General features: G+C 35.7%; 49 protein-coding genes (1 of these 49 only partly in view). 28 read left to right on the top strand and 21 right to left on the bottom strand.

Annotation, left to right across the window (positions count from 1 at the left end; translation table 11 throughout):
* The 3 genes from purL to cls all read left to right on the top strand — a co-directional run.
* Window positions 1-579, top strand: the final stretch of a protein-coding gene (gene purL, locus E2R68_RS04255) for a phosphoribosylformylglycinamidine synthase (RefSeq protein WP_134276277.1). Its footprint begins 3,318 nt before the window's first position; 579 of the gene's 3,897 nt are visible here — the last part of the coding sequence; its start codon lies beyond the left edge, outside the window; its stop codon occupies window positions 577-579.
* Between the two features lie 133 nt (window positions 580-712).
* A complete protein-coding gene (locus tag E2R68_RS04250; RefSeq protein ID WP_134276276.1) occupies window positions 713-3,394 on the top strand; it encodes a sensor domain-containing protein in 2,682 nt (893 codons plus the stop codon).
* A gap of 126 nt (window positions 3,395-3,520) precedes the next feature.
* Window positions 3,521-4,999, top strand: a complete 1,479-nt coding sequence (cls, locus tag E2R68_RS04245; protein ID WP_134276275.1) for a cardiolipin synthase — start codon at window positions 3,521-3,523, stop codon at window positions 4,997-4,999.
* Window positions 5,000-5,111: 112 nt separating this feature from the next.
* Here the strand turns inward: cls and adhE are convergent, their stop codons facing one another.
* Window positions 5,112-7,736 (bottom strand): bifunctional acetaldehyde-CoA/alcohol dehydrogenase, encoded by a 2,625-nt coding sequence (gene adhE, locus E2R68_RS04240; protein WP_134276274.1) that lies wholly within the window; start codon window positions 7,734-7,736, stop codon window positions 5,112-5,114.
* Between the two features lie 266 nt (window positions 7,737-8,002).
* On the opposite strand from adhE, the gene E2R68_RS04235 reads away from it, so the two are divergent.
* Window positions 8,003-9,115 carry an AI-2E family transporter gene (locus tag E2R68_RS04235; protein WP_134276273.1) on the top strand — a complete coding sequence of 371 codons (1,113 nt, stop codon included), beginning with the start codon at window positions 8,003-8,005 and terminating at the stop codon, window positions 9,113-9,115.
* A 1-nt stretch (window position 9,116) separates the two neighbouring features.
* Entirely contained in the window at window positions 9,117-10,070 is a 954-nt protein-coding gene (locus tag E2R68_RS04230) for a class I SAM-dependent methyltransferase (RefSeq protein WP_243834592.1), read from the top strand.
* A gap of 84 nt (window positions 10,071-10,154) precedes the next feature.
* Here the strand turns inward: E2R68_RS04230 and pta are convergent, their stop codons facing one another.
* On the bottom strand, window positions 10,155-12,317 hold the full coding sequence (gene pta, locus E2R68_RS04225) for a phosphate acetyltransferase (protein ID WP_134276272.1): 2,163 nt from the start codon (window positions 12,315-12,317) through the stop codon (window positions 10,155-10,157).
* Between the two features lie 61 nt (window positions 12,318-12,378).
* A complete protein-coding gene (locus E2R68_RS04220; RefSeq protein WP_134276271.1) occupies window positions 12,379-13,578 on the bottom strand; it encodes an acetate kinase in 1,200 nt (399 codons plus the stop codon).
* 293 nt (window positions 13,579-13,871) lie between these two features.
* Between E2R68_RS04220 and yfbV the strand changes: the two genes are divergently transcribed.
* Window positions 13,872-14,315, top strand: coding sequence for a terminus macrodomain insulation protein YfbV (yfbV, locus tag E2R68_RS04215; RefSeq protein ID WP_134276270.1), 444 nt, complete (start codon window positions 13,872-13,874; stop codon window positions 14,313-14,315).
* On the opposite strand, the gene rlmA is transcribed toward yfbV, so the two are convergent.
* From rlmA to fldB, 5 genes are all read right to left on the bottom strand, one after another.
* Window positions 14,312-15,127 (bottom strand): 23S rRNA (guanine(745)-N(1))-methyltransferase, encoded by an 816-nt coding sequence (gene rlmA / locus E2R68_RS04210; RefSeq protein ID WP_134276269.1) that lies wholly within the window; start codon window positions 15,125-15,127, stop codon window positions 14,312-14,314. The two genes, yfbV and rlmA, sit on opposite strands and share 4 nt — an antisense overlap.
* An 88-nt stretch (window positions 15,128-15,215) precedes the next feature.
* Window positions 15,216-15,956 carry a pyruvate formate lyase 1-activating protein gene (gene pflA / locus E2R68_RS04205; RefSeq protein WP_134276268.1) on the bottom strand — a complete coding sequence of 247 codons (741 nt, stop codon included), beginning with the start codon at window positions 15,954-15,956 and terminating at the stop codon, window positions 15,216-15,218.
* A gap of 163 nt (window positions 15,957-16,119) precedes the next feature.
* Complete coding sequence (gene pflB, locus E2R68_RS04200; protein WP_134276267.1) at window positions 16,120-18,405, bottom strand: formate C-acetyltransferase; 2,286 nt, start codon at window positions 18,403-18,405, stop codon at window positions 16,120-16,122.
* Between the two features lie 91 nt (window positions 18,406-18,496).
* The gene (locus tag E2R68_RS04195; protein WP_134276266.1) at window positions 18,497-18,679 is read right to left on the bottom strand and encodes a hypothetical protein; all 183 of its coding nucleotides are present in this window, start codon (window positions 18,677-18,679) and stop codon (window positions 18,497-18,499) included.
* Between the two features lie 630 nt (window positions 18,680-19,309).
* The gene (gene fldB / locus E2R68_RS04190) at window positions 19,310-19,828 is read right to left on the bottom strand and encodes a flavodoxin FldB (RefSeq protein WP_134276265.1); all 519 of its coding nucleotides are present in this window, start codon (window positions 19,826-19,828) and stop codon (window positions 19,310-19,312) included.
* A gap of 56 nt (window positions 19,829-19,884) precedes the next feature.
* On the opposite strand from fldB, the gene xerD reads away from it, so the two are divergent.
* From xerD to recJ, 3 genes are all read left to right on the top strand, one after another.
* Window positions 19,885-20,781 carry a site-specific tyrosine recombinase XerD gene (gene xerD, locus E2R68_RS04185; RefSeq protein ID WP_134276264.1) on the top strand — a complete coding sequence of 299 codons (897 nt, stop codon included), beginning with the start codon at window positions 19,885-19,887 and terminating at the stop codon, window positions 20,779-20,781.
* Window positions 20,782-20,972: 191 nt separating this feature from the next.
* On the top strand, window positions 20,973-21,731 hold the full coding sequence (gene dsbC / locus E2R68_RS04180) for a bifunctional protein-disulfide isomerase/oxidoreductase DsbC (RefSeq protein ID WP_134276263.1): 759 nt from the start codon (window positions 20,973-20,975) through the stop codon (window positions 21,729-21,731).
* Between the two features lie 73 nt (window positions 21,732-21,804).
* Window positions 21,805-23,538, top strand: a complete 1,734-nt coding sequence (recJ, locus tag E2R68_RS04175; protein WP_134276262.1) for a single-stranded-DNA-specific exonuclease RecJ — start codon at window positions 21,805-21,807, stop codon at window positions 23,536-23,538.
* A 57-nt stretch (window positions 23,539-23,595) separates the two neighbouring features.
* On the opposite strand, the gene trmL is transcribed toward recJ, so the two are convergent.
* The 3 genes from trmL to E2R68_RS04160 all read right to left on the bottom strand — a co-directional run bounded on the left by trmL (window position 23,596) and on the right by E2R68_RS04160 (window position 26,453).
* The gene (trmL, locus tag E2R68_RS04170) at window positions 23,596-24,060 is read right to left on the bottom strand and encodes a tRNA (uridine(34)/cytosine(34)/5-carboxymethylaminomethyluridine(34)-2'-O)-methyltransferase TrmL (RefSeq protein WP_134276261.1); all 465 of its coding nucleotides are present in this window, start codon (window positions 24,058-24,060) and stop codon (window positions 23,596-23,598) included.
* Between the two features lie 95 nt (window positions 24,061-24,155).
* Entirely contained in the window at window positions 24,156-25,526 is a 1,371-nt protein-coding gene (locus E2R68_RS04165) for an ATP-binding protein (RefSeq protein WP_134276260.1), read from the bottom strand.
* Window positions 25,527-25,739: 213 nt separating this feature from the next.
* A complete protein-coding gene (locus tag E2R68_RS04160) occupies window positions 25,740-26,453 on the bottom strand; it encodes a response regulator (RefSeq protein ID WP_134276259.1) in 714 nt (237 codons plus the stop codon).
* A gap of 399 nt (window positions 26,454-26,852) precedes the next feature.
* Here E2R68_RS04160 and E2R68_RS04155 point away from each other — a divergent pair, with 399 nt between their 5' ends.
* Together E2R68_RS04155 and cysE are read left to right on the top strand one after the other, a co-directional pair.
* A complete protein-coding gene (locus tag E2R68_RS04155; RefSeq protein WP_134276258.1) occupies window positions 26,853-27,773 on the top strand; it encodes a cation diffusion facilitator family transporter in 921 nt (306 codons plus the stop codon).
* 38 nt (window positions 27,774-27,811) lie between these two features.
* A complete protein-coding gene (gene cysE, locus E2R68_RS04150; protein ID WP_134276257.1) occupies window positions 27,812-28,591 on the top strand; it encodes a serine O-acetyltransferase in 780 nt (259 codons plus the stop codon).
* A 47-nt stretch (window positions 28,592-28,638) separates the two neighbouring features.
* On the opposite strand, the gene E2R68_RS04145 is transcribed toward cysE, so the two are convergent.
* Window positions 28,639-28,863 carry a DUF1653 domain-containing protein gene (locus E2R68_RS04145; protein WP_134276256.1) on the bottom strand — a complete coding sequence of 75 codons (225 nt, stop codon included), beginning with the start codon at window positions 28,861-28,863 and terminating at the stop codon, window positions 28,639-28,641.
* A gap of 174 nt (window positions 28,864-29,037) precedes the next feature.
* Between E2R68_RS04145 and E2R68_RS04140 the strand changes: the two genes are divergently transcribed.
* On the top strand, window positions 29,038-29,271 hold the full coding sequence (locus E2R68_RS04140) for a cell division protein ZapB (RefSeq protein WP_134276255.1): 234 nt from the start codon (window positions 29,038-29,040) through the stop codon (window positions 29,269-29,271).
* Window positions 29,272-29,368: 97 nt separating this feature from the next.
* Here the strand turns inward: E2R68_RS04140 and rraA are convergent, their stop codons facing one another.
* From rraA to pyrB, 3 genes are all read right to left on the bottom strand, one after another.
* The gene (gene rraA / locus E2R68_RS04135) at window positions 29,369-29,884 is read right to left on the bottom strand and encodes a ribonuclease E activity regulator RraA (RefSeq protein ID WP_134276254.1); all 516 of its coding nucleotides are present in this window, start codon (window positions 29,882-29,884) and stop codon (window positions 29,369-29,371) included.
* 106 nt (window positions 29,885-29,990) lie between these two features.
* Window positions 29,991-30,446, bottom strand: a complete 456-nt coding sequence (gene pyrI / locus E2R68_RS04130; protein WP_134276253.1) for an aspartate carbamoyltransferase regulatory subunit — start codon at window positions 30,444-30,446, stop codon at window positions 29,991-29,993.
* 9 nt (window positions 30,447-30,455) lie between these two features.
* Entirely contained in the window at window positions 30,456-31,391 is a 936-nt protein-coding gene (gene pyrB / locus E2R68_RS04125) for an aspartate carbamoyltransferase (RefSeq protein WP_134276252.1), read from the bottom strand.
* Between the two features lie 254 nt (window positions 31,392-31,645).
* Between pyrB and dacB the strand changes: the two genes are divergently transcribed.
* Window positions 31,646-33,124: a D-alanyl-D-alanine carboxypeptidase/D-alanyl-D-alanine endopeptidase gene (gene dacB, locus E2R68_RS04120; RefSeq protein WP_134276251.1), complete on the top strand. Its 1,479-nt coding sequence runs from the start codon at window positions 31,646-31,648 to the stop codon at window positions 33,122-33,124.
* 93 nt (window positions 33,125-33,217) lie between these two features.
* Here dacB and E2R68_RS04115 read toward each other — a convergent pair whose 3' ends face one another.
* The gene (locus E2R68_RS04115) at window positions 33,218-34,759 is read right to left on the bottom strand and encodes a COG3650 family protein (RefSeq protein WP_134276250.1); all 1,542 of its coding nucleotides are present in this window, start codon (window positions 34,757-34,759) and stop codon (window positions 33,218-33,220) included.
* A 167-nt stretch (window positions 34,760-34,926) separates the two neighbouring features.
* Window positions 34,927-36,285, bottom strand: coding sequence for an ATP-dependent RNA helicase SrmB (gene srmB / locus E2R68_RS04110; RefSeq protein WP_134276249.1), 1,359 nt, complete (start codon window positions 36,283-36,285; stop codon window positions 34,927-34,929).
* Between the two features lie 695 nt (window positions 36,286-36,980).
* Here srmB and cobT point away from each other — a divergent pair.
* The 12 genes from cobT (at window position 36,981) to E2R68_RS04050 (ending at window position 49,410) form a co-directional block, all read left to right on the top strand.
* Window positions 36,981-38,033, top strand: a complete 1,053-nt coding sequence (gene cobT, locus E2R68_RS04105; protein WP_243834591.1) for a nicotinate-nucleotide--dimethylbenzimidazole phosphoribosyltransferase — start codon at window positions 36,981-36,983, stop codon at window positions 38,031-38,033.
* A gap of 69 nt (window positions 38,034-38,102) precedes the next feature.
* Window positions 38,103-38,885: an adenosylcobinamide-GDP ribazoletransferase gene (locus E2R68_RS04100; protein ID WP_166738798.1), complete on the top strand. Its 783-nt coding sequence runs from the start codon at window positions 38,103-38,105 to the stop codon at window positions 38,883-38,885.
* Window positions 38,882-39,556, top strand: coding sequence for a histidine phosphatase family protein (locus tag E2R68_RS04095; RefSeq protein ID WP_134276246.1), 675 nt, complete (start codon window positions 38,882-38,884; stop codon window positions 39,554-39,556). Before E2R68_RS04100 ends, E2R68_RS04095 begins: the two co-directional genes overlap by 4 nt.
* A gap of 171 nt (window positions 39,557-39,727) precedes the next feature.
* Window positions 39,728-40,444, top strand: a complete 717-nt coding sequence (locus tag E2R68_RS04090; protein WP_134276245.1) for a hypothetical protein — start codon at window positions 39,728-39,730, stop codon at window positions 40,442-40,444.
* 351 nt (window positions 40,445-40,795) lie between these two features.
* Window positions 40,796-42,238, top strand: coding sequence for a sodium:proton antiporter NhaD (gene nhaD / locus E2R68_RS04085; RefSeq protein WP_134276244.1), 1,443 nt, complete (start codon window positions 40,796-40,798; stop codon window positions 42,236-42,238).
* A 698-nt stretch (window positions 42,239-42,936) separates the two neighbouring features.
* Window positions 42,937-43,338, top strand: a complete 402-nt coding sequence (locus E2R68_RS04080) for a pilin (RefSeq protein WP_134276243.1) — start codon at window positions 42,937-42,939, stop codon at window positions 43,336-43,338.
* 2 nt (window positions 43,339-43,340) lie between these two features.
* The gene (gene pilB / locus E2R68_RS04075) at window positions 43,341-45,029 is read left to right on the top strand and encodes a type IV-A pilus assembly ATPase PilB (protein ID WP_445177078.1); all 1,689 of its coding nucleotides are present in this window, start codon (window positions 43,341-43,343) and stop codon (window positions 45,027-45,029) included.
* Window positions 45,030-45,287: 258 nt separating this feature from the next.
* Window positions 45,288-46,514, top strand: coding sequence for a type II secretion system F family protein (locus E2R68_RS04070; RefSeq protein ID WP_134276241.1), 1,227 nt, complete (start codon window positions 45,288-45,290; stop codon window positions 46,512-46,514).
* Window positions 46,515-46,657: 143 nt separating this feature from the next.
* Window positions 46,658-47,110 carry a hypothetical protein gene (locus E2R68_RS04065; RefSeq protein ID WP_134276240.1) on the top strand — a complete coding sequence of 151 codons (453 nt, stop codon included), beginning with the start codon at window positions 46,658-46,660 and terminating at the stop codon, window positions 47,108-47,110.
* 19 nt (window positions 47,111-47,129) lie between these two features.
* Window positions 47,130-47,621, top strand: a complete 492-nt coding sequence (locus E2R68_RS04060; protein WP_134276239.1) for a hypothetical protein — start codon at window positions 47,130-47,132, stop codon at window positions 47,619-47,621.
* 165 nt (window positions 47,622-47,786) lie between these two features.
* Complete coding sequence (gene chrA / locus E2R68_RS04055; RefSeq protein ID WP_134276238.1) at window positions 47,787-48,965, top strand: chromate efflux transporter; 1,179 nt, start codon at window positions 47,787-47,789, stop codon at window positions 48,963-48,965.
* 202 nt (window positions 48,966-49,167) lie between these two features.
* Window positions 49,168-49,410, top strand: coding sequence for a GlsB/YeaQ/YmgE family stress response membrane protein (locus E2R68_RS04050; protein ID WP_134276237.1), 243 nt, complete (start codon window positions 49,168-49,170; stop codon window positions 49,408-49,410).
* 149 nt (window positions 49,411-49,559) lie between these two features.
* Here E2R68_RS04050 and E2R68_RS04045 read toward each other — a convergent pair whose 3' ends face one another.
* Complete coding sequence (locus tag E2R68_RS04045; RefSeq protein WP_134276236.1) at window positions 49,560-51,152, bottom strand: ABC-F family ATPase; 1,593 nt, start codon at window positions 51,150-51,152, stop codon at window positions 49,560-49,562.
* 221 nt (window positions 51,153-51,373) lie between these two features.
* Between E2R68_RS04045 and E2R68_RS04040 the strand changes: the two genes are divergently transcribed.
* The gene (locus E2R68_RS04040) at window positions 51,374-52,660 is read left to right on the top strand and encodes a DEAD/DEAH box helicase (RefSeq protein ID WP_134276235.1); all 1,287 of its coding nucleotides are present in this window, start codon (window positions 51,374-51,376) and stop codon (window positions 52,658-52,660) included.
* Window positions 52,661-52,788: 128 nt separating this feature from the next.
* Here the strand turns inward: E2R68_RS04040 and E2R68_RS04035 are convergent, their stop codons facing one another.
* Both E2R68_RS04035 and E2R68_RS04030 read right to left on the bottom strand, forming a co-directional pair.
* Window positions 52,789-54,474: an NAD-dependent malic enzyme gene (locus E2R68_RS04035; protein WP_208380117.1), complete on the bottom strand. Its 1,686-nt coding sequence runs from the start codon at window positions 54,472-54,474 to the stop codon at window positions 52,789-52,791.
* A gap of 129 nt (window positions 54,475-54,603) precedes the next feature.
* Window positions 54,604-55,512, bottom strand: coding sequence for a LysR family transcriptional regulator (locus tag E2R68_RS04030; protein ID WP_134276233.1), 909 nt, complete (start codon window positions 55,510-55,512; stop codon window positions 54,604-54,606).
* Window positions 55,513-55,678: 166 nt separating this feature from the next.
* Here E2R68_RS04030 and E2R68_RS04025 point away from each other — a divergent pair, with 166 nt between their 5' ends.
* The gene (locus E2R68_RS04025) at window positions 55,679-56,365 is read left to right on the top strand and encodes a type 1 glutamine amidotransferase domain-containing protein (protein WP_134276232.1); all 687 of its coding nucleotides are present in this window, start codon (window positions 55,679-55,681) and stop codon (window positions 56,363-56,365) included.
* Between the two features lie 152 nt (window positions 56,366-56,517).
* Here E2R68_RS04025 and E2R68_RS04020 read toward each other — a convergent pair whose 3' ends face one another.
* Window positions 56,518-57,078 carry a cytochrome b/b6 domain-containing protein gene (locus E2R68_RS04020; protein ID WP_134276231.1) on the bottom strand — a complete coding sequence of 187 codons (561 nt, stop codon included), beginning with the start codon at window positions 57,076-57,078 and terminating at the stop codon, window positions 56,518-56,520.
* Between the two features lie 328 nt (window positions 57,079-57,406).
* On the opposite strand from E2R68_RS04020, the gene E2R68_RS04015 reads away from it, so the two are divergent.
* Complete coding sequence (locus E2R68_RS04015; protein ID WP_134276230.1) at window positions 57,407-57,658, top strand: hypothetical protein; 252 nt, start codon at window positions 57,407-57,409, stop codon at window positions 57,656-57,658.
* Window positions 57,659-57,671 lie beyond the last annotated feature (13 nt).

Genomic DNA, 57,671 nt, shown 5'->3' with positions numbered 1-57,671 from the left:
GAAGGTTGGGCTAAATCAATCTTATTTAATGAACAAGCTCGTAATCAATTCCAAACATTCTTTGAGCGTGAAAACTCTTTTGCGTTAGGTGTGTGTAATGGTTGTCAGATGTTATCTAATCTGCACGAAATCATCCCTGGTACTGATTTATGGCCTCGTTTTGTACGTAATAACTCGGAGCGTTTTGAAGCACGCTTTAGTTTAGTTGAAGTACAAAAGTCTAATTCATTATTCTTAAATGATATGGCAGGTTCTTATATGCCAATTGCAGTATCTCATGGTGAAGGTCGTGTTGAAGTTAAAGATGATGCTCACCTTGCTGCTATTGAAGCAAGCGGGTCAGTTGCATTACGCTTTATTGATAACTATGGGAATAATACTGAAGCTTATCCTGCTAATCCAAATGGTTCGCCAAATGGTATTACAGGTCTTACTTCAAAAGATGGTCGTGTCACGATCATGATGCCTCATCCTGAGCGTGTATTTAGAACGGTTGCAAACTCATGGCATCCAGATGAATGGAAAGAAGATAGCCCATGGATGCGTATGTTTAGAAATGTACGTAAACAACTTGGCTAGTTAAAAAAGAACGCGCAGACAAACAAAAAAGGGAACATTATGTTCCCTTTTTTATTGCTTAATATTATATTAGTTATAGGCAATTAAAGAATTTACTAAGTAAAAAGTAATTTCGCTATCAAATGGAATTGATATGGTCACGCAAGTTTTATATCTAGGGAGAAATCTAAAGTTAGCGAAGGCTTTACTTGCAATTAACCCTGCGATTAATACTTTTGAGATCACACATATAATGTGTGTTAATGATCTTGAATGTATTATATCTGAGCAAGAATACCATCATTTTATTTGTGAACTTCCTGTATCAAGTATTATGAAATTACGTATTGCCAAAAAATTCCCACAAATCAATTGTACTTACCTTACCGATCAAGAGCCAAGTTCGCAAAACTTTGCTGCACCTGCATTAGAAATAGAAGAGCTCATTTCAGCAGATGTTAAAGCTGCACTGGATTGCATTAGTATTCCTATTTTTTATAAAAATGAAAAAGGGAATGTGATTGCCTGTAATACTTATTTTTCTCAGATCTTTGGTTTATTACCAGAAGATTTTATAGGTCAAAGTCTAGAGAGTCTTTTACCAAGAGGTTTTACTGAAGCAACTAAAAAATCAACGCTGACGCTAAAAAATCCTCATCTTGTGAATTTACTCGAATGTGAAATGCGTGATGTATCAGGTATTAAGCGTGAGTTTTTGGTTCGCGAAGAGATCATCGATGGAAGTGAGCTTACTATCGGTATGTTGTTTGATGTGTCTGAAGTGAATGCCATTAAACAAGCGGTTGAAAAAGAGCGTGTGATGCTGCGCGCAACCGCGGATATATCTTCAGATCTTATTTTCTTTAAAGATTTAAATGGTGCATTTATTGGTTGTAATAAAGCCTTTGAAGCATTTGTTGGTTGCCCTGAAGCTAGCATCATTGGTAAAAAGGATGAACAATTATTCGAGGCCAAACAGGCTAAAATGTGCCAAAGCCAAGATGCGTTAGTATTAACTTCAGGCGAAGTTTATACAGGAAATGAACATCTCACTTATAAAAATGGTAGAAAACACTATATCCACATGCAAAAAGTTCCTCTTAAAGATAAGCAAGGTGAGATACAGGGATTAATTGCGATTGGGCGAGATATTACTGAAAAAAATATGATCCAAAAACAACTTAACCTTGCCAATGTTGTTTTTGAGAATAGCCGTGATGGTATTTTAGTCACAGATGGAATGGGCGCGGTTATTACTTCCAACGATGCGTGTGTTGAAATATCTGGTTATTCAAAAAAAGAGTTATTGCATAAGAAAATTAGCTCTTTTGCTTTTGGTTGTGACTATCGTCGTTTATTTGTTGAAATAGAACGTGCTTTGATAGAAGAAGGGAAGTGGCAAGGTAATGCTAATTTCCGTTCTAAAAATGGTGATTTAGGCTATTTTTGGTTAGAAATATATGAAGTTAAACATCGTGATACTGGTGTTAAAAACCGAGTGTATTCATTCACTGATTTAACGCAAAATAAATATAACGAAGAAAAAATTCAATATTTATCAAAGCATGATTCATTAACTGGTTTAAGTAATCGCATTGCTTTGTTTAATCATTTAGAGACGGCAATTGCTCGTGCAAACTATAAAGAGATAGCGCTAGGTGTTTTATTTGTAGAAATTAATGGTTTTAAAGCAATCAATGAACGTTATGGTCATAATCAAGGTGACTTGGTTATAAAGTGTGTCGCTCATCGTCTTAAAAAATCAGTCTCTGATACTGATACGGTTGCTCGTATTGGTGATGACCAGTTTGTCTTGGTCATTGAAGAGTTAGAGAACGAGCAAGTTGCTGCATTAATTGCACAAAAAATAGCACAAAGGTTTTCTTCTCCTATTTCCATTGATGGTATTGAAATTACTTTATCACCTTCTATCGGCATTAGTATTTGTCCTGATGATGGTATGGATTTGGATGCTATTTTAAACAATGCTGAATCAGCAATGTTACGTAGTAGAAAAGATAAAAATAGTTTGTATCACTTTTATACAAATGAATTAACAATTCATTCTACGCAGCAAATAGAATTAGAAAATGAATTTAAATTAGCCTTAGAAGATGAGCAATTTGAACCTTATTACCAACCTCAATATGATCTTAATAAACGTCAAGTCGTTGCTGTAGAATGTTCATTCCGTTGGAATCATCCCGATCAAGGTGTTTTATTACCAGACCGATTTTTAATGCTAGCGGAACAATCGGGATTGTTAATTGATTTAGGTATGAAAATGTTTTACAAAACAGCAAAACAAGCTGTTAAGTGGCATTCATCTGGTATTCATTTTGGTCGAGTCGCGATCAGTTTATCAAAACTAGAGTTATCACAATTATCATTAATCGGTCAGCTTCAGGAAGTGCTTTTAGAAACTGGCTGCCAAGCAAATTGGCTCGAATTTATCATTGAAGAAAGTTTATTCAGTAGCAGTATTGATACATTACAGGATAATTTATTTAACATTAGTCGTTTAGGTATTTCTTTGACGGTTGATGGATTTGGTGCAGACCGCTCTGTTTTATATTCAATTGGTCGATTGAATATTGATAAATTTAAAATATCTAAGCATTTCATACAGGGAGTACCTGGTTATTTGGCTGGTGAGGCGATGATTAAATCTGTCTTTATTTTAGCTAATTCGCTTGGCATTGATGTGGTTGGTGAGGGAGGAAACCATTCTGAGGCTGAGTTATCATTAAATGAATACAAAACCGTGAAAAATAATAATGAACCAATGAAAGCATGCGAAGCAACTTTTTATCTAAGATGTAATAAACGTAAATAAATTATTTTCCTTGATGCTATAAGTTACAGTCGCGGTAGCATTCATTTTCAAATTTTAGCAAAATACTATTAAACTTATTTTGTTATTACATTCCTTTTCATCGGTATATTATTTTATAGGAAATTCATGGAACTATTGGCTTTTTATATTCCCTGGCTTGATAGTCAAACTTTCATTATTCTTTCGGCAACTATTTATTTTAGTTTATTAGCGCTTGTCTCATTTCGAGTTATTTTAAATCGTAAGCAAATCGGTGTTTCTCTCGCTTGGTTATTCCTCATTTTTACTGTTCCTTTAGCGGGCATGATTGGTTATTTTATTTTTGGGGAATTAACCTTAGGCGCTAAGCGTAGTAAACAGCGGAAACTATATTACGGTAAATTCTTAGCGTGGGTTGAGCAACAAACAACACCTTATAGACAGACAAAAGAGAATATTAGTGTCAATGCTCATTCAATGCAGGCATTTGTTGAATCCTATACTCATATGCCAATGGTAAAAGGTAATCAACATACTTTATTAAACTCCGCTGATGATATTCTTTTAGAGCTTATTAAAGAAATTAAAGAAGCAAAACAGCATTGTTATTTAATGTTTTATATTTGCCATCAAGGGGGCTTAGTTGACCAAGTGCTAAATGCTTTAAAAGATGCAGCTAGTCGAGGGGTCTCATGTAAATTACTCTTAGATTCAGTAGGTAGCCATGAGTTCTTTAAATCTGTTGCGTCTATACAGCTGCGAGCGGCTGGAGTTGAAGTTGTTGAAGCATTACCTGTAGGTGCCTTTCGTTTATTATTTCAACGACAAGATTTAAGATTACACAGAAAGTTAGTTTGTATTGATGACCATATCGCTTATACAGGCAGTATGAACTTAGTAGACCCCGCTTTTTTTAAGGTTGATAAAGGTTTTGGAGAATGGATTGATGTAATGGTTCGTTGTGAAGGGCCAATCGTACAACAAATGCTAGGTTTATTTGTATGGGATTGGAGCTTAGAAACCGGTGAGAAATTAAATTTACCATCTGCGGATCATTCTTTATTTGGTGTGATAGGGGATGAAAATGCGCAACTAATTCCTTCTGGGCCTGAGTTTGGTAAAGTGGGGATCCATCAAGTTTTATTAACAGCAATTTATGAAGCTAAATATAGTTTAGTATTAACTACGCCTTATTTTGTACCCGACGAAAGTTTGTTGATGGCACTACAAGTTGCGTCAATGCGTGGTGTTGACGTTAAGATTATTTTACCTGCCAAAAATGATTCTATTATGGTGGAATATGCTTCTCGTGCATTTTTTGAAGACTTACTCAGTTCTGGTGTTGAAATCCATCAATTTTATGGTGGTTTATTACATACTAAAAGCATTGTCATAGATGAAAAAATTGCGTTAATAGGTACGGTTAATTTAGACCGTCGTAGTTTTTGGTTAAATTTTGAAATGACAATGTTAATTGATAATGAAAATTTTGCAGGTAAATTATTGACCACTCAAATGCATTACACTTTAGTTTCTGAGCAATTAACTTTAGCAGAGTGGAAGCAACGTTCATTCTCTAAACGTCTTTTAGAAGGTGTTTTGTATTTATTTAGTCCGCTATTATAACCTTATTACTCTTTTAAAATTTAAAGCTTACCAATAAAGAGCCTCAATCATTAAAAAATTAATTATTGAGGCTCAGTTATATGTTGGCTTTACTTAACAAAAGCTATTTCTGTTATTTTTTGGCTTCAGGTATATCCATAATATCTACATAGTCATTGCCATAATAAGAGGCAATTAATACTTCTTTTAATTCTGCGATTAAAGGATAACGAGGGTTTGCTCCTGTACATTGATCATCAAAAGCATGTTCAGCTAATTCATCAACTTTCTCCATAAATTCTTTTTCATCAACACCTGCTGCTTGAATTGAAAGAGGAATATCTACGGCTATTTTTAGTTCATCTAGCCAAGCTAATAAATTATTCAGCTTTTGCTCTGTATTTTTACCTCCAAGTTGTAAATGGTCGGCAATTTCTGCATAACGTGCGCGTGCTTTAGGACGATCATATTGTGAAAATGCAGTTTGTTTCGTTGGTGTATTTGTTGCGTTATAACGTATGGTATTAGTTAATAACAACGCATTCGCTAAACCGTGCGGAATATGAAATTCTGCACCTAATTTGTGTGCCATTGAATGACAAACACCTAAGAATGCATTTGCAAATGCCATCCCTGCAATCGTTGAAGCATTATGTACTTTCTCTCTTGCAATAGGATCTTTTTTACCATTTGTATAAGAGCTTGGTAAATATTGTTTGAGCAATTTAAGCGCTTGTAATGCATGGCCATCTGTATATTCAGTAGCTAATACTGAAACATAAGCTTCCATGGCATGAGTGACTGCATCGTAACCTCCATAAGCACATAATGATTGAGGCATATCCATGATCAGGTTTGCATCAATAACCGCCATATTAGGTGTAAGGGCATAGTCTGCTAATGGATATTTCTGACCTGTTTTATCATCAGTAACGACAGCAAAAGGTGTTACTTCTGAGCCTGTACCTGATGTTGTGGTAATACAAACTAATTCTGCTTTTTCACCCATTTTAGGAAATTTGTAAATACGTTTGCGGATATCCATAAAGCGCATAGATAAATCTTCAAAGTCAGTATCAGGATGTTCGTACAATACCCACATTATTTTAGCTGCATCCATTGGGGATCCGCCTCCAATCGCTAAAATCACATCGGGTTGATAGTTATGACATGCTTTAGCACCTGCTCTGACAACTGTTAAGGTTGGATCGGCTTCTACTTCATGGAAAACCTCAACTTCCATGCCTTTCTCTTTTAATATTGTGCGAAGATCATCGATGTATCCATTATTAAATAAGAAACGGTCAGTGACGATTAATGCGCGTTTTTTTCCTTTTAAGTCATCCATTGCAATGGGTAATGAACCTCGACGGAAGTAGATCGATTTTGGAAGTTTATGCCACAACATATTTTCAGCTCGCTTAGCAATGATTTTTTTATTGATCAGATGTTTTGGACCTACATTCTCTGAGATTGCATTTCCTCCCCATGAACCACAACCTAAAGTTAATGATGGCGCGAGTTCAAAGTTATACATATCACCGATCCCCCCATGAGAAGAAGGGGTGTTAATTAAAATTCGAGCCGTTTTCATCTTATCACCAAAGTAAGCAATGCGATCTGCATTGGCATCTTGGTCTGTATAAAGTACTGAGGTATGGCCTACACCACCTATATCTAATACGATGCTTGCTTGGCGGACGGCATCTTCAAAATCTTTAGCTTTAAATAAGCCTAATGTAGGAGACAGTTTTTCATGTGCGAACTCATCGTCAAATGAAGCTTCTAATCCTTCACCAATTAATATTTTTGTTGATGTAGGTACTTTAACACCTGCTAATGCCGCAATTTTATGAGCAGATTGCCCCACTATTTTTGAGTTTAAAGTGCCATCAATTAATAATATTTTCCGTACTTTATCGGCTTCTTTGTCATTTAAAATGACTGCGCCATATTTTGCAAAGCGTGCCTTCACTTCATCATAAATAGAGGCGACAACGATGGCGGCTTGTTCAGAAGCGCATACCACACCGTTATCAAATGTTTTAGACATTAATATTGAGGAGACGACTCGCTTTATATCGGCTGTTTCATCAACAACAACAGGTGTATTACCTGCACCAACGCCAATAGCAGGTTTACCTGAAGAGTAAGCGGCTTTAACCATGCCTGGTCCGCCTGTTGCAAGTATTAGATTAATATCATCATGTTTCATTAAGCTATCTGAAAGCTCGACTGAAGGTTCGTCAATCCAACCGATGATATGTTTTGGGGCACCAGCTTTTACTGCTGCTTCTAATACTAATTTTGCTGCATAATTGGTTGCATTTTTAGCGCGCGGATGGGGTGAAAAGATACAACCATTACGAGTTTTAAGGGAGATTAAAGCCTTAAAAATGGCTGTAGATGTTGGATTTGTTGTCGGGATAATTGCACAGATAATGCCAACCGGTTCTGCGATTGTGATAGTACCACCTTCATCGTTACGTTCGATGACTCCACAGGTTAACTCATCTTTATACTTGCTATAAATAAACTCGGAGGCAAAATGATTTTTAATCACTTTATCTTCCATAATTCCCATACCTGATTCTGTTGCTGCCATTTTAGCAAGTTCAATCCGTGCTGTTGATGCCGCTAAAGAGGCTGCTCGAAATATAGTATCTACTTGTACTTGAGAATAATTTGCGAACTCTTTTTGCGCTAGTTTTACACGTGCAACCATTGCATTTAGTTCAGTAATATTAGTTACTGTCATACGTTTCTCCATAGATTTATAATGTTATAAATATTTTAGTAAAACAGACTGAGTAAAACTTTTATTCTTAAAAGGTAAATTTAACTCTTCATAACCAGTATAAAAATTCGCCTTTTATATGTATTGATCAGGATCATCATGTTGATTGCCTTCGCTACAATGCACATTTAGATGAGTAACTAATTTTCATTAATTGAAGCGTATGATTTATACTGCGACGTTAAGACTTAGTTTAGAAAGATAACCTCATTTAAGGGAATTGCAATATGGGAAATACACCCGCTGCTGCGCGTACAATTTTATACTTTTCTGCATTAGTCATCTCATTGGCTGGAATAAAGATAGCCGCGCCGATTGTTGTGCCATTTTTACTGTCTTTGTTTGTGGCCATTATCTGTAATCCTGCTGTTAATTATTTGCAGAGTAAAAGACTACCTCGTGGTATCGCTATCGCTGTTGTTATCTTTACCATATTCTCATTATTTATTGTTTTAGGTGGGGTTATCGGTGCTGCTGTAAATAATTTCACACAAGCAATACCAACTTACGAAGCTCAATTATCAGAGCAAATTACTTGGTTAGTTGCATGGCTTGCAAAACATGATTTGGTACTTTCAATGGATGAGGTCCGTTCTTATTTTGACCCCGCCAAAGTTATGAATTTAGTAACGACAACATTAACGGGCTTTAGTAGTGTCTTAGGGAATGTGTTCCTATTGTTATTAACCGTTGTTTTTATGTTGTCTGAAGGAAAAGTGTTTGCAAAAAAATTACAAATATCTTTTGATGATTCAGCTAAAACAAAGCAAAAACTAGGATACTTTTTAACAATGGTTAATCAGTATATGGCGATTAAAACATTAATCAGTCTAGCGACAGGTTTCATTATTGGTTTTGTTTTATGGGTTTTAGGTGTTCAGTTTTATGTGTTATGGGCGTTATTAGCTTTTTTACTTAATTACATACCTAACATAGGTTCAATTATTGCCGCAGTTCCTGCTGTTATTTTGACGTTTTTACAATTGGGAGCTGGTTATGCTTCGGTTGTTATTGGTTTGTTTGTAGGGGTTAATATGGTGATGGGGAATTTTGTTGAGCCTCGTTTCATGGGGCGTAGCTTAGGTTTATCTACCTTGGTGGTGTTCTTATCATTAATATTTTGGGGGTGGCTATTAGGTATGGTGGGTATGTTATTGTCTGTACCCTTAACGATGATTTTAAAAATTGCATTGGAAAATAGTGAAGGCGGACGCTGGTTTGCTATCTTATTAAGTTCAGATGAAGAAGTTAAGCTATTTGAAGAGCAAAATTTAAAACAACAAGAAGACTCTCAAACAACATCTGATGCAGATGAAGTAACTCCTCAAGAAGAAAAATAATATGTTTACAGATCTATTAGAAAAAATGCACTTCCCTAACAATCTGACAGATAAATCTGAAGACGATGAATTTAGTCAAAATAAGGAAATGTACCGATTATTTCATGGTCGTGGTTTCTATTATCAAGAATATCAGCATATCAATATAGATTGGTTGTCTCCTGTTATTTTGATCATTCTTTATAAAGAAGAAAATGCCGAATGGTTAGCTAATTTAAGTGAATTTCTATTAAATGAAATGACACAAAGAGGTTTTAAGGTTGAAAGCATTCAGGTGCAATTTCGTTGTCGAGATCTTGCTCCAACAGAGCTTTTATATGGCGAGCCGTTACATGATTATATTGCTTGTGAAAATGGCTTAGCTTATAAAATTAGTCTAGGAAAAAATCAAAACTACGGTATTTTTTTAGATATGAAAAATGGTCGTGCTTGGTTAAGAGAAAATAGTAAAAACAAACGAGTATTAAACCTATTTTCCTATACCTGTGCTTTCTCTGCTGCCGCGATTGCCGGTGGAGCTGAGCAGGTTGTAAATTTGGATATGAGTAAAGCCGCTCTTGCTGTGGGGCGTGATAACCATAGAATAAATGGGCACGATTTAGCAAAAGTAAAATACCTTGGACATGACCTTTTTAAGTCATGGGGTAAAGTAAAACGTCTAGGACCTTATGACATTATCATTGCCGATCCGCCTTCTTTACAAAAAGGCAGTGTTAATATTAAACGAGATTATCCTAAAATTATGCGTCGTCTTCCGGAACTATTAAATCCTGGTGGGCAGGCTTTATTATGTTTAAATAGTCCTGATCTTGATTTTCAATTTATCTCTGATGCTTTAGCTGAACATTGTCCACAAGCTAAAATTCTACGCACTATTGCACCACCAAGTGAGTTTACAAATGTTGACGTTGATAAAGGGTTGAAATGTGTTTTGGTAGAGTTGTCTGAAGTATAATAAAAGCTAATATTAATTAATCGTTAGCTACAAAAAAGCCCTGTTTAACTTTCGTTAAACAGGGCTTTTTTATTTACAATGAAATTAGCCGTTTAATGCATCTCTTTCTTGAGCTTGTGTTGCTTGAATCGCTGTTAATGCGATTGTGTAAACGATATCGTCAACTAATGCACCACGTGACAAGTCATTTACTGGCTTACGTACACCTTGAAGCATTGGACCGATACTGATTAAGTCAGCACTACGTTGTACAGCTTTGTACGTTGTATTACCTGTATTTAAGTCTGGGAAGATAAATACAGTTGCTTGACCTGCAACTTTAGAATCTGGTGCTTTACTCTTAGCAACATTTTCCATAACAGCGGCATCGTATTGTAGAGGACCATCAATTAATAGGTCTGGACGACGTTCTTGAGCAATTTTAGTTGCTTCACGAACTTTCTCTACATCACTACCTGCACCAGAGTTACCTGTAGAGTAACTGATCATTGCAACTTTAGGGTCGATACCAAATGCAATTGCTGAATCAGCAGATTGAATTGCGATATCAGCAAGTTGTTCTGCTGTTGGATCTGGATTGATTGCACAGTCACCATAAACTAATACTTGATCTGGTAATAACATAAAGAAGATTGAAGAAATTATGTTAGCACCTGGTGCTGTTTTAATTAACTGCATTGCAGGGCGGATAGTATTAGCTGTTGTATGAACAGCACCAGAAACAAGGCCTGCTACTTCATTTTCAGCTAACATCATTGTACCTAGTACAACTGTATCTTGTAATTGCTCACGGGCAACAACTTCAGTTAAACCTTTTGCTTTACGCAGTTCAACCATAGGTGCAACGTAGCGTTCAATCACATCAACAGGATTAACAATCTCTACTTCATCAGGGATTGTAATACCTTGTTGAGTTGCTACACGTTGAATCTCATCAGGGTTACCTAATAAAACAGGTGTTGCAATTCCACGTTCAGCACAAATAACAGCAGCTTGAATTGTACGAGGTTCTTCGCCTTCAGGAAGTACGATACGTTGGTTTATCTTACGAGCAAGCTCTGTTAAATGATAACGGAATGCTGGTGGAGATAAACGACGAGATAAAGAAGAATCTTCAGTTAACGTTTCTAACCAATGCTTATCAATATGACTCGCGATGTACTCTTGTACTTTTTCAATACGCTCTAAATCATCAACAGGGATTTCCATGTTGAAGTTTTGTAAACGTTGTGCTGTTTGCCATGTGTTGCTTTTGATCAATAGGATTGGTAAACCAGCATCCATTGCACTTTGACAAAGTTTTAGTACTTCTTCTTCTGGCATGTAATCGCCAGTTAGTAATAAACAACCAATTTTCATGCCGTTCATCACAGCTAAACAAGTTGCGATGATTACATCACTACGGTCGCCAGATGTTACTAACATCGAACCTGCTTTAAAGTGTTCAACCATATTTGGAATTGAACGTGCACAGAAAGTAACAGAATGTAGACGACGATTTTCTAAATCGCCTTTGTTTAGTATTTTTGCTTCTAGATGTACTGCTAAATCTTTAACGCGAGGAGCAATTAAATCTGCGCTCCAAGGAATACAGCCTAGGATTGGTAATGGGCTTTTGCTGAACATTTGTAATACTTCAAGATTGCTATTACTGTTAGCAACTGGAATATCAAACATTTCACTTAGATCTGCACCACTTTTTTCGTTTTCATCAATAGGCGCGCCTACTTTGTTGATGATACAACCAGCAATACTTTTGTTATCTTTACCGCCGAAAGTAGAGATAGCAATATCGATACGTTCTTTAAGTTGTTGAGAACTGTCGTTACCTGGATGAGCAACGAATACCATATCTGCACCTAATGCTTTTGCAATACTGTAGTTAACGCTATTAGCAAATTGGTGTTTGTCATTTGGTACTAAACCTTCAACAATGATCACATCACTTTCTTTAGTATCTTCGCGGAAACGCTCTACGATACTTTCAAGTAGATCAGAAGTATTTCCTAATGAAATTAGATTCTCAGCATATTTCATTGTGAAAGGTTCAGGCGGAAGGATATTAGTTGAATTACGAATTGTTGCTGTTGAACGTTCTACGCCTGTATCACCTTTACGAGGTTGAGCAATAGGTTTGAAAAAGTTAACTGCTACACCTTGACGTTCCATTGCGCGAACCATTCCAAGACTTACAGAAGTTACGCCAACACCAGAACCAATAGGGATCAACATTATTGTACGAGCCATGACTATTCCTTTTAATAGATCAAAAAAAGGGAGTAATTACTCCCTTTGAAATTAGTTTAAATTAAGCTGAAACAAGTTCAGCAGAATCTTGTGCGATAACCCATTCTTCGTTAGTTGCAATAACCATTGCGATAGGGCTGTTTTCTTCAGTAATAATGCCTGATTCGCCTAATGTCGCTACTTGGTTTTTATCTGCATCTACTTTGTAACCAAAGATAGTTAAGCTGCTAAGTACTTTTTCACGAATAAATGCAGAGTTTTCACCGATACCACCAGTGAATACGATTGCATCAATGCGACCTAGTGGTACTGAGTAAGCTGCGATGTATTTAGCTAGACGGTAACAGAAAACGTCTACTGCTAAGATTGCGCCTTCATGGCCTTTTTCGTAGTTACCAATCACTTCACGTAAGTCACTTGAAATACCTGAAAGACCTAATAAACCACTTTGTTTTTGTAACATATCCATTACACCACTTAGCGTGTAACCTTCACGACTTACAAGGTGTTCGATAATACTTGGGTCAAGGTCACCACAACGTGTACCCATTACTAAACCTTCAAGAGGCGTTAGGCCCATACTTGTATCAATACTTTCGCCATTTTTAACAGCAGTAATAGAACCACCATTACCAAGGTGAGCAGTGATAACATTAGTTTCGTTGATTGGTTGATTTAATACTTTAGCTGCTTCACGGCTTACATATAAATGACTTGTTCCGTGCATACCGTAGCGACGTACTGCTTTTTCTTTGTATAGATTAGTTGGGATTGCATACATAAATGCTTTAGCAGGCATTGTTTGATGGAAAGCAGTATCAAATACAGCTGTTTGCGGTAAAGATGGGAAAGCAGCTTGTGCAGCTTTGATACCCATGATTGCAGCTGGGTTATGCAATGGTGCTAATGATGCACATGCTTCAATACCTTCAAGCACGTCTTTATCAATGATTACAGATTTTGTGAATTTTTCACCACCATGAACGACACGATGTCCAACTGCAATAAACTGTGCTTCAAGACCATCAATTTTTTTGATGATATCTTCAACAATAAAACTAATTGCTGCAGAGTGAGCACTGTTTTCTGGAAGATTTGTTGATTCTTTTTTTCCATCAAATTTCCATTTGATGCGTGCATCAGGAAGGTTAAAACATTCCGCCAAGCCACTGATGATTTCATTACCATCTGTTGCATTGATTACAGCGAATTTAAGAGAAGAACTACCACAGTTGAGTACAAGGACTAATTTATTGCTCATGAAAGATTCCAGTCAGTAAAAAAATAAGCTTAAAATATCAAATGGAGAGTTTGATATCTCGTTAGGGTATAATAATTATATAACTTAATCGATACTTAGCATTTGGTGACATTGCTCACATTAAGCTATAGTTTAATATTACGCTTATGTAATAAAATTACAAATAAGAATTTGAGAAAAATTATTTGAAATCAAGTTTAGTGTAAACATTTATAGTTACTAATTATTTATATTATTGTAGAACATTATTACAGTATTGTGATTCTTTAATTTTAAAGAGGACTCCTAAATTTATGTTTTTTGAGCTATTAAAAAAAGGTGATGCATATTTAAAAATATGGCCAAAACAAAATTGCCTATATTCTTTATTTATTGATAGTAAAATGGTTTGTTACACGCAATTACTTATCAAACTATTTCCTTTGTTTATTGTGCTTGTCGCATCACTTTATATTCTTTTTCCCGCTTATTTTTCTTGGCCAAGTACCGCGACATTTATTTTATTTTTGATCGGATTGCCTGTTCATTGTCTTTTATGGTTAGGTAAAAGATCGCAGCAGATCTTGTCTCCTGCGCTATTTAATTGGTATGTGGAGATTAGCGAAGCTCTGAATGGAGATAAACTACGTCAACAAGTGATGAATGATAAACCTCGATTTATTGACTTAGCAAAGTTATTAAATAAAGGTTTTAAGAAGGGGGGGGATAACTTTTTATATAATAATGAATTGATTTAATTCTTTTTAAATATCTCAATATTAAAATCACATTCTATATCCCAGAAAGATTGATTCAACAATTTAGTCAGTTTTTCTGGAGTAAACTTCCATGCAAACGGAGTCATATTTATCAAGTTTTGTAATTGCTCTTTATCATCAATGTTGAGTTTATAATTTAAGTTCATTTGTTCTAATTTACTGAAACCTTGTACCGCTTCATTTTCTTCTGCATGAGCATTTACATTCTCATAAATGACTTCTCGTAATTGATATAAATGACGTGGTGCCGGTGTAACTGTAATTAAATAACCATTTTTTTTAATTAATCGTATCAATTCTTCTGCTTTTGATGGTGCATAAATGCGTATTATTAAGTCAATACTCTCATCTGCTAGCGGTACCTGATACGCACTTGCTACGCAAAAGTCGATATCTTGATAACGTTTTGCCGCATATCGAATCGCTACTTTTGATATATCTACCCCACATGTTCGATGTTTTTTTAATCGCTGATTGATGAGTTGCGTGTAATAACCTTCGCCGCAACCTAAGTCTAATACCTGTGCTTGTTCAATATTAACGAGATATTTTTCGCTGATCTCTGCGACTTTTTCTGCTAGAGGTAAATAACCACCAGTATTTAAAAATGCACGTCTTGCAATCATCATCTCTTTATTGTCGCCTGGATTTTTTGAGCTTTTAGCCTGGACGGGTAATAAATTTAAGTAGTTTTCTTTGGCAACATCAAAATGATGGTTATTTTTACATACTTGAGTGTTGTTAACTTTATTAAATACAGTTTGGCAAAGAGGGCAGATAAAAGGTGTCATAACATTGTTACTTAAAGATTAAGTTTGGAGGTGAAATTAAGGCAGTAAAAACTGCCTTAATTTAATCATTAAAAGTTGTAATCAACCTTTAGAAAATAACGTCACTGTGATATTGAAGTAACACGTTTTGTACTGCAACCATAGATTCTCTTGATGGAGGATTTACTCCCTCGAGTGGATAATTCTCACCCATTGCAATCCATTTATGTCGGCCAAGTTCGTGATAAGGTAACATTTCAATTTTCACTATGTTTTTCATAGGCTCAATAAATTTACCTAATGCATGTGCATCTTCAAGGCAATCCGTAATGCCGGGTACAACTACATAGCGCAAGTAAACATCTTGATCATGTTCCGCTAAATATTTAGCAAACTCTAATGTGTATTTATTACTCACATGAGTTAAATCAATATGTTTAGCATTATCCATTTGTTTGATATCTAATAAGACAAGATCGGTGCTATTTAATACATTTTTAGTTGTTTGATCTATTTTACGAACAAAACCGTTTGTATCTAAACATGTATGGATACCTTCTAATCGGCAAGCTTCAAACATCGCTTGAACAAATTCAGGTTGAAGCATTGCTTCACCACCTGAAATAGTAATACCACCGCCTGATGCTTCCATAAAATTACGGTATTGCAGTAATTCCTTCATTAATTCTTCAACCGTTGTTTCTTTACCGCCTTCTGTATCCCAAGTATCACGATTATGGCAATACTTACAACGCATTAAACAGCCTTGTAGAAAAATAATAAAGCGTATTCCTGGGCCGTCAACCGTACCGCAGGTTTCTATTGAGTGTACGCGTCCAATGACCGACATTTTATAACCTCATCAAAAATTAATTATTAGTATTAACTCTTTCTTTAAAATAATACAAATAATTATTTTCATTATGCTAAAAAGAAAGGTTTCATCCGCAAAGATGAAACCTTTTCTAATTATAACAGGCTAAACAAAAAGTTAACCTGTTTATCGCTTATTTTTACAGAGTCGCTGTAAATGTACGCGTAATTACATCACTTTGTTGTTCTTTAGTTAGTGAGTTAAAGCGTACTGCGTAACCAGATACACGGATAGTTAGCTGAGGGTATTTCTCAGGGTGATCCATTGCATCTAATAACGTTTCACGGTTCATCACGTTTACGTTTAAGTGTTGTCCACCTTCAATTTCAGGCGTGTGTTTAAAGTAACCATCCATTAGGCCAGCTAAGTTTGATTTTTGAGAATCATCTGTTTTACCTAATGCATTTGGTACGATTGAGAATGTGTAAGAAATACCATCCTGTGCGTAAGCAAACGGTAGTTTAGAAACAGATGTTAATGATGCAACAGCACCTTTCTCATCACGACCGTGCATTGGGTTTGCACCTGGTGCAAATGGAGTACCAGCACGACGACCGTCAGGTGTGTTACCAGTTTTCTTACCGTATACAACGTTAGATGTAATAGTAAGGATAGACTGTGTAGCACGTGCATTACGGTACATTGGACGTGATTTGATTTTTTTCATGAACGTTTCAACAAGTTCACAAGCAATATCATCAACACGTGGGTCATTGTTACCAAATTTAGGGTAATCACCTTCAATTTCAAAGTCAGTTGCAATACCGTCTTCATCACGAACAGGTCGAACTGTTGCGTATTTAATTGCTGCTAATGAATCTGCTGCAATTGAAAGGCCAGCAATACCACATGCCATTGTACGAGTAACGTCACGGTCATGAAGTGCCATTAATGCAGCTTCGTAGCTGTATTTGTCATGCATGTAGTGAATACAGTTAAGTGCAGTCACGTATTGTTCTGCTAACCAATCCATGAAGTGATCAAGATTTGCATAAACTTCATCGAAATCTAAAACTTCACCAGTAATTGCTGGGATTGTTTTAGGGCCAACTTGCATTTTAGATTTTTCATCAACACCACCATTGATCGAGTACAGAAGTGTTTTTGCTAAGTTTGCACGAGCACCAAAGAATTGCATTTGTTTACCAACAACCATTGGTGATACACAACAAGCGATAGCATAGTCATCGTTGTCGAAATCAGTACGCATTAAATCATCATTTTCATACTGGATAGAAGAAGTATCGATTGATACTTTTGCACAGTATTTTTTGAAGTTTAGAGGTAGTTGCTCAGACCATAAAACAGTAATGTTTGGCTCTGGAGAAGGACCCATAGTGTATTGAGTATGTAGGAAACGGAAGCTGTTTTTAGTAACAAGCGTACGACCATCTACACCCATACCACCGATAGATTCTGTTGCCCAAATTGGGTCACCAGAGAATAGATCATCATATTCAGGAGTACGTAGGAAACGAACCATACGTAGTTTCATTACTAAGTGATCGATAAGTTCTTGTGCTTCAGTTTCTGTGATCACACCAGCTTGTAAATCTTTCTCTAGGTAAATATCTAGGAAAGTCGCTGTACGACCAAATGACATTGCAGCGCCATTTTGAGATTTGATTGCAGCTAAGTAACCGAAGTAAGTCCATTGGATTGCTTCTTTCGCGTTAGTTGCTGGACCTGAAATATCAGAACCGTATTTAGCAGCCATCTCTTTAATTTGAGCTAAAGCGCGGTATTGTTCGAAGATTTCTTCACGTAATTTCAACGTATCTTCTAATGAAGTACCAGCAATAAGTTCAGCTTCTAAACTTTTATGTTGAGCTGCTTTTTCTGCCATTAGGTAATCAATACCGTAAAGTGTAACACGACGGTAATCACCGATAATACGGCCACGACCGTAAGCATCTGGTAAACCTGTTAATACACCTGATTTACGACATTTAAGAATATCGCCAGTATAAACATCAAAAACACCTTGGTTATGAGTTTTACGGAATTCTGAATAAGTTTGGCGAATGCCTGGATCAAGTTCTTTACCGTAAACTTTACAAGAACCATCGATCATACGAATACCACCATTAGGGATAATCGCACGTTTTAATGGTTTTTCAGTTTGTAAACCAACAATAGTTTCTAGTTCTTGGTTAATGTAACCAGCATCATGTGCTGTAATAGTAGAAACAACATCAGTATCGAAATCTACAGGAGCATGTGTGCTATTTTCTAGCTTGATGCCTTCCATTACTTTTTCCCACAATGTATCTGTTGCAGGTGTCGCGTCAGCTAGGAAGCTTTCATCGCCTTCAAATGGAGTATAGTTTTGTTGGATGAAGTCACGAACGTTAACTTCAGTTTTCCAAGTGTCACCAGCAAAGCCTTCCCATGCTGATACAAATTCTTCGTTCAATTTAGTCATAAAGATTTACCTTTATAGTTAGTGATTAAAAAATAGTTAAAAAGTGTTTAGTTCAAAATGTAAATTATTTATCCAGTGCAATGTCTGACAATTAAGGTATAGGTGATGCCAATAATAAGGCACAAATAAAAAGAGAGGTAATAAGCATGCATATTTGGGGAATAAAATGAAATTCAGACACAAAAAAGTTACTTGCAGTATTTTGTGCAGTAATATCAACTTTTTTGACTGTTTGATGATATAAGAATTCATCAATTTTAATATCTGTTTGCATCTTAGAAGTTACCCCGTGATGGATTAGTATTTAGTCTATCAAATGTCTTTATATAAATCTTGATTTAAATCAATTTCTGCAAGAAACTTGTAATTAAATTACAGTTTCAGTCCGTTAAATTGATTCTTTATTACATTTTTAAATAAAAAAAGTACTTTTAAGTCTTTTTTTTGTTATTTATTTTCAAAATGAATTGTTGTTGTCATTTACTGCTTAATACTTGAACACATTTATATTATGTTTTGGGTATAAAATCAACGAACCTTAAAAAGATTATTTGTTATGTTATTTTTTATAAAGTTTTTTTGTCAGTAATCAAGCTACCAATTACTATACCCTCCCTAAGTAGATATTAATTATAATAATTTAAATATATCTAAGGGGCTTTATATCCAATCGGTTATAAGCAACGTAACCTTAAAATGTAATTACCTTATTCTACTGCTCTTATAAAGGTATAAGTATGCCTGAAAATTACAAATTGGATGGGGAACTAAGAAACTGTTAAATAAAATTGGCAACGTCGATTTTTAAAGAAAGCATGAAAATTAAAATGAGGCATTAGATTGTTTGATAAATATAAAGACTAAGACTAAAAAATAGTGGGGGAGTGATTCCCCCTTTGTGTAATTACAGAGTTTCTGAGATTTCTTCTAATATTTGTAAACACCAGTCACTGATTCGTTGGTCGCTTAATTCATACTGCGTATCTTCATCTAATGCTAAACCAACAAAATATTGTCCATCTTCAGTAACAGCTTTAGAGGCATCAAACTTATATCCTTCAACGGGCCAGTATCCAATAAATTTAGGTTGTTGAGGTAGTAATTCGTCATGCAACATACCAACAGCATCTATAAACCATTCGCTGTAACCATCTTGATCACCCAAGCCAAAGATGGCAACTATTTTATCTTTTACATTCAAGCCATCTATCTGATCCCATAATTTACCCCAATCTTCTTGAAGTTCGCCATAATCCCAAGTTGAAATACCTAATATGACGATATCGTAATCATTTATCTTGCTTAAACCCTCTTCTTTTATGTTAAATAGGTCTACTAATGATTCGCCTAGCTCTGCTTGAATCTTTTCTGCTGCAATTTCTGTATAACAAGTGCTAGAGCCATAAAATAAACCAATTTTCATAAGTGACCTTTGAGTAACGATAAAAGAGTCGCTAATTTACCGTTAAGGCAATCGAAATGGAAGTATTAAGCATTGAACAATTTTTGGATTCACTTTGGTTAGAGCGAGGGTTATCAAAAAATACCTTAGATTCGTACCGTCATGACCTCACTTTGGTTGAAGTTTTTTGTCAACAACATGAAGTTTCGTTAAGTGATGCAACGGAACAGCATCTTTCTATGTATTTTGAATCGCGTTTACAAGGTGATATTGATTATAAAAATACCTCTACTGCTCGTTTAATGAGTGCCATTCGCCGTTATTATCAATATTTATGTAGAGAAAAAATTCGCGAGGATGATCCAAGTGCCAAATTAGAAAGCCCTAAAATAGTAAAGCCATTACCTAAATCATTATCAGAATCGGAAGTAGATGCATTGTTGTGTGCGCCTGATTTAAATGATCCTGTACAGTTTCGAGATAAAGCAATGTTAGAGGTTTTGTATGCAACGGGGTTACGAGTTTCTGAGTTAGTTGGTTTAACAATGGAAGAAATTAACTTACAACAAGGTGTTATTCGAGTAACAGGTAAAGGTAATAAAACACGACTTGTACCTTTAGGTGAAGAATCGGTGTATTGGCTTGAGCGTTATATAGAAGAGATGCGATCTTCATTATTATCAGGGCAAAGTAGTGATGTTTTATTTCCTAGTCGCCGTGGCTCACAAATGGTTAGGCAGACTTTTTGGCATCGTATTAAATTCTATGCACAATTAGCTGGAATTGATAAAGAGGCATTATCCCCCCATGTTTTACGACACGCTTTTGCGACTCATTTATTGAACTATGGTGCGGACTTACGTGTCGTACAAATGCTCTTAGGGCACAGTGATTTATCTACCACACAAATTTATACGCATATCGCAAAAGATAGGTTAAAAACATTACACAGTGAACATCATCCTCGAGCTTAAAGTTTATTTTTTATACAGTGAAATTTTTTAAATAAAACCTAGGTCGTGTTTGTGGGGGATTGCAATATCACTTTACAGAACTCTGTTGTCTAGAATGCAAACTTGCGCGTGTAATTCACATTCACTTTGTGCCTTAATATAGGCATAATCAGACGTTATTCGTTAATTTAATCGGTTAGGAAAGTATATCTATGTCTATGTTAAGTATTAAAAAAAGTATTGCTACATTAATAGTGGGGTTGTTAGTTAGTACAAGCAGCTTTGCAGCTATTTCAAAAGAAGTGCAAGATACTTTAAATAAAAAATTACACTCATTGAAAGTTAATGTAACGGCAATAAACGAATCGCCAGTAAAAGGTTTGTATGAGGTTGTTGCTGCAGGCGCTATTTATTATATCAGTGAAGATGGTAAGTTCCTGATCAACGGTAATATGTATGATTTAGATAATAATATGAAAAATTTAACCGGTGAGAAGATTGAACAATTGCGCCGTGCAAATACAGCTGAACATTTTGCTAAAATGAAAGATTTTGAAAAAGACATGATTGTTTATAAAGCTGATAACGAAAAATATGTTGTTACAGTATTTACAGATACAAGTTGTGGTTACTGTCAAAAGCTGCACTCTGAAATGGCTGATTATAATAAAGCAGGGATCACTATCCGCTACCTTGCTTTCCCACGTGGTGGCGTTAATTCAAGTGCTTACCATACAATGGTTTCGGTTTGGTGTTCAGAGGATCCTAAATTAGCAATGGACAATGCTAAGCACCGTCGTTCAATTCCTCCTGTTTCTTGTGATAACACAGTTAAAGAGCAGTATGAGTTAGGTGTTTTATTAGGCGTTAATGGTACGCCTGCTTTATTCTTTGAGGACGGAACGGCAATGCCTGGTTACTTACCTGCAGATCGTTTACTTCAAGTATTAAAAGAAAATGAAAAAAAATAACTAGACTAGTACTTCTTCTACATTCTTATTCATAATAGACTGCACAGATGTTCCTTTATCGTGCAGTTTTTTTATGTCTCAAGAAACAACAAAAATACAAGTTCAACAACGTCCAGAATATGATGCAAGTTTATTGTCATTATCCTGCTCACCTTTACTCACAAAGCTTTATGCGAATCGTGGTATTACTGCTGCAAGTGAGTTAGATAATCGTACTCAAACCTTGATCCATGCTAATCAACTAAAAGGGATTGATGCGGCCTGTGAATTACTTTATCAAGCTTATTTAAAGCATAAAAAAATCATTATTATTGGAGACTTTGATGCTGATGGGGCAACGAGTACCGCATTAAGTGTTTTGTCACTGCGAGCATTAGGTTTTCAAAATGTAGATTATTTGATACCAAATAGATTTGATTATGGTTATGGATTAAGCCCTGAAATTGTAGACTTAGCAATGCAACAAGGTGCCGATGTTTTGATGACAGTGGATAATGGTATTTCTAGCATTAGCGGTGTAGCTCATGCTAAAGCATTGGGTATCGAGGTGTTAGTAACTGATCACCATCTACCTGGAGATGAAACACCCATTGCAGATGCGATTGTCAATCCTAATCAAGTTGGTTGTACTTTTCCAAGTAAAAACTTAGCGGGTGTTGGTGTTGCGTTTTATGTGATGTTAGCACTGCGTTCATTGATGCAAGAAAAAGGATGTTTTACACAGTTTCCAGCCCCTAATTTAGCGAGCTTTTTAGATATTGTAGCATTAGGCACTGTTGCCGATGTTGTGAAACTAGATGAAAACAACCGTACTTTAGTACATCAAGGCATTGCTCGTATTCGAGCTGGTTTTTGTCGCCCTGGAATTAGTGCATTAATTCAAGTGGCTAAACGTAATCAAAAACAACTTGTTGCAACAGACTTAGGTTTTTCATTAGGGCCGCGTTTAAATGCCGCTGGTCGTCTAGATGAAATGAGCCATGGTGTTGAGCTCTTACTTTGCGATGATTATATGCGCGCAAATACGCTAGCAACAGAATTAGATGGTTTAAACCAGTCGCGCCGTGAAATAGAACAAAGCATGCAGCAAGAAGCCATGCTGAGTTTACAAAAGTTATCTATTGATCAAAATAACCTACCATTGGCATTATGTTTATTTGAAGCAGATTGGCATCAAGGTGTCATTGGCTTGGTTGCATCACGCATTAAAGAAAAATACTATCGTCCAACGTTTGCTTTTGCTCGTGCTAATAATGGTGAAATTAAAGGTTCTGCACGTTCTATTCCTGGTATTCATATTCGAGATATGTTGGATTTAGTGGATAAAACCATACCGGGCGTGATTTTGAAATTTGGTGGTCATGCTATGGCCGCAGGTTTGAGTTTATTAGAAAAAGACTTTCAGCTATTTAACGATACTTTAAATGCCGTTTTAAAAGCACAAGTTGATGATGCGTTATTACAAAATGTGATCCTTTCTGATGGTCAGTTAAGTGCTGAACAATTTGATTTAAGTATTGCACAGGAATTACGTGATGCTGGTCCGTGGGGGCAAGGTTTCCCTGCTCCTATTTTTGATGGTGATTTTGAATTAAAACAACAACGCATTGTTGGTCAAAATCATTTGAAAATGGTCTTGCAGCAGGGTGATAAATTAATTGATGCTATTGCGTTTAATATTGATCCTAAAGTTTGGCCAAACTTATCAGTTAAAACAGTTTCCTGTGTTTATAGCTTGGATATTAATGAGTTTAGAGGACAAAGAACGGTGCAATTATTAGTTCAACTAATAGAGCCTAAAGCTTAATATTCGATGTGGAAATTAAAAAGGAGAGTCGTCATCTCCTTTTTAAATCAAATATTATTAAACAGCACCCGGAAAGTCTAATTGGCGCCATGCCTCATATACAAATACAGAAACAGCATTAGATAAGTTCATAGATCGGCTATCTGCTCTCATTGGAATACGCAGTTTTTGTTGAAGTGGTAAAGCATCTAAAATACTAGCGGGTAAACCTCGAGTTTCAGGACCAAATAATAAAACATCACCATCCTGAAAATTGGCATTATGGTGATAGGTTGTTGTTTTAGTGGTGCAAGCAAGTAAACGTTTTCCTTCAATTGCCTTTAAAAAACTATCGAAGTCTTTATGTTGGTGAACATGTGTCATTTCATGATAATCCAATCCTGCACGCCTTACTTTTTTCTCATCTAAATCAAAACCAAGTGGTTCAATCAAATGTAAAACACAACCAGTATTCGCGCATAAGCGGATAATGTTTCCCGTATTCGGTGGGATCTCTGGTTCGTACAATGCAACTTCAATCATAGATTACTCGCAGTTAGTGGTAATGGTTATCTCATTAAATAGAGATGCTTTGATAGCAATCACAATAAATTTAGATAACATATTTAATGTAATTGCTATTGTTTTGTAATTCTTGGGAATTGTAAAATCATATGGACTTGCCCATCTTTATTTTCGGCCCAAATTTCCCCTTGATGTCTTAGCATCGCATTTTGTGCAATGCTAAGTCCTAAACCTGCTCCGCCAGTTTCTCTTTCGCGTGATTCATGTATACGATAAAACGGTTTAAAAATACTTTCTAATTCTGATTGCGGGATCAGGGGGCCATCATTACGTATAGTAATAGAAATGTTTTTCTCTTCAATCAGTATCTCAGTAATGATGTTATATTTTGCATATTTAATGGCATTACGAATAACATTTTCAATGGCGCGATAAGCAAGCTCATAAAAAACACTGATTTCGTTTTTAATTATTTCATTGCTTGTGAGGTCTGGGTAAGTAAATTTTTTACCATTTTCTTGTGCTTCAAATTCGGCATCTAAAAATAAATCTTCAAAGAAAGTATGTAAAGGAATATGTTCGAGCTCATATTCGTTCAGTTGTATTCTAGAAATATCTAACATTTCACCAATCATTATCTCCATACGTTCAGCTTCTATTTGAATACGTTCGAGTGCTTTATTTTCACCATCTTGTTTTTTAGTAATGGCTAAGGCTAAATTTAATCGTGTCAGTGGTGACCGCAATTCATGTGAAATATCGCTTAATAATCGCTTTTGATTTTTTAGCATATTCTTTAAAGAGGTGACCATTAACTGAATGGAGTAAGCAAGTTCATTCATCTCTTCACTTCGTTTTATATCAGGAAAAGGCGTGTCTAATTTCCCTTTTGATACTTGTATTGTTGCTTGTTTTAACTGTTGTAAAGGTTGTGTGAAATACCATGCAATATAAGCACAAATAGGCGTGCTTATTATTAATGCCACTAATAATAAGAGTAATGGCTTATCAATTAACCATTCAGTTAATTCCAATGATTTCTTTTGATTTAATAGGGCGATGTATAAGTAGTGACTCTTGCCTTGAATTTCTATTTGTATTGGACCTAGATAGGTTTTTTGTAAGTTTATTTTTTTAAGTGGGCGATTAGGGTCATCACTGTTCGCAATAAAGTTACGCATTTTGGCGGGAGCACTATCGTTAATCAAACGGCCTTTAGTTGTGGTTAAATAAATTTGGTGAGCACTTTTAAGAGGATCTGTTTCTAATAACTGCATAAGATCAACTTGAGGACTGCGAGCAACAAAATGATCAATATTTTGTTGTTGTAGTTTTAAGTCTTCTAAATCACTGCTAGTAATAGGCTGAAGGTTACGAGTGTCTAAATTCGGTAATAAAATAATCGCTGTTGTTAATAATAAAATGAGTAACCAGAAGGTGCCAAATATCCTTACAAATAGCGAGTTTAAAAATTTAAGTTTCACCGTTTACTTCCCTATATTATCCATAATTTGCAGAGGGTAGTTTAAGCGTAATAGTAGAAACAATAAAGTCAGCAATAAACTGTTTGTAAGCTTTGTTATATGACAGAGGAAATAAACAATAATGAGATAGGGGAAATGTTAACTTGTTAATTTAAGCTTGTTGAAAACACCATACTCAACAAGCTCGTTATGTCTATTTTGCAATGTATTTATTTAGTTAACTGCATAGCTGTTAGTGTTTACATCGCCATCTAGCCACATATAACCGCGACCACGGAAGTTTTTAACACGAGTTTTACCATCTAAGCGAGTAGGCAATTTGCGACGCAGGTTACTTAAATGCATATCGATACTGCGATCAAAAGGTTGTAGTTTTTTACCAAGTACTTGCTCACTTAAATCTGATTTAGAAAACAACTCGCCTGGGTGTTTTAAGAATTTTTCAAGTAGTGATAATTCAGTACCTGTTAATTCAATAGTAAAGTCCTGACAGATAGCTTGCTGCTGACTAGGAAATAACTCAATATCTAAATGACTTAATTTATTACTGTTATTCGCTGTTTTATATTGTGTGCGACGTAAAATAGCACGAATACGAGCAAGCAGTTCACGCTCACTAAAAGGTTTGGCCAAGTAATCATCAGCCCCCATTTCTAGACCTAACACTCTATCAATTTCATCACCTTTAGCGGTTAACATTAATACGGGTGTATTGCTTTTTTGGCGTAGCATTTTTAACATGTCGAAACCATTCATGCGGGGCATCATGACATCTAATAAGATTAAGTCGTATTCTTTACTAAGAGATTTACCAAGGCCTGTTTCACCATCGTGTGCTATTTCAATAGCGAAGCCTTCTAATGTTAAGAATTCAGCTAATAAAGAAACAAGTTCTTTATCATCATCAATGAGTAGTAGATTTTTCATAATATGACCCTTTTTAAAACCGATATAAATATTAATCATCATCCGGTTATTTAGTTTGTCTCTAATCCAAATCCATTCGTAAATAAGAGGGAAGTAAATAATATTTATTTGACCTCTTTATTAAAACGTATATTAGGGTAATTGTATGCTGACTTTACACTTCTTTACACAAGCTTACATTGGGTTTACCTTCCTATTCGGTGGCGTGTGCTGAGCCATTAATTTAAGCTGAAAAGGATATGTTAATCAATGTGCTTTTATATTTAATTGCTGAGTTTGATACATCCAGTTTAATCTTAATTACTATATTTAGACATCGCTTATCTCATATTTAACTGAACTTTGTATCTTGTATGATAACGGGTATAATCACCGCCCCAACGTTTTTAAGAGCTTATTATGGTGAATGAATCATCACATCCTGAAAAATATGCGCATTTAGTAAAACGAGCAGGCCAAGCTGCAATTATTGCTGCCTCTTTATTAATTATCGTTAAACTGATTGCTTGGGTTATGACGGGGTCTGCGAGTATTCTTGCTGCATTAACTGACTCTTTAATGGATGTAAGCGCTTCTATTATCAATTTGTTTGCAATCAAGGTCGCATTACAGCCCGCAGACAAAGAGCACAAATTTGGTCATGGAAAAGCAGAAAGTCTTGCTGGTTTAGCACAAGCTGCATTTATTTCAGGATCATCAGTTTTTCTTATGTTTAATGGTATTTCAGCCGTTATCAATGGTCATCAAATAGTCGCTAGTCATATTGGTATTGTAGTGATGGTGTTATCGCTTATTGTGACTTTAGCATTAGTCTTATTTCAAAGTTATGTTGTGAAAAAAACCAATAGCATGGCAATTAAAGCGGATGCGCTTCATTATCGGACAGACATTGTATTAAATGGTGCTGTTTTATTAGCCATTGTATTAGCTGGATATGGTTGGTATTGGGCTGATGGTGTATTTGCAATTGCTGTTAGTTTATATATTTTACATGGCGCTTGGGAGATAGGCTCACAATCTGTTGATGCATTGATGGATAAGAAGCTACCTAAAGAAGATGAAGAATTAGTTATTAAGCTCGCATATCAAATACAAGGTGTGCGTGGTATACATGATTTAAGAACACGTTATTCAGGTTATATTAAATTTATCCAACTGCATTTAGAGTTAGATGATGAACAAAGCTTATTTGATGCGCATGACAAAGCAGATAAGCTTGAGTTGGCACTTGAAAATGCATTTCCTGGTGCAGATATTTTGATCCACCTTGACCCTATTTCAGTGGTTAAGGTAGAAGATCGCATTGATATAAAACAGTAGAGACAACACCGATTTGATGGTTAAGGAAAAGTAAAATAATGGAAGAGATAGCAGCAAATCTGTGGAAGAAAATTAGAGAAGAAGCTTGGGTGAGTTCAGCGAATGAGCCTATTTTAGCGAGTTTTTTTTATTCAACCATTTTAAATCATAAAAACTTATCATCTGCATTAAGTTATCAATTAGCTAACCGTCTAGATAGCCGCACTATGCCGGCTATTTTGGTACGTGAAGTAATTGATGAAGCATTTCTTAGTGATCAAAGTATTTTAGAAAGTGCGATTGCCGATATTATTGCAGTAAAAGAGCGTGACCCAGCAGTTGAAGAATATTCTATTCCTCTTTTATATCTTAAAGGTTTTCATGCGTTGCAAATTCATCGAGTTGCTCATTGGTTATGGCACCAAAACCGTGTTGCACTTGCTCTTTACCTGCAAAACCGTAGCTCAGTTATTTTTGGGGTTGATGTACATCCGGCTGCAACCATAGGTAAGGGTATTATGTTTGACCATGCAACGGGTGTTGTGATTGGTGAAACAGCAGTAATTGAAGATAATGTTTCTTTATTACAGGGCGTTACATTAGGTGGTACGGGTAAAGAAGGAGGCGATCGTCATCCTAAAATCCGTCAGGGTGTGATGATAGGTGCTGGCGCGAAAGTATTAGGTAATATTGAAATTGGTATGGGTGCCAAAGTCGGCGCGGGTAGTGTTGTATTAGAAGCTGTACCTCCTCATACCACTGTAGCGGGCGTACCTGCAAAAATCGTAGGTAGACCCTCTTGTGATATGCCATCTTTATCGATGGAGCAAAATCTTTAACCTTCCAAGGGATAAGATCCTTTATTATTTTTATCGTGAAAGTGCTGCTATTTATCTGAGCCAACATACGCAAAACGTGGTTGGCTTTTTCCTTCTATTTCCACTTGCTCTTTAAACATATCTAAAGGTCTAACCCATAAAGCACCTTCACCATATAATGGGCGATAAACAACCATTTTATCTTCTGTTTCACTGTGGGTTGCAATCCCTTCTACTTGGTAAAAGTTACCTTTGTAATGTTGGTACTTACCTATTTGTAAATCCTTAGACATCTTATCTCCTAAAAAATTCAAAAAATATGAAGGTTTAGACTAACATAATGCGAGTTTAAAGACGATTTAGGAGTTTTTTTCATAAAACACAAAACAAAGGTTGAATAAGCGTCTTAGAATGCTTATTCTCGTTGAATTCCAGTTAACCATTTACTTTGTATTAAGGGTCTTTAGATGACATTTGAGCTATTAGAAAAATTAGAAAATAAAATTAACCAAGCTGTAGAGACTATTGCATTACTGCAAATGGAAATTGAAGAGCTTAAAGAAGATAAAGTTAACTTAGCAGAAAAAACTGAGCAGCTACAAACTGCTAATGATAGTTTGAATGCTGAACATCAACAATGGCAAGAGCGTTTAAGTGCATTAGTTGGTAAAATTGAACAAGCTGAAGAGACTATTGATTAATCAATTGCTACTCTTTTTTAAATGTTTGCCTGTATTAAAAAGCCCAATATTAATTGGGCTTTTTGTTATTTGGCTTTTGAGTAAATAGGCTTAAGATTTAAAAAACTTCATCTTCATCGGCGTCTTCATCATCCAGTACTAATGGCTCTGGTGAAATAACGATACCAGTACTATCTGCATATAAAAAATCTTCAGGCAAAAACGTCACACCTGCAAAGTTAACAGGTACATTCGCTTCACCGATGTCAGTATCATCTGCACCTACGGGCATTGCAGTGATAGCTTGAATGCCAATATCTAACTCTTCTAATGCATCAACTTCACGTACACAGCCATTAACAACAATGCCTTCCCAGTCGTTTTCAACGGCTAATTCTGCAATGTGTGAATTAATTAATGCACGACGTAATGAACCGCCACCATCGATTAATAACACTTTACCTGCACCATTATCTTCTAACGCTTTGTAAATTAATCCAACAGATTCAAAACACTTGATCGTGACTACTTCGCCGGCGAAAGAATTTCGACCTCCAAAGTTAGTTAGTAGTGGTTCTACTACGTCAATGGTATCTGCGTAAATATCACATAGAACAGAAGTATTGTATTGCATATATAGGCTCACTTTTGATGATGAAGTTAATTTTAGTATAAACGTAACGTACTCTAATTCAATCTTATTCTCAGATCTCTGTCGAAAATTTAAACAATTATTTTTATTAGTCTAATTCATCAAAAGTACTACGGATGAAAGATTTTTCACAATAATGACATTTCAATTTTAATTTCTTTTTTTGCTGTACATAGAATCGTGATTTAACAGGTTCATTGTGGCTAATACAATTGCTATTAGGACAAGCTAACACATCAATAAATGAACTTGGTAATTGTACTTTGAATTTGTTAACTACTTTAAAGTCTTTAATTTGGTTAATGGTGGCATTAGGTGCAAATAAAGCCAATTGATTCGCTTGTTGGTCATTGAAAAAAGTATTTTCAATTTTAATTAAATCCTTACCTTTACCATTATGTGTTGCGAGGTTTAGGCCAATAGTGATTTTTTCATTGGTTTGTGTGAATTTAAAAAACTTTAAGATCTTCACCCCTTGGCGAGCAGGGATATGGTCAATTACAGAACCTTGTTCAATCGCTTCTACTTGTAATTTCTTTTGCATGTTAAAACCTTAAGCGTTTGCTTGAAAATGATTGGTTAATAATAAAGCTAGTAAAGCTTGACGCGCGAAAATACCATTTTGTGCTTGTTGGAAATAATAAGCGTAAGGTGTTTCATCAACGTCATAATCAATTTCATCGATACGTGGTAACGGATGCAACACTTTTAGGTTATCTCTGACATTATTTAACATAGCGGCATTGAGTAAAAAAGCAGATTTCATATGTTGATATTCTGTTTCATCAAAACGTTCTTTTTGAACTCGTGTCATGTATAAAATATCTAATTCATCAACTACTTCTTCAATACTGTTATGTAATGAGAAGGTAATATTACGCTCATTTAATTCTTCAATAATATAATCAGGCATTGCTAAAGCTTCTGGCGAAATAAAGTAAAAATTACAATTAAACAGTGACAAAGCTTGTGCTAATGAATGCACAGTACGGCCGTATTTAAGATCACCCACAAACGCAATATTCAAGTTATCTAGACGTGATTGTGTTTCATAAATAGTGAATAAATCTAATAACGTTTGTGTTGGATGTTGGTTTGAACCATCACCACCATTAATCACTGGAACTGAAGTGAATTCAGACGCTAATCGAGCAGCTCCTTCTTGAGGGTGACGCATAAAAAAAGCATCGGCATAAGAAGAGATGACTTTTACTGAGTCGGCTAAGGTTTCCCCTTTTTGTGCCAGTGAAGTATTACCACCACTATCAAAACCAATAATACTGCCACCTAAACGCTGTACTGCTGTTTCAAATGACAAACGAGTCCGGGTTGATGCTTCAAAGAAACAACTTGCCACTACTTTGTTATTTAATAGTGTCGGTTGTGGGGTTTTCTTTAAAGATTCGGCTGTTTGTAGGATTAGTTCTAGATCTGAACGTGATAAATCAGCAATGGAGATAATATTTTTTTGGTATAACGGATTAGTCATTTTTTCACACTCATGTTGTCAGGCCAATATGATTAAGTCATGTTATCGGAATAAGTGAAGCAGATAATGTCGAAAATTATATCACTATCGTTTTGATTTGTTGCTATTTATCCTGCATTTAAAATCTTTATTTTTTGAACTTATTCATCGTAAGCGACCTAAAGTAATTGTTTGTAATATCATGGTATTGCACCTTGCTTGCTTACCTGTATTAAGGTTATCCTCAAAATTGATTTTTATGTTAGGTGTATTAAATGCTAAAACGTTATTACTTGTTGTTCGCGAGTTTATTCTGCTCCAGTCTTTTTGCTGCTACATGGCAAGATTTGCAGTCGCTTTTACCTAAAGGTACACAAGTTTCTTATTTAGTGATTGATGCGCAAAAGCAAACTCATATTACCCGCTTTCAAGAAGAGACATTAAGAACGCCTGCCAGTATACAAAAGCTTTTAACAGCAACCACTGCAAAACTTTATCTTGGTAAAGACTTTCGTTATCAAACGGTTATTAAAGGAGATAAAAAAGCGCTGAAGGGCGGACGATATAATGGGGATTTGACCTTGTATTTTACCGGTGATCCAACGCTCGGTAGGGCCGATATTCGAACTTTATTACAGACATTAAAGAGTGTGGGCATTAAGCGCATAAAAGGGGATTTTTTACTAAATAATAGTCATTTTAATGGTTATCAATGGAGTAATGGACAAGCATGGAATGATTTAGGTGTTTGTTATACTGCGCCAACAAATGCCATTATTATCAATCGTAACTGTGTCTTAGGTAATTTAAGCTTAGCTTCACCTGATGCACAAAAAGCAACATTGTATATACCCGAATATGAACCCGTTGATATTACTAGTAATGTTTCCATTGTGACCAAGCAACAGCGAGATGAGCAATTCTGTGCTTTAGAAGTCACCCGAGATAGTCAAAATAAATACCATTTATGGGGCTGTGTTGTGCCACGAAAACGCTATTTTCCTTTAGCATTTGCAGTAAACGATCCTGAGCTTTATGCGCAACAAATTATTCGTAATGAGTTAAAGCAAGTAGGTATTACATTAACCGGGAAAGTGAAAATAGATTCTCATATTAAGAATGATAATAGTCTCAATGTGCCTATTAAAAAAACAGACCAACAGAGCATTCTAGCAAGTTACCAATCACCGCTATTAGATGTGTTATTACAAGAGATGATGAAAGACTCTGATAACTTAATTGCAGATAGTTTATTTAAAACCATTGGCGCGCAATATTTTAAAAAACCGGGTAACTTTCGTAATGGTGCAAAAGCCATGAAGACCATTTTAAAAGTGCATGGTATTGATCTTGAAAATGCTTATATCGCAGATGGTTCGGGCTTGTCTCGTCATAATTTAATGAGCACAGAGTTATTCATGTCAGTGATGCAATTTGTATATGCCCATGATGACACATTAGGACTGATTGATAGTTTTTCAGTGGCAGGTGTTGACGGCACTCTAAAATATCATAAAGGGGTTAATACAGCTCTACTAAGAGGAAATGTTATTGCTAAAACGGGCTCTTTAAAAGGGGTCGCTAATTTAGTGGGCATAGTGAAAAGTGAACAAGGCGATAAGTTGTTTGTGTTAATGATTAACGGTTATAACCCTAAAGGCAGTGTTGTAGAAGCTAAAATACCTCGCCATGAAAAAGCATCTGTTTATTTATTTGAAAAAGCATTTTTTGAGAAAATTTTACACGGAAAATAATGATCAAGTGCATAAAAGAAAGGCTTTAATGTATTCGTACCATTAAAGCCTTTTCAATAAAGCTAATATATGTAGTTAAATATTAGTACTTATCTATTCTTTAATAGGAAACCAAGTAGTTGGTTTTCCTTTATTAAATAATACAACCCCAGTTGAGTTTGCTGCTTTATCAACTGTTTTTCCATCGCGTGTCCGTAATGGATAACTTAAACCATCAAAATCAAGCTGCTGCCATTTATGATCGCTTTCAACAAGCAGACTCTGCCATGAAAAGTGTCTCTCTTTAGCAATGATTACAGGTGCTTGGACGCGTGATACTCGACTTGAAAAATGTAATCCTTTATCTTGTGCTTCAAAAATTAGCATGTCACAACCTGTTTTAGAGCACCAATCAAGTAAGACAATTGCTTCGTCTTTTCCATCGCCATTTAAATCAAATCTTAGCGAATTAAAACGGGTATCTTTAGGATCTGTACGATGCATTTTAAAGTAATCACGAACTGCTGATTGCACCTCTCTATCAACCTGTGTACTAGGACTGATCCGTTGTGCTGTAAACTGACGTTTAGCTTGGATGGTTTCTGTTTCTAGTGCGCCATGTTGTGCATTCATTTGTTTAAATACTAATGGTGAAGGGAAAGAGGTTAGAATATTATTTTTATTTATTTCACGGCTTGAAAGGGCTAAGCCTTTTCTATCAAAAACAATTTCTTCTCGTATCGTTTTATCACCTTGTTTGGTCAGCATCAACACCACTTGATTTGGTGTGTTACTCTTCCAAAAACCGGTTTTTAGTATTTGTATTCCACCGTTACCTTGGTTGTATTCAGCGGTATAGTTCGCATTTAAGGTTAAATTAATTTCTTGCGTTTGATCTGCAATTTTAGACTGGCTTAAATAGAAACCTTCCAATAGTTGATCTGCAGATAAACGTCCTGGTTCACCACAGCCTGAAAAATTGCCATGGATAGTGTTTGCTTTAGTGGTGTAACCCCAGAATTCTTTATTATCATCGGTATAACAATGACCTGGTTTTACTTCTAATAGCAGCGTTTGACCTTGTTGATTAGTGCTTTTCAAATGATTCGCTTTAGCATTTTGGAAATCTACATCATCTAAAATGTAGGATTGATTACTGGCCTTAGTTGCTAAAAACAGATTGTTATTATGCATATTGATACGCCAGTATGGGTTTTCCCCTTTAGCTTTAAAACTAAAGGTATCAATTGTTTTTGCACATTGTAGTGATGATTTGGCTAAAGCCATATGATGTACATGATCAATACGAACGATGGAAGCGTTATCACTATCATCTTTATCTGGGAATATTATTTCACCTGAAAACTCGATATACACAGGTTGTTCACTTCTACCTGCAATTTTTTTATAAATATCGGTTAATGCTGTCTCGGTTTTAATTTCGTATTCTGAGTTGTCATCACAAGGTTTAAAGTAACCTTTACCATTTTTGTAAGAAAATTGGCCGCGAAAAATACTGTCTAATACTTGTGAGAAATCTTTGTGCACAACTTGTGCTTTTGGTGGTGTATCTATCTGAACTGGTGGTTTTGAAGAGCAGGCAGCTAATGCGAGTAGCAATGGAGAGGTAAATAACAAAGAACGGGAGAAACGCATAATAGACCTTAGGTGCAATAGAGTGCACAGAGAAAAGTAAAATAATCCTCATTATACAGTGAGTAAATTATTTTACTTAGACGCTCAGGTCATTTACTTCTCATTTTTTAAATAGAAATAAATGACCTGAGTAATAAATGGTTATTTACTAAATGAACAAGCAAGTTTTAAGCTTCTTTTTCATCTTTTGTTTTATTTTTTCCTGCCCAATTAGGTTTGCCTTTTGCCTTAATAGTGCGATGACGTTGTTTGCCCATCTCTAGTTTTTTCTTTTGACGTTTTTCTTTTTGCTGGCGTTTAACTTCTTCTTCGCGCGCTTTGCCTTTTTTCGTTAATGGCTTTTTAGTTTTACGTAAGCTAACTTTTGCTTCTTTATTTTGTGGACGTAAACCTTTAATCACACGACGTTTTAAAATCTGATCTGTATAACGCTCAACTTTTGCTAGGATATCAATGTCATGTGCTTCAATAATTGAAATAGCAGTACCTTTTTTACCACCACGAGCAGTACGACCAATACGATGTACATAAACATCAGCACTACGAGGCATATCGTAGTTAATTACGTGTGTTATATCAGGTACATCAATACCACGAGCAGCTACATCAGTTGCAATCAATATATTAGTTGTACCTTCTTTAAACTGACGAAGTGATAGATTACGTTTTTCTTGATCCATTTCACCACGTAAGTAGTTACAACGAATATTAAGCTCTGCTAATTGAGCCACTAATTGTGCAAGACGATCGCGTGTTTTTACAAAAACAATCATCTTATGTACTTGTTCGTGCTCAGGCTCTTGTTGTAAAATCGCAGCTAAAATTTGTAGTTTATGCTCTGGATTATCAGCAAGATGGATATATTGTAAAATTTTACCACTTTCTCGACGTGTGACTTCTGCATCTAACTTGATAGGATTATTTAATACATCACGAGCAAAATCACGCAGACCTTTACCTTCTAATGTTGCTGAAAATAAAGCGGTCATTTTACGCCAGCGAGCTTCACCAGCAATGCGATCCATTTCTGCAACAAATCCCATATCGAGCATTCTGTCTGCTTCATCAAGTACTAAACATTCAACTTCACGACAATCAAATGCTTCTGCATCTATGTATTCCATCAGGCGACCAGGTGTTGCAATAACAATATCAACTGATCCCATAATGATATCTTCTTGCGCTTCGTAAGAAATACCACCTATGATATTACCCACTACTAATTGCGTACCAGCAACCAGTTGCTCTGCAACTTCGCTGATTTGTACTGCAAGTTCACGTGTTGGTGTGAGTACGAGAATACGAGCGGAACCGCCTTTACGACGAGGATAATCGATCAGTCGTTGTACTGCAGGTAACAAAAATGCCAGGGTTTTACCTGTACCAGTAGGCGCGCTTGCCATGATGTCTCGTTCATCCATTGCTGGTGGGATCACCAAATTTTGAATACTAGTTGGACGAGTGTGCCCCATTTTAGCAACGGCGTTTAATAAGTGCTGATCGAGTTCAAGCGATGCAAATGACATGAATATTTCCAATACAATAAAACAAAGAACACATTATAAAGCAAAGTTCAGATTTAAGGGGGAAATTGTCTATTAATTAACAGATTTAATTACATCGGCAGTGTATAGCTCAATTTTTGGAAAAATAGCTACGTTAAAACGAGCACTAACGTAGCTTAAGGGAGGAGATAAGTCATATCAGTCACAGTAAATAGCTGCTCTATTTTACTGGTTAAAAAAACTCACTTATTTGTTATAAATTTCATCAATGGAACCAGAATTTATCTCAATTTACGCCTCGAATTGAATTGTTTTTTCTGCGTAAAATTTAGAACACATACATAATGCAATTGTTATTAGGTTTTTGTTCTGGCGTTATTGTTATTTAATATTATTTAATATTATTTAATGCTTACTTACTGTAGAACACAAAAAAAAATATGCAATATTGGTTTGAAAAGGGCTTTTAAATAAGCACTCAGAGGGTATTACTAATCTTTATCAATAAATATGCGAATAATGAAGAAAATAAAAGAGATAAAAGATACAGTGTTTTTTTAAAAGAGGTAAAAATAACGTTAAAGGGCAATTGATTATTTTGCTTAATTTAGGTTAGCTTTCAAAGATATATAACTAAATAACAAAATATTTTATTGGCCATCTTTTACATATTATTTTATCGGTAACGTCTTATCTATCGTATTAAGGAAATCAACGTGTTTGATATTATTTCACCATTAGAAAATGTGACTTTGGATTTTGTAAGTGAACTGCAAGATAAAATTGATTTTAAAACCAAACCTCAAGGTAGTTTAGGGTTACTAGAGCAAGTTGCTTTTAAAGTCGCTTTAGTGCAACAAACATTAACGCCTGTATTAACTAAACCAAGCATTGTTGTTTTTGCCGCTGACCATGGCGTAGCTGATGAAGGAGTTAGTTTATTTCCTCAAGTAGTTACCGAACAAATGGTCTTAAATTTTTTAGCTGGCGGGGCGGCAATCAATTGCTTTTCAAATCAACATGCGATTGATTTAAAAATAGTAAATGCTGGTGTGAAAGCGAATTTTGAGCAAATAGATAATGCTAATTTCATTAATCAACCTATTGCAGCAGGCACACATAATTTTGCGCAGCAAGCAGCGATGAGCAAAGAGCAATGTTTAGCAGCAATTAACAAAGGTGCTGATATTACGCAGCAACAATTTGATCAAGGTTGTAATGTCATTGGTTTTGGTGAAATGGGCATTGCTAATACAACATCAGCCGCTGCTATTATGGCTGCTATTTTAAATCTCAGTGGTCAACAAAGTGCAGGTAAAGGTACAGGCATTGATCAAAAAACCGTATTAATTAAAGCAAAAGTGATTGATGATGCGATTGAAAAATACCAATTACATGATGCAGATGCACTCACTGTGTTACAAACGGTAGGTGGTTTTGAAATTGCAATGATGGTTGGGGCAATGTTAAAAGCGGCTGAGTTATCGATGTTAGTGTTAGTTGATGGTTTTATTGCTTCAAGTGCCGCGTTAGTGGCAAGTGAAATGAATGATGATTTTTTACAATACACACAATTCTGTCATCAATCTGAAGAGCAAGCGCATCAGTTATTATTAACTAAAATGGCTGCTATGCCTTTGTTAAATGTAGGGATGCGTTTAGGTGAAGGCTCAGGCGTGGCAGTTGCTTATCCGTTAATTGTTTCAGCGGTTTCATTTTTAAATGAAATGGCCTCTTTTGCCGATGCAGGTGTTTCAGAAGGTCATTAATTTAAAAAGATTGTCTTGGAAGGTTAGATAACAAAATAGAAATGGAGTAGGTATAAAGTGGGCAAAGATGTGAGTTTTAAATCGATCGTAAAAAAACAATGGGTTTTATTTTGTTATGCGTTATCGTTTTTTTCCCGCGTTCCGGTGGCGAAGTCACTTAACTTTAAAGCCTTTCCATTTCATTTAGGTAATCTCTACTTTCCATTGGTTGGTTTGTTATACGCTTGTGTTGTTTTTGCTGTTTATTATCTTGCGAATGGCTTATTTCATAGCACAATCAGTATTATCCTCATGCTACTGGCTGGTTTGTTATTTACTGGCGCTTTTCATGAGGATGGTTTAGCTGATACCTGTGACGCTTTTGGTGGTGGATATAACAAAAAGCAACGCTTAGCAATCATGAAAGATAGCCAAATCGGTACCTACGGTAGTATTGGTCTCATTTTATTATTTGCTCTTAAGATTGCAGTGTTAATTGATTTATCACAGCAAAGCTCTTTGGTTTTCTTTGGCGTTTTAGTCAGTGCTGCGGTATTGAGTCGTTTTAGTGTCCTGAGTGTAGTGCAATACTCTGACTACGCGCGTGATGACGACAGTAGTAAATCAGCTGGTGTCTCACAGAAATTGCCATCACAATATTTTCTAGCTGTATTGCTCTTCTCTCTATTAATACTGTGTTGGATGCCAATTTTGTGGGTAGTTGCAATATTAGCTGTTGTGGCAATCAGTACCTTGTTATGCCGTATTTATTTTCAACATCAAATTGATGGTTACACAGGGGATTGTTTAGGCTTCTTACAACAATTAAATGAACTACTTATTTTCTTAACGGTATTGGCGTTATTACAATGAGTGAATCGATGAACTCCTTGCCAACGACCCATCAACTTTATTTGATACGTCATGGTGATGTCGATTTACATCCTGATATTTGCTACGGACAATTAGATTGTACAATTCATGGTTCTTTCACTAAAGATATAAGTAAGTTAAGTCACTATATTGATAAGCAAATACTGCCTAGTCTAAGTAATTTTGATACACCATTAATTATTAGTAGTCCGTTAATACGTTGCCAACAATTAGCGCAAGGATTACAAGCACACCTTAAACAGCAAAACCAAAAAGTACAGTTGCAAGCAATCGAAGCTTTTAAAGAGATTAATTTTGGACAATGGGAAGGTTTAAGTTGGCAAGAGATTGGTCAAGATCAAATAGAGTGTTGGCAGGAGCAAGTGTTTGATTATGTTTTTCCTGAAGGAGAAAGTGCAGCAGATTTTCATCAACGAGTGAACACTGCTTGGCAGCAATTATTGACCACACTCAATCAGCATAAGAAACCACAAACGATTATTTTAGTGTTACATGCAGGTGTGATCCGTTCTATTTTAACTGAGTTTTTACACATGCCGTTACAACACAGTTTATCGTTAAAGGTGGATAAAATGAGTGTGTCACATTTAGCGATTGTGCCGTCACAACTTGCATTATCTCGCTGCATGAGTATTAATCTATCTATATAAGTATCGCTTTTAATAACTTGATCTATAAATACTTAAAACTTTAACCGATAAGTTAAGCGCATATTTTTTATAGGATATAAGTTATTAATTTTTTGACTTGCTTTAACACTTTCGATAAATATTTTTTATTGCTATATTGCATACTATTACCTTTATTTGACAGGACTTACCATGTTTAAAAAATCTACATTGTTAGCATCTATATTACTTGTATCAGCTTGTTCTAACACAGCGACAACTAATTATGTGGACGACGTTGTTGCGTCTAAAACTGAAAATCAAGATTATGTTGAAGTGGTAGGTAAGGATATTATTCCTGTTGATCTATTAGAATTAAACTTAAGTCTAAAAATATCGGTATTATCAGTAACCGCTAAAATCGACCCTGCAGCAGAACGTACACAGCCAGATCCCGTGATCATTATTCCTGCAAAAGATGAAATGGCTTTAGAGTCAGATAAAAAAGCAACTAAAGAAAGTAAAAAACAATCAACAGCTGATGCTGAAAAAGCAGCTGCAGATGCACAAATTGCAGATCAAGAAGCACCAGTTAATCCAAATGCAGATAAAAATATCTCAACAGTTAATTTCCAAATTGACTACACAGTGGATAAAAACAAAATTGCTGATGAAGAGTTCACAGAATATAACGTAGCATTAGTTGATGGAACGGATGTTGATTTATCAATTGATCAAGCATCGCAAAGTTGTGACGACATAAAATGTACTGTGTCACAAACATTTAGTTTCCCTGTATCAACAGTGTTATTAGAAAAATCAGTAAGAGATGGTTTATATTTCAGTTTGTTACAAACGACGAAAAATGAGCAGCTAACATTAGAAACCATGATCCCTGGTCGTTACATTACTGCTTTATTAGCTGAATAATATTGAAATAAAAGGCGATGGCTTACAAAGTGATAAGTAAGTGATCAACTAGTCATAATACAAAAGGTAACTAGCATTAGTTGCCTTTTTTTTGATGAATTAATAACTTAAGTGCTGAGGCATATTATGACATATACCCTTATTTGCTTAATTTTTTTATCTTAAACCCCTTTTATATCAAATTTAGCTAATATGCTTATGCTAAAATTTACAATATTGATTGCTTTAATTTGTTACTTATATCAATTTTACTAAATAAATGATCCAACGTTATCTATAAATGACTCTTTTATAAATAACAAAATAGACCAGCTATTTACTACTTATTTGTATTACTTCAAGGAAAACGTAATGTTAAAAATGCCTAAAGTATTAAGCGTTATGCTTACTCTCTTTACCGTCTTTTTCTCCTCCAATTTATTCGCTAGTGAAGCCGCCAGTTTTGATTTAACAACTAATGGTATTGGTTACGCTGCACTTTTATTTTTTGGTATCGCTTATTGTTTAGTGATGTTAGAAGATGTGATCCATCTGCGTAAGTCCAAGCCTGTGTTAATAGCAGCAGGTTTAATTTGGGGGATGATTGGATTTTATTATTCACAAAATGGCATGAGCCATGAGTCTGAAGCTGCATTTAGACAAAACTTCCTTGAATATGCGGAGCTGTTTTTCTTCCTCTTAGTTGCAATGACTTATATTAACGCCATGGAAGAGCGCCAAATCTTTGATTCATTACGAGCTTGGATGGTGAATAAAGGTTTTACATTACGCATGGTGTTTTGGCTAACGGGCGCAATGGCCTTCTTTATTTCGCCTATTGCAGATAACTTAACAACCGCATTATTGATGTGTGCGATCGTGATGAAAGTCGGTGGTAAAAATTCAAAATTTATTGTTTTAGCGTGTATCAATATCGTAGTCGCTGCCAATGCTGGTGGGGCATATAGCCCGTTTGGTGATATCACCACCTTAATGGTTTGGCAAAAAGGTATGGTTGAGTTTAATACTTTCTTTGCATTATTTGTGCCTGCTGCGGTTAACTTCTTAGTGCCGGCATTAATTATGAACTTCTTTATCTCTAAAGAGGTTGCTAAAGGTGATGGTGAAATCGTTTACTTAAAACGTGGTGCTCGCCGTATTATTGTGCTGTTCTTATTCACTATCTGTTTAGCAGTATTAGGCCATACATTCTTAGGTATGCCGCCTGTATTAGGTATGATGACAGGTCTTGGTTTATTACAATTCTTTGCTTACTTCCTACGTAAAACTCAGAAAAATTACTTTCAAGCTGCCATTCTCCATGCAAAAGATGAAGAAGAGCATGAACGTTTACGTACCTTAGGTAACGGTGCGCCATTTGATATCTTTAATAAAGTAGCAAAAGCAGAATGGGATACCTTACTGTTTTTCTACGGGGTTGTATTATGTGTTGGTGGCTTAGGCTTTATTGGCTACCTAAGCATGGTATCTGAAATGCTTTATACAAATTGGGATGCAACTTATGCCAATGTGACAGTAGGTGTGTTATCTGCGGTAATTGATAACATTCCAGTGATGTTTGCGGTATTAAGTATGCACCCTGATATGAGTACAGGTCAGTGGTTATTAGTGACTTTAACTGCTGGTGTTGGTGGTAGTTTGCTATCTATTGGTAGTGCGGCGGGTGTTGCATTAATGGGGCAAGCTCGTGGTATTTATACTTTTGGTGCGCATTTAAAATGGACGCCAGTTATTGCCTTAGGTTATGTGGCGAGTATTTATGTTCACCTATGGTTTAATGCGGGCTATTTCTAAACAGGTTGGTAAGTGAGTTTGTAAATAAGCATGCAAATGACGATATAAATAATCAGACTCATCATATTGATTTTTCGGCTGCAATAATTTTTTATTGCAGCCGTTTTTTTATCACTCTATTTCTACTTTCTTTTTGCTGATTTATTTTGACTTTCTTTTGCTGTTAAATTTCTGAGGGTAATTATTTGATTGTAGGTTTGATGCGACCTTAAGCTTTTTTTGCTAACGTCATGCTGTTTTGTGTTTATGTTTTAGTTACTTTTTAGGTGCTAAGTGAGCATTATTAAAGACTAATATTTTTATATCATTAATGTCGATTATGTTAACTACCTCGTATTCGGTAGCTTGTTTTTTGTTAAAGAATTCAGTCTAATAAGCGCTGATTAAAATATCTCAAGATTAATGAGATGAAGATCAACTACCTAATGCTTTGTATCATGAACGAACTTAGTACTAGGCAAGGTTTAATGAGTTCTGCTTTTTTATTGTCAGGTTTAGTGATTAGTTTTGCTAGCAACTTTGCTATCAAATAGGACTTTTAACAAAACAGGAAATAAATAAAGTGGTTTGAAAATGGCCTTTCACACAACTTAAATACATAGTCATTAATTAAAATGGTAAGCATTTAAGTTAAAACTCAATCATTGTTTAATATTATTCACACGAAAATAAATTAAACAAAGTTAAGGATGAACAAAATGAAAAAAGTACAACAGGGTTTTACGCTAATTGAATTATTAATCGTTATCGCGATTATCGGTATTTTGGCAGCGGTAGCATTACCTGCTTATCAAGATTATGTTATTAAGTCAGAAGTAACTGCTGGTGTGGCTGAAATTTCAGCAGGGAAAACTGGATTTGTTATTAATGCTAGCGCTGGTGAAACTATTAGTGGCGCAGTATCAATAGGTTTACCTGCAAGCACTTCGATCTGTACTATCGATGCGACTGATACGGAAATTACATGTGGCTATAAAAATTCAGCTATCAGTGGTGATATTGCTTTAACGTATGATTCTGCTACTGGACAATTTACTTGTGAGTCAGAGGATATTGATGACCAGTATATGCCTAAAGGTTGTACTGGAAAAACAGAATAAGTATTTTGGAAAATAATGATATTAGCGGTCTAGCTTCTAGCTTGGCCGCTCATGGTTTACTTAAACCTGAGAAACTACAACAAATTACCTCCGCGGCAGCTTCTGAACAGAAGCGCTTAGTTCCCTACCTTGTTGAAAATAACTTTATAGATAGCCTAACCCTAGCGCAGTTCTGTGAAGCTGAATATGGTCTTCCTCTATTAGACAGTGATACCTTAGCTCTGGATGATATTCCTGAAAATCTAGTTAACGCAAAACTAATAGAAAAACACCATGCGTTGCCCGTGTATGTGCAACATAAAACCCTTTATATTGCGATGTCTGATCCCACCAATGTATCAGCCTTAGAAGATTTTGGTTTTAGCTTTAGTATGAATACTGAAGCGTTATTAGTTGAAGAAAGTAAACTGAATAAAGCCATTGAAAGCCTATTAAATGACAGTGCAAGTACACTGGAAGATATGGGTAATATTGATGATATTGAAGTTGATGAATCAGACTCTCGTTTAGATGAAACTCAATCCGTTGATGATGATGCGCCGATTGTTAAATATATTAACGGTGTGTTAATTGATGCAGTTAAAAAAGGCGCGTCAGATTTACATTTTGAACCCTATGAAAAAAAATACCGTATTCGTTTTCGTGTTGATGGCATTTTACATGAAGTGGCTTCACCTCCGGTTAATTTAGCGAATCGTTTTTCTGCGCGTTTAAAAGTCATGTCAAAACTGGATATTGCAGAACGTCGTTTACCTCAAGATGGTCGTATCAAGCTTAAAATATCTAATAAACGTAATATCGACTTACGTGTGAGTACGCTGCCTACTATGTGGGGTGAAAAGATTGTAATGCGTATTTTGGATTCATCTGCTGCTAGTCTAGATATTGACCGACTGGGTTACACCGATGAGCAGAAAGCAAAATACATGAATGCGTTATCCAAACCTCAGGGCATGATTTTAATCACGGGGCCAACGGGGAGTGGTAAAACCGTTTCTTTGTATACGGGCTTAAACATTCTGAATACCGTTGAACGCAATATTTCAACGGCGGAAGATCCGGTAGAGATTAACTTAACTGGTATTAACCAAGTACAGATTAATAATAAAGCCGGTCTTACTTTTGCGTCTGCACTGCGTTCCTTTTTACGTCAAGATCCAGATATTGTGATGGTAGGGGAAATACGTGACTTAGAGACGGCTGAAATAGGTATTAAAGCCGCACAAACAGGTCACTTGGTTTTATCAACCTTACATACTAACTCAGCCGCAGAAACTCTAACGCGTTTATTAAATATGGGCGTTCCTGCCTTTAATATTGCTTCATCGGTATCGTTAATTATTGCGCAACGTCTAGCACGACGTTTATGTGAAAGCTGTAAAGAGCCGCTAGTGATGTCAGATACAGAACTTTTAAAAATTGGCTTTAATGCGGAGCAATTAAGTATCAAACAGAACTTGTTTAAACCTGTTGGTTGTAGCAAATGTACCGATGGTTATAAAGGTCGTGTGGGTATTTACGAAGTGATGGAAATGTCCGATGAATTAGGACGTATTATTTTAAATGATGGTAATGCCATGCAAATTGCTGAAACCGCTGAAAGCGAAGGCATGTATACCTTACGCCAATCAGCGATCAAACAAGCCTTAAATGGTGTGACTAGCTTGAATGAAGTAACTCGAATTACTTAGTTTTATTGGTGTTGTATCTTACTGTTTAAGTGAGATATAACATTCCTTCATATTTTTCATTTCCTATATGCGATATAAGCAACTATATAAATAGCCACATAGCAAAAAGATAAGTTATAACTTTGATTTTAATAGATTATTTTAGCGGTTTATTTATTTTCTATTAATAGATTCATTATCTAGATCTCAGTAAATATTAGGCTTTTTGTTTATCATTCAAAGTTAATATCAAATCAGTGCTATTCAAAGGGATTTTAAATGGCCAAGAAAAAAACAGTCGACACAATACACACTTTTACTTGGAAAGGAATTAACCGTAAAGGCCTTAAAGTATCAGGTGAATTGCAAGGTGAATCAGCACTTGAAATAAAAGCGGAGTTACGTAAACAAGGTGTTAACGTTACCAAGACACAGAAAAAAGCAAAACCTTTACTTTCTTTTGGCGACAAAATTACGCCAATGGATATTGCTGTTGTTTCTCGTCAAATCGCAACCATGTTAAGTGCCGGTGTTCCTTTAGTTCAAAGCTTGGAGTTAATTGCTAAAAGTAATGAAAAAGCACCTTTGCGTTTATTGATGACATCCATTGGTAATGAAGTCGCCACGGGGACTCCTTTTTCTCAAGTATTACGTAGTCACCCAAGACACTTCGATGACTTATATTGTGATTTAGTGGAAGCTGGTGAACAGTCTGGTTCTTTGGATACTATTTACGATCGTATTTCTACCTATAAAGAAAAATCTGAAGCGTTAAAATCTAAGATCAAAAAAGCAATGTTTTACCCTGCTGCCGTATTAGCGGTAGCGGGTATTGTAACTATGTTATTACTGCTGTTTGTTATCCCACAATTTAAAGATATTTTTGAAGGTTTTGGGGCAGAACTACCGGCTTTCACATTATTTGTTTTAAGTATTTCTGATTTTGTTCAGCAATATTGGTACATCATTATTGCTGGTATTGCTCTATTTATATTCTTATTTAAAAAAGCACATCGAAGCAGCCAAAAAGTAAAAGATAATACCGATAAATTTATCTTAAAAATTCCTGTTATTAGTACTATTTTAGATAAAGCCGCTGTTGCTCGTTTTGCTCGTACTTTATCAACGACATCTGCAGCAGGTATCCCGTTAGTTGATGCATTAGTCTCGGCGGCTGGCGCATCAGGTAACTATGTTTACCGAACGGCTGTAAACTCAATGCGCTCTGAAGTAATGGGCGGTATGCAAATAAACGTTGCCATGAAAACAACCGGCGCATTCCCTGATATGGTGTCGCAAATGGTCATGATTGGTGAAGAATCTGGTGACCTTGATGGTATGTTAAGTAAAGTGGCTGATATCTATGAACAACAAGTAGATGATGCTGTTGATGGCCTTACTAGCTTATTGGAACCGATGATCATGGTGGTGTTAGGTGTTGTGGTTGGTGGTTTGATTGTTGCTATGTATTTACCTATCTTCCAATTAGGTTCAGTTGTTGGTTAATCAAAAATACAATTTACCTATGATGAGATAAAACTAATAAAAACGATAGCATGGAAATGCTATCGTTTTTTTATATCAGCTACGTTATCTGCAGTATTGAAGGTGTTGATTGTTAAGGCTGGGCTTAGATAAAGGAGGATAAAATGTTAGATGCTATTTGTGTGTTACCGACTAAAGCTTCACAAATAGAAAATGGAAATATTAAGCAGATCACTTTCTCTATTTTTGAGTTTAAAGACTTTTCAGCAGAAAAAATCGCATTATATCGCCACTCTTTACTATGCCCTGTTTGTTTGCAACCGGCTTATTTTCGCCGGGCTTCTAAAGATGGTAAACAAGCTTGTTTTGGTGCGCGTCAGCATCTTCCTGATTGCTCCGAATTAAATGCATCTTCTAAAAAAACAGTGCTAGCAGAAAAGATTCAAGATCCACAAGAAAAAGAAAATTCACCCGTAGAAGTAATAATCACAGAGTCAGTAGAAAATCCCATATCGGGTTTTATGATTGATTTTTCTAGTGAGCTTATTCATAAAATGCCCAATAATAAAAATCAACAAGCAAAAGTAATAGATAATCAATCAACAAACACCGACTAAAAAAGACCCGACAGCTACTTTGCAAAATAGTGGAACATCACTTGATGCAGTCCCTTACAATCACGCGCTAGAACCAGAATTGTCAGTAAATAAACAAAATTTAGCAAAGCTATTAAGTAGTTTATTACAAGGCAGTTCATTAGCGACTTCAAATGTTTGGGTACACACCAGTGAAAAACATAAATGGCGAGCAAAAAATTTATTTGTAAAACTCAGTGAAGCGCAAGTGATTGAAAACTTTGCTCCTCGAATGTATTGGGGAACTATTAGTTATGCCGATAAAGATCTCTTATGGCTCAATGTTGCTGATGCTAAAAATATTGCGATCCCATTAAAGCTTTTTAGAGAGCAATTCTTAGAGCAATATTCAATTAATAAAGCCAGTGATTTAATTGGCGCGAATATTATTTTATTTGCTAAGTGTTTAACTAATAAAGATAAGTCACGAAACTTCCTGCAGTTATGGAGTAATGACTTACAATATATGCATTTAGCTTTAATTCATAAATAATGAAGCGTTAATTAACGTTTTTATCTTTTTCCACCTCGCTATTATAAATGATGGTTGTTCCATCATTTTCAAATCTTATTATTCGACTGTCATTCTATTGTCATCTTAGCTATCTATTATCTTGAAATGATTAATCATTGTTATTAGTAGTGTATTTAATAAATTATGTGGGAAATTTTTAAAACGTTTTTTGTACTTGGCTGTATTAGCTTTGGTGGGCCTGCTGCTCATATTGCTTATTTTAGGCAGACTTTTGTTGAAAAGTTGGCTTGGTTAAGTGAACAAAAATATGCAGAGTTTGTTGCATTAAGTCAGTTTTTGCCAGGCCCAGGTTCAAGCCAAGTAGGTTTTGCAATTGGTTATCATCGTGCGGGTTTAAAAGGTGCTTGTCTTGCTTTCTTAGGTTTTACCTTCCCCTCTATCGTTTTGATGTTATTACTGGTTATTAGTGCAGGACATCTTGCTGGTAATGAGCTTTTTCAATCAATGATACACGGGCTTAAGTTATTAGCTGTTGTGGTTGTTTTTGATGCTGTATTACTGATGTATAGGAATTTCTGCAAAGACAACATACGTATTTTTTTGTGTCTCTTAACTGCTTGTGTCTTGTTGCTTGAGGCAAGCCTTATTAGCCAACTGGTGATCTTGATATTCAGTGCTGTCATTGGTCTGTTTTGTTTAAAAGAGAAGCAAACGGATCCTACTTATATAGAAAAAACTCATCACTTGCCGGAAATTTCTCAGTCGGTTAACTTTGCCCCATTACTTATCTTTCTTTGTTGCTTATTACTACTGCCTTTATTCGCTGTATATTCACCTATCGTAGAGTTGTTTTCTGATTTTTTTCAAGCAGGTAGTTTAGTTTTTGGAGGAGGGCATGTTGTTTTACCTTTATTACAAAATATTATTGCAGAGCAATTACCAGCAGAACAATTTTTAACGGGTTATGCCATCGCTCAAGCAGTGCCTGGCCCTATGTTTACTTTTGCCACTTATCTTGGCTATTTATTGTTACCTAATCAACCTATTGTGGGTGCTTTAATTGCTACTGGCGCGGTATTTTTACCGGGATTTTTATTGTTATTAAGCTGCTTAAAAAATTGGCATCGCATCTCGGAAATAGCGAGTGTATCTGCTGCGATTAAAGGTGTGAATGCTGCCGTTGTGGGGCTGCTAATAAGTGCCTTGTATCAACCTGTTTTTACTAGTGCGGTATTTAATGTGATTGATATGGCAATGGTGTTAATAGGTATCTATTTATTAAAATACCTGAAATTACCTATTATGCTTTTAGTGGCTATATTTTTATTGCTTGGCATTTTAGTAAATTATGTTGTTATTTAACTGCTATTTTTGAGCCATTAAATACGACTTAATGTTTTCTATTATGCTTTGTACGCTTGGTTGTAATAAGTTGATTTTATTACTGATAAGTTAAATCATGATATAAAATAAAGATGACCACTTTAATAAATAAAAATAATGGATTTACTTATTATTTAATATATACTTTTTGTGCGTTACCTCACAAAAATAAGGAATAATAATGGATCTTAATGCTTTAATTGTTGTTTTACTCATTGGTGCAATTGCAGGTTGGTTAGCTGGTGCAGTTGTTAAAGGTGTCGGTTTTGGTTTAGTTGGTAATATCGCTGTTGGTATTGTTGGTGCCTTTATCGGTAATAGCATCGGTCTTACTCTTGGTGGTGGCTTATTAGGCGCAATTTTAAGCGCTACAGTCGGTGCTATCATTTTATTGTTTGTGATAAGTTTAGTTAAACGTGCTTAGCTTGTTTTAAGTATTAGTTTAACTTTACCTAAAAAAACGGAAGCCTTTTAGCTTCCGTTTTTTTGTGGCATTTTTTCTATTAAGCTAGAAAAGGTGCAGAAAAAAAGGGCCGAAGCCCTTTAATTATTAAGCAATCAGTATTTTTATAATTACTCTTGAACACCTTGGCTTTTTAAATATTCTTCATAAGTACCGTGGAAATCGACTACTTCATTAGGTTTGATTTCGATAATACGTGTTGCTAATGAAGATACAAACTCACGGTCATGGCTGACGAATAATAACGTGCCTTCGTAGTTTTCTAAGGCTAAGTTCAATGACTCGATAGATTCCATGTCCAAGTGGTTAGTTGGCTCATCCATTAATAAGATGTTTGGTTTGTTCATCATTAACTTACCAAATAACATACGGCCTTGCTCACCACCAGAAATGATTTTTACTGACTTAGTAATATCATTTGCACCAAATAATAAACGCCCTAAGGTACCACGAACGGCTTGCTCGTCATCACCTTCTTGCATCCATTGGCCCATCCAATCCATTAGGTTTTGATCTTTTACAAAATCAGATGAATGGTCCTGTGCGTAATAACCTAACTGTGCATTTTCAGACCATTTATATTCGCCTGAACTTAACTCAATTTCGCCCATTAAAGTACGTAATAATGTTGTTTTACCCACACCATTTTGACCGATGATCGCAACGCGTTCGCCTACTTCAATCATGAGGTTTAAGTCTTTGAATAATGTATTTTCAAAGCTTTTAGTCATTGAAATGGTTTCTAGTGCATTACGGAATAATTTTTTCTCTTGTTTGAATACAATGTAAGGATTAACACGGCTTGATGCTTTAACTTCATCAAGTTGAATTTTATCCATTTGTTTTGCACGAGAAGTCGCTTGTTTTGCTTTTGATGCGTTAGCAGAGAAGCGGCTTACAAATTCTTGTAATTCAGATAACTGTGCTTTTTTCTTCGCGTTTTCAGACAATAGACGCTCACGAGCTTGTGTTGCCGCTGTCATGTATTCATCGTAGTTACCTGGGTATAAACGTAATTCACCGTAATCGATATCAGCCATGTGTGTACATACTGAGTTTAAGAAGTGACGGTCATGCGAGATGATAACCATGGTACATTGACGTGCGTTTAATTCTGTTTCTAACCAACGGATAGTATCGATATCCAAGTTATTGGTTGGCTCATCAAGTAACATGATGTCTGGATTTGAAAATAGTACCTGTGCTAGTAACACACGTAGTTTCCAACCCGGTGCGACTTCTGACATCGGGCCGTAATGTTGCTCTAATGGAATACCAACGCTTAATAGGATTTCCCCTGCACGTGAGTCGGCAGTGTAACCATCCATTTCTGCAAATTCAGTTTCTAAATCAGCTACTTTCATACCATCTTCTTCACTCATTTCTGGTAAAGAGTAGATACGATTACGCTCATTCATGACTTCCCACATCTCTTTGTGGCCCATCAATACGGTATCCAGTACTGTATGTTCTTCAAAAGCAAACTGATCTTGATGTAGTTTGGCAATACGCTCATTAGGATCTTTAGTTACGTTACCTGCGCTTGGCTCAAGGTCACCCGTTAAAATCTTCATAAAAGTTGATTTACCACAACCATTTGCACCGATTAAACCGTAACGATTTCCTGTGCCAAATTTTACAGAGATATTTTCAAAAAGTGGTTTTGCACCAAATTGCATGGTGATGTTATTTGTACTTAACACGGCTTATTCCTAAATTATTTGAGTATTGCTTTTCTGAGCATTTTTAATGTCGGGTATTATACATATACTGTGAGGTTAATCACCTCAGAATTGTATGAATTTTATGCGAGTTAATTGTTGTTTAAGCAACTAAGTTGATAAAACTAACACATAGCGTGATGCGCGCGCTTAGGGTAAGCTACGCGTCTAATGGCAAGTGCCGTACTTTAATGAGATTTTATATGAGTTTTGAAACCCTAGGTTTACCCGTATCGTTAGTAGAAGCAGTTAAAAATGCTGGCTATGAAACACCTTCCCCTATTCAAGAACAGGCTATTCCTGCTGTATTAGCTGGTAAAGATGTAATGGCTGCAGCACAAACAGGAACAGGGAAGACGGCTGGGTTTACTTTACCGTTATTAGCTATGTTAGAGAAAGGTGAACGAGCAAAACCAAATCAAGTACGAGCGTTGATATTAACGCCAACGCGTGAGCTTGCTGCTCAAGTACAAGCGAGTGTACAAAAGTATGGTCAGAATATGCCACTTCGCAGCATGGTGGTTTATGGTGGTGTTAAAATTAATCCACAAATGCAAAACTTACGCCGTGGTGTGGATATTTTGGTCGCAACGCCTGGTCGCTTGTTAGATCTTTATCAGCAAAATGCTATTCGCTTTCAACAATTAGAAGTTTTGGTATTAGATGAAGCTGACCGTATGTTAGATATGGGCTTTATTCATGATATTAAAAAGATCCTTAAAGCATTGCCGCCCAAACGCCAAAACCTTTTATTCTCAGCCACTTTCTCTGATGATATTCGAGCATTAGCAAAAGGTTTAGTTAATAACCCTGTTGAAATTTCAGTGAGTCCTCGTAATACAACCGTTGAAAAGATTGAACAGACTTTATATGAAGTTGATAAAACGAAAAAAACAGCGTTATTAAGCCAGTTAATTATCGACAATAAATGGCAACAAGTTTTAGTGTTTGTAAAAACCAAACATGGTGCGAATCGTTTAGTTAAAAATTTAGAAGCTCGTGGTATTCGTAGTGCAGCTATTCATGGTAATAAAAGCCAAGGTGCGCGTACTAAAGCATTAGCTCAATTTAAAGAAAGCCAAATTAAAGTGTTAGTGGCAACAGATATTGCTGCTCGTGGTATCGATATTGATCAATTACCTAATGTGGTTAATTTTGATTTACCACACGTTAGTGAAGATTATGTGCATCGTATCGGACGTACTGGCCGTGCTGGTAATGAAGGTGAAGCAATTTCATTAGTTTGCCAAGAAGAGTTTAAATTATTAAAAGACATTGAACGTCTTATTAAAAAAGTGATTCCTCGTAAAGTATTTGCAGGTTTTCAGCCAGGTGAACCATTACCTCCTTCGGTATTAGATACTCGTGAGAAAAAAATTAAAAAGCCTAAAGCACCAAAAGTAGGCCATAAAGATGGTGTGCGTTCAGGTTCAAGAACAGGTAGTAATAAAAAACAAAGTGGCGTGCGTAGTAACTTTGTTGGCGGTTAATACTTAACTTCAATTCTGAATAATGGGTCTGTATTAATTTGCTTATTCGGAACTGAGATTAGCTATTAAATTGCTGTTAAAAAACCTTAATATTATCAATATTAAGGTTTTTTTGTTTTTAGCGTGTTTTAAAAAGAAGTACGGCGATAATCACGGTATTTAGGTAACCAGAAAGTATCTTGTAATCGACGTTGTATATTCTCTTCTGTCACTGGTAAGGCTAATTTATCTTCTATAGCTTGTTGAGCAACAGCATAAGCAATTTTAGCGCTGATCTCTTTGATCACACTTAAAGGCGGTAATAGAGCGCCCGGTGCTTTTTTATATTCCATAGAAGCATCTGCTAACGCTTGGCTTGCAGCCATTAACATATTGTCGCTGATCCCCGTTGCTCGAGAAGCGATAACACCTAATCCAATCCCTGGGAAAATATAACTATTATTACATTGTGAAACTTCGTAAAAATCATCATCAAAGTAAGTGTTTGGAAAAGGGCTGCCAGTTGCAATAATGGCCTTTCCTTGACTCCAATTTGTAATGTCTTGCGGCGTTGCTTCAACACGAGATGTTGGATTTGAAAGAGGTAAAACAATAGGCTGTTCAGTATTTTCACATAAGCTTTCTATCACGCTTTTTGTGAATAAACCAGGTTGTCCACTAACACCAAATAAAACGGTTATTTTTGCTTGTTTAACAACTTGCTCTAAACCTAAACGTTGGCTGTTATCCCAGTCTTCTAAGTCTTCTGATTTTTGTACTAATGCTTTCTGGAAGCTTTGTAAGTCGGTCATGTTATCTGTTAATAAACCATAACGATCCACCATAAACACACGTTTACGTGCTTGTGCTTCACTTAATCCTTCTCGTTGCATCTGTCTAATAATATGTTCGGCAATACCACAACCAGCCGATCCTGCACCTAAGAAAGCAATATTTTGTTCACTGAGCTTTTGTTTTTTATTTAAACAAGCGGCGATTAACGTTCCCACAGATACCGCAGCGGTACCTTGAATATCATCATTAAAGCAACATAATTGGTCACGATACTTATTAAGTAGGGGAGTTGCATTTGCCTGTGCAAAGTCTTCAAATTGTAATAGCACTTCTGGCCAGCGACGTTTAACCGCTTGGATAAATAAATCGACAAACTCATTATATTCTTCGCCGGTAATGCGCGGATTACGCCATCCCATATACATAGGGTCATTTAATAAATGATTATTGTTGGTGCCTACATCTAATAAAATGGGTAGACAATGAGCAGGAGTAATGCCACCACAAGCGGTATACAGGGCTAATTTCCCAATGGGGATCCCCATACCACCAATGCCTTGGTCACCTAAACCTAGAATACGTTCGCCATCAGTGACAACGATAACTTTTACATTTTGTTTAGTTGCATTTTGTAACATATCATCAATTTTATGGCGCTCAGGGTAGGAGATAAATAACCCGCGTTTTCGACGATATATTTTAGAGAATTTTTCACATGCTTGACCTACGGTTGGTGTGTAGATAAGTGGCATGACTTCTTCAATATGTTGTTCAATTAGCTGATGAAATAGAGTTTCATTGGTATCTTGAATATTGCGCAGATAAATATGTTTATCTAAGTCTGTAGTGAAAGAAGACAATTGCTGATAAGCACGCAATGACTGCTCTTCAATGGTCTCAATAGTATGAGGTAATAGGCCCGTTAAATTAAAATTATCACGTTCTTCGGAAGAAAAAGCACTGCCTTTATTCAATAATGGCGTTTCTAATAATGCGGGCCCTGCAAAGGGGATATATAAGGGACGTTTAGTTGGCATAATCAAACCTTTTTAGTGAATAAAGCATGTTGTAAACCATACAGATAATTTAATGTTTTAGGAATTAAGCTATTGCTGAATTTAATGCTCTATCATACTGTTAGTGAATTTTTTATCAATTCAAGTCAGTTATTAACTGACTACTTTTTTATTTTTTATGAAGTAGGCTTTTAGGTAATCGATTAATAAACGCAATTTTTTGGAATCAGCACCTCCCGGTGGAAACACTGCATATAGATCAATATCATTCAGTTGATAATCCGCGAGCACCTGAGTTAATGTCCCTGCATTTATTTTAGGTAATGCATCATAGCTTGGAATACGTCCTAAACCATGGCCACCTTCAACAAAAGCCGTTCGGGCTGCAGCATTATTAGTACTGATATTGCCTTTTAATTTCACACTAAAAGAACGATTGCCTTTTTTTAGCTCTAAGACATTAGCCGCTAACTTGTAAAGAATCCAATCATGAGAAGCTAATTGTGCAGGAGTATTGGGGCGCCCATGTTTTATTAAATAACTTGGTGCCGCACATAAGTAAGTACTTAATGAAGATAGTTTTGTTGCTTGTAAACCTGAGTCCGCTAAAGCTGCGCCTCTAATGGCGATATCAAAACCATCTTTAATGATATTAACCACTTCATCACTCAGATTTACATCTAGTTGAATATGAGGGTAAAGCTGACGAAACTCGTTTAATGCCGGCACAATAGTATGTAAACCAACATTCACTGGACAGGCTATTTTGATTAATCCTGTGGGCTCATTTTTAATATTTTCTATTTGTTGATTAGCTGCAAGTGCTTGCTCAACGATAACTTTACAGCGTTGATAATACTGTTCACCTGCCTCTGTGAGAGCAATGCTACGAGTTGAACGGTTTAATAGCTTTATCCCTAGTTGTGTTTCAAGTTTTTTGATGTGGTAACTCACCACCGCTCGTGATAACCCAACATGTTTAGCTGCGGCGCTTAAGCTACCTTGCTCAATCACTTGTGCAAAAACTACCATGCTTTTTAATTGTTCAAATGAAAGTTTCACTATTCAGTCTCGATTCAGTTTGCTTTCGGTTATTGTATCAATAATTATAACAATGAAGTTGATAGAGTCTGCATTGTTCAGCGAAATATTAAGCATATACTTATTAAATAGCTACTTAACCAAGTGGTTACAGCTAGCAAATGTAAATAATTTTAAGGGAGCGATCATGAGCAAGAAAATATTAATGGTTCTAACATCACATGATAAATTAGGTAATACAGGTCATAAAACTGGTTTCTGGGTTGAAGAGTTTGCTGCACCGTATTATGTATTTAAAGATGCAGGTTTTGATATCACATTAGCATCACCATTAGGCGGTCAGCCACCTGTTGATCCAACTAGCCAATTATCTGACTTTGAAACAGATGCAACAAAACGTTATGACGAAGATCAAGCAGTAAAACAAGTGTTGGCGAATACCGTTCTTTTATCATCAGTTAATCAAGGTGATTACGATGCGGTATTCTACCCAGGTGGCCACGGTCCATTATGGGATCTTGCTTATAATGCGGATTCAATTGAGTTAATTGAAAGCTTTCTAGCTGCGAATAAACCTGTTGGAGCAGTATGCCATGCAAGTGCGGTATTGTTAGATGTTAAAAATAGCAACGGTGAGTCAGCTATTAAAAATAAAGCGGTGACAGGTTTTACTAATGGGGAAGAGGCTGCAGTGCAGTTAACTGATATTGTTCCTTTCTTAGTAGAAGATGAATTAATTAAACGTGGTGCAGATTACCAAAAAGTGGATGATTTTATTGCTTTTGCTGTACAAGATGGGTTGATTATTTCAGGTCAAAATCCTGCAAGTTCTGAGCTGGTGGCTAATAAAATAGTCGCTCATTTAAGCATATAAGCTTAATGAAGGAGTAAAGCTATTCGCTAAATCAATAAACTTAAAGGCACTATTGATAATATCGGTAGTGTTTTTTTGTAGCTTCAATCGCAAGTGAGGCGTTACACGATATCAATAAAAGCACCTTGAGAAAGGTGCTTTATATTAGTTACTTACTCTTTAGATCGTAGTCTTTGAAATAAATGTAAGAAGCCAAAGAAAGCATGGCCATAAAAATAAGCTTCGATTAATCCAACGCTGACTTTATGTGTTTTGAGTAAGACTGGGCTAAGTACGCCATTTCCAACTGTGACATACCAAACAATCCCTGTTAGTAAAGCAATCATTAAAGCAATACAACCTAAGCCTTCTACAGTTGCTGCTAAACCACCAGGTCGACTTGTTGGTAAACGAAATGCCATTAATGTTTTGCTATCTTGTTTGATGCCATCAAAGTCTTTATAAAGCCAAGGATAAATATCCTTAGCTTTTCTTCTGTTTAAAATTTTCATGAAGAAGATAGAAGTGATAACAAATAAAAGTAATCCACTATAAACATGAAATTGACTCATCAGATTAATATCAGCCCACAATGTTGTTGAATGAACATGCATAAAATATGAACTAATAATTTGTAATGAAACCCATATAACCACGGTTAGATGCAATATTTTTTCTGAGGTTGGTAAGTTTTCAAATAAGGCGTTAAAGGTTTTTCTTGTGCGTAAAAACATAAAATATTTATTTCTCATTGGTTTGTTTAACACTATCTTCTATAGCGTTATATCAATAATGTGATGTAACGATACAGCGTGTTAATTATTTTAAATCCCTAGAGAGTTGTCATATGAAAAGTTGTCTATCTATCACTGCGGAACTGTTTAAGATTATTTTACTTTTAACCATATTCAAAATCTCTTTCGTTAACGCATCCTTTCAAGTGGATTATGCCCCATTAAAAGATTTTAAAGGAGAGATAATTACAGTAAATAACAGAATTGTTGTTGCTGAAGATGAAGTTTTTGATGGTCAGAGCAACTTATTATAGCTAGAAAGGGGAGGTTGACTGTTCACACAAAAAAATATGCCAACCATGTTTATCTGTTTTCGGCAGCCGCATTAAAAAATAGTTGGATTAGCAATACACCTGATAGCATTCATATTAAAGGTTCAAACGTCGTTTATAGTTGTGCTAAAACTGTCAGGTTCATATATGGATTTTGGGCTGAAAAAGCTGGTTATTTAACTGCTGCAGGAGGACATAGGTTTACTAACGTCAAATATAAACACTTAGAAACAGAAGGTAGAAAATAATCGGTTAATTTAT

The organism is Psychromonas algarum, assembly GCF_004376845.1.
Taxonomy (GTDB): domain Bacteria; phylum Pseudomonadota; class Gammaproteobacteria; order Enterobacterales; family Psychromonadaceae; genus Psychromonas.
This window is presented reverse-complemented; position numbering and strand designations above follow the sequence as displayed.

What these genes read in the sequence shown, in the direction of transcription:
- E2R68_RS04250 (WP_134276276.1), top strand. Translation starts at nt 713, where the DNA reads ATGGTCACGCAAGTTTTATATCTAGGGAGAAATCTAAAGTTAGCGAAG.
- cls (WP_134276275.1), top strand. Translation starts at nt 3,521, where the DNA reads ATGGAACTATTGGCTTTTTATATTCCCTGGCTTGATAGTCAAACTTTC.
- adhE (WP_134276274.1), bottom strand. Translation starts at nt 7,736, where the DNA reads ATGACAGTAACTAATATTACTGAACTAAATGCAATGGTTGCACGTGTA.
- E2R68_RS04235 (WP_134276273.1), top strand. Translation starts at nt 8,003, where the DNA reads ATGGGAAATACACCCGCTGCTGCGCGTACAATTTTATACTTTTCTGCA.
- E2R68_RS04230 (WP_243834592.1), top strand. Translation starts at nt 9,117, where the DNA reads ATGTTTACAGATCTATTAGAAAAAATGCACTTCCCTAACAATCTGACA.
- pta (WP_134276272.1), bottom strand. Translation starts at nt 12,317, where the DNA reads ATGGCTCGTACAATAATGTTGATCCCTATTGGTTCTGGTGTTGGCGTA.
- E2R68_RS04220 (WP_134276271.1), bottom strand. Translation starts at nt 13,578, where the DNA reads ATGAGCAATAAATTAGTCCTTGTACTCAACTGTGGTAGTTCTTCTCTT.
- yfbV (WP_134276270.1), top strand. Translation starts at nt 13,872, where the DNA reads ATGTTTTTTGAGCTATTAAAAAAAGGTGATGCATATTTAAAAATATGG.
- rlmA (WP_134276269.1), bottom strand. Translation starts at nt 15,127, where the DNA reads ATGACACCTTTTATCTGCCCTCTTTGCCAAACTGTATTTAATAAAGTT.
- pflA (WP_134276268.1), bottom strand. Translation starts at nt 15,956, where the DNA reads ATGTCGGTCATTGGACGCGTACACTCAATAGAAACCTGCGGTACGGTT.
- pflB (WP_134276267.1), bottom strand. Translation starts at nt 18,405, where the DNA reads ATGACTAAATTGAACGAAGAATTTGTATCAGCATGGGAAGGCTTTGCT.
- E2R68_RS04195 (WP_134276266.1), bottom strand. Translation starts at nt 18,679, where the DNA reads ATGCAAACAGATATTAAAATTGATGAATTCTTATATCATCAAACAGTC.
- fldB (WP_134276265.1), bottom strand. Translation starts at nt 19,828, where the DNA reads ATGAAAATTGGTTTATTTTATGGCTCTAGCACTTGTTATACAGAAATT.
- xerD (WP_134276264.1), top strand. Translation starts at nt 19,885, where the DNA reads ATGGAAGTATTAAGCATTGAACAATTTTTGGATTCACTTTGGTTAGAG.
- dsbC (WP_134276263.1), top strand. Translation starts at nt 20,973, where the DNA reads ATGTCTATGTTAAGTATTAAAAAAAGTATTGCTACATTAATAGTGGGG.
- recJ (WP_134276262.1), top strand. Translation starts at nt 21,805, where the DNA reads ATGTCTCAAGAAACAACAAAAATACAAGTTCAACAACGTCCAGAATAT.
- trmL (WP_134276261.1), bottom strand. Translation starts at nt 24,060, where the DNA reads ATGATTGAAGTTGCATTGTACGAACCAGAGATCCCACCGAATACGGGA.
- E2R68_RS04160 (WP_134276259.1), bottom strand. Translation starts at nt 26,453, where the DNA reads ATGAAAAATCTACTACTCATTGATGATGATAAAGAACTTGTTTCTTTA.
- E2R68_RS04155 (WP_134276258.1), top strand. Translation starts at nt 26,853, where the DNA reads ATGGTGAATGAATCATCACATCCTGAAAAATATGCGCATTTAGTAAAA.
- cysE (WP_134276257.1), top strand. Translation starts at nt 27,812, where the DNA reads ATGGAAGAGATAGCAGCAAATCTGTGGAAGAAAATTAGAGAAGAAGCT.
- E2R68_RS04145 (WP_134276256.1), bottom strand. Translation starts at nt 28,863, where the DNA reads ATGTCTAAGGATTTACAAATAGGTAAGTACCAACATTACAAAGGTAAC.
- E2R68_RS04140 (WP_134276255.1), top strand. Translation starts at nt 29,038, where the DNA reads ATGACATTTGAGCTATTAGAAAAATTAGAAAATAAAATTAACCAAGCT.
- rraA (WP_134276254.1), bottom strand. Translation starts at nt 29,884, where the DNA reads ATGCAATACAATACTTCTGTTCTATGTGATATTTACGCAGATACCATT.
- pyrI (WP_134276253.1), bottom strand. Translation starts at nt 30,446, where the DNA reads ATGCAAAAGAAATTACAAGTAGAAGCGATTGAACAAGGTTCTGTAATT.
- pyrB (WP_134276252.1), bottom strand. Translation starts at nt 31,391, where the DNA reads ATGACTAATCCGTTATACCAAAAAAATATTATCTCCATTGCTGATTTA.
- dacB (WP_134276251.1), top strand. Translation starts at nt 31,646, where the DNA reads ATGCTAAAACGTTATTACTTGTTGTTCGCGAGTTTATTCTGCTCCAGT.
- E2R68_RS04115 (WP_134276250.1), bottom strand. Translation starts at nt 34,759, where the DNA reads ATGCGTTTCTCCCGTTCTTTGTTATTTACCTCTCCATTGCTACTCGCA.
- srmB (WP_134276249.1), bottom strand. Translation starts at nt 36,285, where the DNA reads ATGTCATTTGCATCGCTTGAACTCGATCAGCACTTATTAAACGCCGTT.
- E2R68_RS04095 (WP_134276246.1), top strand. Translation starts at nt 38,882, where the DNA reads ATGAGTGAATCGATGAACTCCTTGCCAACGACCCATCAACTTTATTTG.
- E2R68_RS04090 (WP_134276245.1), top strand. Translation starts at nt 39,728, where the DNA reads ATGTTTAAAAAATCTACATTGTTAGCATCTATATTACTTGTATCAGCT.
- nhaD (WP_134276244.1), top strand. Translation starts at nt 40,796, where the DNA reads ATGTTAAAAATGCCTAAAGTATTAAGCGTTATGCTTACTCTCTTTACC.
- E2R68_RS04080 (WP_134276243.1), top strand. Translation starts at nt 42,937, where the DNA reads ATGAAAAAAGTACAACAGGGTTTTACGCTAATTGAATTATTAATCGTT.
- E2R68_RS04070 (WP_134276241.1), top strand. Translation starts at nt 45,288, where the DNA reads ATGGCCAAGAAAAAAACAGTCGACACAATACACACTTTTACTTGGAAA.
- E2R68_RS04065 (WP_134276240.1), top strand. Translation starts at nt 46,658, where the DNA reads ATGTTAGATGCTATTTGTGTGTTACCGACTAAAGCTTCACAAATAGAA.
- chrA (WP_134276238.1), top strand. Translation starts at nt 47,787, where the DNA reads ATGTGGGAAATTTTTAAAACGTTTTTTGTACTTGGCTGTATTAGCTTT.
- E2R68_RS04050 (WP_134276237.1), top strand. Translation starts at nt 49,168, where the DNA reads ATGGATCTTAATGCTTTAATTGTTGTTTTACTCATTGGTGCAATTGCA.
- E2R68_RS04040 (WP_134276235.1), top strand. Translation starts at nt 51,374, where the DNA reads ATGAGTTTTGAAACCCTAGGTTTACCCGTATCGTTAGTAGAAGCAGTT.
- E2R68_RS04025 (WP_134276232.1), top strand. Translation starts at nt 55,679, where the DNA reads ATGAGCAAGAAAATATTAATGGTTCTAACATCACATGATAAATTAGGT.
- E2R68_RS04020 (WP_134276231.1), bottom strand. Translation starts at nt 57,078, where the DNA reads ATGTTTTTACGCACAAGAAAAACCTTTAACGCCTTATTTGAAAACTTA.